The organism is Mesorhizobium sp. Cs1299R1N1 (assembly GCF_037179655.1).
GTDB classification, from domain to species: domain Bacteria; phylum Pseudomonadota; class Alphaproteobacteria; order Rhizobiales; family Rhizobiaceae; genus Mesorhizobium; species Mesorhizobium salmacidum.
The window spans coordinates 110,709-168,379 of the sequence record NZ_JAPYKR010000010.1 but is presented as its reverse complement, the minus strand read 5'-3'; the positions used below and the strand labels follow the sequence as shown (position 1 = coordinate 168,379).

Here is a 57,671-nt window from a genome sequence, read left to right as displayed (position 1 = left end):
CGTGCGCGAGAAGATCGGCGCCTATCTGAAAACCGTGTTCGAGGGGCGGCTGTCGGCCTACTACCCGGCCTTCCCCGAAGGCGGGCTGGCGCGCGTGCACTTCATCATCGGCCGCTCCGGCGGCAAGACGCCGAAGGTCGAGCAGGCGACGATCGAGGCGGCGATCCGCGACATCGTGCGCACCTGGGAAGATGCGCTTGCCGATGCGGCCGAAGCCAGCGGCAGCGACCCGGCGTTGAAAGCGATCGCCGCGCGGCTGCCGGAGAGCTACCGGGATACGTTCAGCGCGGCGGTGGCGCTGGCCGATGCCGGACGTATCGCCAAGATCAGCGCCGGCAATCCGATCGCCATCGACTACTACCGCCATGCCGAGCAGAAGCCGCACCAGGCGGCGCTGAAGATCTATCACCATGGCAGCCCGGTGGCGTTGTCGCGGCGCGTTCCGGTGCTGGAGAACATCGGCTTCCGTGTCATCAGCGAGCGGACCTTCGAAGTCGGCGACGAAGCCTCTGGCATGATCAAGAATGATCAGCCTGGGATGATCCGTGGCGATCAGCCTGGCATGATCAATAGTGATCAGCCTGGGATGGTCTTCATCCACGACATGGAGCTGGAGAACAGCTACGGCAAGCCGATCGACCTCGCCGACGGCGGCGCGCTGTTCGAGGACGCTTTCCTGTCGGTATGGCGCGGCGATGTCGATAATGATGGCTATAATGGCCTTGCCCAGACCGCCGGCCTGTGGTCGGGCGAGATCACGATCCTGCGCGCCTATGGCCGCTATTTGCAGCAGGTCGGCATTCCGCAGAGCCAGGATTTCATTGCCGCGGCGCTCAACCGCTATCCCGAGATCGCGCGCGGCCTGCATGACCTGTTCATCGCGCGGCTCGGCCCGACGGCGGAAACGGAAGGCGTGGTGGCGGCCAAGCACCTCAAGGCCAAAATCAAGGATGCGCTGGAAGATGTGCCCAACATCGACGACGACACCATCATCCGCCGCTATTTAAATCTGATCGAAGCCTCGCTGCGCACCAATCATTTCGTTGCCGATACGAAAGAGAAAGGCCAGTCGCTGGCGATCAAGCTCGAATCGCAGGCGGTCGAGGGATTGCCGGCGCCGCGGCCATGGCGGGAAATCTTCGTCTACGGCTCCGAGGTCGAAGGCCTGCATCTGCGCTTCGGCCCGGTGGCGCGTGGCGGCCTGCGCTGGTCGGACCGCGCCCAGGACTACCGCACCGAAGTGCTCGGCCTGGTCAAGGCGCAACAGGTCAAGAATGCCGTCATCGTGCCTGTCGGCGCCAAGGGCGGCTTCTATCCCAAGAAGCTGCCGATGAGCGCCGGCCGCGACGCCATTTTCGAGGCCGGCACCTCGGCTTACAAGAACTTTGTCTCCAGCCTGCTGTCGATCACCGACAATATCGGCCTGGACGGCGTCATTCCGCCGGCCGGCGTGGTGCGCCGCGACCAGGACGATCCCTATTTCGTCGTCGCCGCCGACAAGGGTACGGCGACCTTCTCCGACACCGCCAACGCCATCTCCGAGAAGCACGGCTTCTGGCTCGACGATGCCTTCGCCAGCGGCGGTTCGGCCGGCTACGACCACAAGAAGATGGGCATCACCGCCAAGGGCGCCTGGGAAGCGGTCAAGCGGCATTTCCGCGAGATGAACCGCGATGTCCAAACCTCGCCGTTCTCTGTTGTCGGTGTCGGTGACATGTCGGGCGACGTGTTCGGCAACGGCATGCTGTTGTCGCCGAAAACGCGGCTGATCGCCGCCTTCGACCATCGCGACATCTTCATCGATCCGGATCCTGACATGGCGGCCTCGATGGCCGAGCGCGAGCGCATGTTCGCGTTGCCGCGTTCGAGCTGGCAGGACTATGACAAGACCAAGCTGTCGGAAGGCGGCGTCATCGTCTCGCGCAACCAGAAGTCGATCACCATGCCGGCGGCCGCGGCGGTCGCGATCGGCCTCGCCAAGACGACCGCCACGCCGGTCGAGATCATGACCGCCATCCTCAAGGCGCCGGTCGACCTGTTGTGGTTCGGCGGCATCGGCACGTATCTCAGGGCGTCGACCGAAACCAATGCCGAGGTTGGCGACCGCGCCAACGATGCCGTCCGCATCACGGCGCTCGACGTGCGCGCCAAGGTGATCGGCGAGGGCGCCAATCTGGGTGTGACGCAGCGCGCACGCATCGAGTTCGGCATGAATGGCGGCCGCTGCAATTCCGACGCCATCGACAATTCGGGCGGCGTCAACTGCTCCGACGTCGAAGTCAACATCAAGATCGCGCTGGCGTCCGCCATGCGCAAGGGATCGCTGACACGTCCGGCGCGCAACAAGCTGCTGGCCGAGATGACCGACGAGGTCGGCGGCCTGGTGCTGTCCAACAACTACCAGCAGACGCTGGCGCTTTCGATCGCCCGCAAGCGCGGTCTCGCCGACATCGCGCATCAAAGCCGCTTCATGACGGCGCTGGAGGCGCGCGGCCTGCTCGATCGTGTGGTCGAGACGTTGCCGTCGCCGCTGGCCCTTGCCGAGCGCGAGGCACGCGGCGAGCCGCTGACCCGGGCCGAGCTCGGCGTTCTGCTCGCCTATGCCAAGATCGTGCTGTTTTCCGACATCGTCGCCAGCGACGTGCCGGACGATGCGCATTTCGACCGCGACCTGATGGGCTATTTCCCGGATCGGATGGCGAAGAAATACGCTTCCGAGATTCACGGCCACCGGCTGCGCCGCGAGATCATCGCCCGTGTCGTGGCCAACGACCTGGTCAATCGCGGCGGGCCGTCCTTCGTCAACCGGCTGCAGGAAGCGACGGGGCGCACCGCCGCCGATGTGGTGCGCACCTTCGCCGTGGTGCGCGATGGCTTTGCGCTACCGGCGCTCTATCGCGAGATCGACGCGCTCGATAACCAGATCGACGGCCAGGTGCAGCTCGATCTCTATCAGATGGTAAGCCGGCTCATCTACATGAGCAGCGGCTGGTATCTGAAGAATGATGCCGGCACGGCACCGCTCGGCCAGCGCATCGCCGAACTGCAGGATGCGCGCAAGGCGCTGGAGCCCAAACTGGTATCGCTGCTGCCGGCTTTTTCCCGCGAGCGGATCGAGGAGAAGCGGCACGGGCTGTTCAAGGCGGGCGCTCCGGAGAAGCTGGCCGAGCAGTTGGCGATGAGCGAGGCGGCGGAGCTCATCCCCGACATCGCGCTGACGGCGCGCACCGCCGGTGCCGATATCGTCGCGGCCGCCAGGGCGTTCTTCGCCGTCAGCGATGCCTTCCGCATCCCGCGCGTCGAGGATGCGGCGCGCTCGATCACGCCTTCGGACTATTATGATCAACTCGCTCTGTCCCGCGCCACCGACACGATCGGCGCGGCACGGCGCGGCATCGCGGTCGCCGCCCTCACCGGCCAGTCCAAGGCGGCCGATCCGGTGGCGGCCTGGCTCGAAGCCGGCGGCGAGCGGGTGGCGCGCATCCGCGATCGGCTACAGGCGCTGACGGAAGGCGGCGACATCACCGTGTCGCGGCTGTCGGTTGCGTCGGGCCTGATGAGCGATCTGACCGGAATGTGAGCCAGCGCTTGTCCATTTGCATGAACATTCGAAACATGCAGACATGGCGCCCGAAATGGGCGGAGCGGGTGCCGGGGGAATCACTATGGCGGTAGAGACAATCCAGCGGGCGTCCGGGCGCGGCATCTGGGGGTGGATGTTCTTCGACTGGGCGGCGCAGCCGTTCTTCACGGTCGTCACCACCTTCATTTTCGGCCCCTATTTCGTTTCGCGCATGGCGGGCGATCCCACCACCGGCCAAGCCGTCTGGGGCTATGGCATCGCCGCTGCCGGGCTGGTCATCGCTGTGCTGTCGCCGATCCTCGGTTCGATCGCCGACCAGACCGGACCGCGCAAGCCATGGATCGCCTTCTTCGCCGCGATCAAGGTCACCAGTCTCACCTTGCTCTGGTTCGCCGCGCCCGGCTCGAACCTGTTCCTGATCGTGGCGCTGTTCTCGCTGGCGTCGGTGGCGGCGGAGTTTTCCACCGTCTTCAACGATTCCATGATGCCGCGCCTGGTGCCGAAGAGCGAGATCGGCCGCATCTCCAACGTGGCCTGGGGCCTCGGTTATCTCGGGGGCATGATCGCACTGATCTTCGTCGTCACCTGCCTGGCCGGCTCGCCGGAAACCGGCAAGACGATCATCGGCATCACCCCATTGTTCGGTCTTGACCCGCAACTGGGCGAGGACGCCCGCGCCACCGGGCCGCTGTCGGCCGGTTGGTATTTCCTGTTCATCCTGCCGATGTTCTTCTTCACGCCCGATGCCATCAAGGGCATCCCGATCGGGCCGGCGGTACGCGAAGGCCTGTCGGAGCTGAAATCGACACTGGCCGAGGTGCGCAAGCGTGGCGGCATCTTCCGCTTCCTCGTCGCCCGCATGATCTACCAGGATGGCGTCAATGCGCTGCTGGCGCTCGGCGGAACCTTCGCGGCGGGCATGTTCCAATGGTCTATCACCGAGATCGGCATGTTCGGCATCATCCTCAACGTCGTCGCCATCTTCGGTTGCTGGATCGCAGCGCGGCTCGACACCGGCCTGGGTTCCAAGGCGGTGGTGATGATTTCGCTGGTCATGCTGTCCATCGCCACCATCGGCGTCGTCTCGACCGGGCCGGGCTTCACGCTGCTTGGCCTGATCCAGCTTTCGACCGCCGACTCGGGAGGCCTGTTCGGCACGGCGGCCGAAAAGGCCTACATCATGTACGGCCTGCTGATCGGCCTGGCTTTCGGGCCGGTGCAGGCGTCGTCGCGCTCCTACATGGCGCGCAGCGTGACCGCAGCCGAATCCGGCCGCTATTTCGGCATCTATGCGCTGGCCGGGCGGGCAACCAGTTTCCTGGCGCCGTTCATGGTGGCGACGATTACCGCAACCAGCGGCTCGGCGCGGCTCGGCATGGCGGCGATTATCCTGTTCCTGGCCATCGGCATGGCGATCCTGGTTCGCACGCCGTATCCGGCGGATCGGCCAGTTGAATAGCAGCGCCTCTTCCTTCTCCCACAACAAGGGGAGAAGGGAAGAAGCTCCTCAATGCCGGAAATGCCGCACGCCTGTGAACACCATGGCGATGCCGTGTTCGTCGGCGGCGGCGATGACGTCGTCGTCGCGCATCGAACCGCCCGGCTGGATCACGGCGGTGGCACCGGCTTCGATGGCCGACAGCAGGCCGTCGGCGAAGGGAAAGAAGGCGTCCGAAGCGACCACCGAGCCCTTGGTCAAAGGCTCCGCCATGCCTGCCGTCTCCGCCGCGTCGACCGCCTTGCGCGCGGCGATGCGTGAGGAATCGACCCGGCTCATCTGGCCGGCGCCGATGCCGACGGTGGCACCGTCCTTGGCATAGACGATGGCGTTCGACTTGACGTGCTTGGCGACGCGGAAGGCGAATTTCAGATCGGCCATTTCGCTGGGCGTCGGCGCGCGCTTCGTCACCACCTTCAATTCGAGGTCGTCGACCACGGCATTGTCGCGGCCCTGGACGAGCAGGCCACCGGAAACCGACTTGACCGTCGTGCCTGCCGTGCGCGGGTCGGGCAGGCCGCTGGTGACCAGCAGGCGCAAATTCTTCTTGGCAGCTATGATTGCCGCGGCCTCGTCGGTGGCGTCGGGGGCGATGATCACCTCGGTGAAGGTTTTCACGATTTCCTCGGCCGCCTCGGCGTCAAGGGTGCGGTTCAAGGCGACGATGCCGCCGAAGGCCGAGACCGGGTCGCAGGCGAGCGCCTTGGCGTAGGCCGCTTTCAGCGACGTACCTTCGGCCACGCCGCACGGATTGGCGTGCTTGATGATGGCGACGGCGGCCGAGCGGTTCGGATCGAACTCGCCGGCCAGTTCGAAGGCGGCATCGGTGTCGTTGATGTTGTTGTAGGATAGCTGCTTGCCCTGCAGCTGCCGCGCCGTGGCGACGCCTGGCCGCTTGTCGCCATTGACGTAGAAGCCGGCATCCTGATGCGGGTTTTCGCCGTAGCGCATGACCTCGGCAAGCCTGCCGCCGAAGGCGCGCCAGGTCGGATGCTCGATCTCCAGCGCCTCGGCGAACCAGCCCGAGATCGCCGCGTCATAGGTGGCGGTGCGGGCGAAGGCCTTGGCCGCCAGCTTCTTGCGGAAATCCAGCGACAGCGAGCCGATGTTCATCTCCAGCGCGTTGAGCACCGCGGCGTAGTCGCCGGGATCGGTGACAATGGCGACATAGGCATGGTTCTTGGCCGAGGCGCGGATCATCGCCGGGCCGCCAATGTCGATATTCTCGACGATCGCCGCGTAGTCGGCGCCGGAGCGGCGGACTTCCTCGAACGGATAAAGGTTGGAGACGACAAGATCGATCGGCTCGATGCCGTATTTGCGCATCGCCAATGCATGCTCGGGATCGTCGCGCACGCCAAGCAGCGCGCCGTGCACGGACGGGTGCAGCGTCTTGACGCGGCCGTCCATGATCTCGGGAAAACCGGTGAGCTCGGAGACATCGCGCACCGCCATGCCGGCTTCGGCGATCGCTTTTGCCGTGCCGCCGGTGGAGACGAGCTCGACACCGGCCGCGGCCAGTGCCCTGACGAAATCGATCAGCCCGGTCTTGTCGAAGACGGAGAGCAAGGCGCGGCGGACGGGGACGAGGTCCGGGACGGGAATATTCTTGGCGGCGACGGCCATTGGCTGGCGGCCTTTCACGGCTGGTGTGATGGATGCCCGCGCCGTAGCATATGAGGCCCGGAAATCAAGCGTCGCGCGTCATTCGACGGTTTCATATGAAATTGAGGGCATCCAGTATAGGCTCATCTGCTCGCGATGGAGGAAAACCTATGGCATTCGTGCGTATTGGCCAGTTCAGGGCTTTGCCGGACACGACGGAGCGGTTGCGGGACGTCTACGAGGCCGAGGCGATCCCCGCCATCCGCGCTGCCGAGGGCAATATCAGCGCCGTGCTGCTGCAGCAGCACCAGGCGCGCGACACGTTCATGGCAATCACCGTTTGGAGCACGGCAGAGGATGCCGAGCGCTATGACCGAAGCGGCGAGGCGGCGGCGATGGTCGACAAGATCCGCTTCGCCTTCGCCGGTCCGCCATCGCTCAGCACCTATGACGCCTTCGGTATCCCGCATCAAGCTTGAGCCGACTGGGTTGGCGGCGGTTCAGTTGTTTTCGGGATAACCGGCGATCTTTGTCCGCGTCAGCTGCCAATGGACTTCGGCAATTTCGGACGCCTTGAAGGCGAGCACGATCTGGCGGCTGCGGCGCGGCCCGCCCAGACCGGCGAAATAGATCGATTCCTCCACCTCGGGCATGACTTCGCCCGAGGTGAACACCCAAGTGTCGGCCTGATCGGCGGTCAGCACCAGCCGCTCCTGTTCGTCCTGCAGCAGATTGATGTCCGGATGGACGTGAAAGCGCACCGTGATGAAATCGCGGCCGCTGTTGCGGATCGCGGCGTTGCCGGGCCGCTGGAACCGGTCCCGGCCCGCCAGCACGTTGCCGTCCGAGGAGAGTTTCAGCTCGCGCTCGTGCAGGAAGCCGAAACGCTGCAGATAGCCGTCATGGCGGGCGATGAAGCCGTGGACACCCTTCTGGTCGATCCGCTTGCACTGCACTTGCTGCGGGCCGCCGATCAATGGTGAACCCAACTGGTCGTTGACCCGCAGCGCGTGGGTGAAACGCGCCGAAGACGTGTCGTTGATGGTGGCTGTCGAATGCGCTGCGGTGGCGCGGGCCAGTGGCCGGAACTCGGCAGCGCCGTAGGTGTCGATGCCGGCATTGACGATATAGTGCTGGCGGCCCGACGACAGTTCGAAGGCGAGGCAGCCGGCATGCGCTGCATTGGACACGTCGACCGGCGGCGGCAGGCCGGTATCGGCGATCACGGTGGTGCCGCCGATCGCCAGCCGTTCATAGCCCGAATGCGGCGCATGCAGCAGCGGGGAGCCGGCGGTGTCGTCATGGCGCAGGATGGTGGCGATGCGGTCATGGATTGTGGCGCCCATGCCGTTGAAGCGGGCGAGGCTGCCATCCTGATGGCGGAAGAAGCGCAGCGCCGGCAGCATGCGGTCGATGGCGCCGATCAGCGCCTGCGGCGGCGCTTCGGCCTGGTTGGCATAGGTCTGGCGCAGCGGCAGGAGGTCGGCGAGGATTTCCAGCACCGCCATTGGATTGCGCGAGATATGGCCGCCGTCGGCAAGGATCTGGCGATTGAGTTCCCCGGCAAGGTTGCGGGTGGCGCCGCGCAGCGCGGAGGCCGGCGCCGGCAGGGACAGTGCCGCGAAGGCCAGCGCGATACGGGCGCGCAGCCGGTCCTTGCCGTCGGGCATTTCGCGCGCCATCGACCTGAGATAGCGGATCTGCATGGCCAGCGATTTCAGGAAAGCGCGGTAAAAGGGGAACTCGGCGCCCTGCAGCACGACGGAGGAATGCTGCAGCCAGGCGATGATGCGTTTGGCCGTCGTGCCTGGCTCCCAGGCGATGCCTGAAATATGGTTGCCATGCATGGCGATCCAGTCGGAGACGAGCGCGCGGGCGTTTGCCGCGGCGAGCTCCGTGCCGGCGGCACGCATGTGGCGCAGCCAGCGAAAGCCATGCAGCGTCTTCTGCCACCCGTGATTGGGGACATTGATCTGGAAAGGGGATTTGCCGCCGGTCTCGACCAGATGGCCAGACAGGGGATAGCGGCCGTAATAGATCTCGAGTGCGATCTGTGGGTCGGCGAGGCGCAGGTCCGGCGGCGCGATCAGGACACGTTCGGGCGTGCGGCCGGAATAGCGCCAGCGATAGACCGGGCTGGCACGCAGGCGCCGGCGCGTCTTGCGCCAGAACTCCTTCGCGACCAGCGTCCACAGACGCGTCGTGTTGCTGGCAGCCAGTGCCAAAACCCCTCCTGGTCGTCCTCTATCCCAAGCACAAGCTTATATGATTCAAGAACTTATGCGAAGGCGAATTCCATAGGACGGCGCCGGGTCCCCTGCTTTTGGACCGGTTCCTTCCTAAAAAAATCTGCAAATCCCAGTGCTTAGGCCGAGGTTCGACGCATGCGCGCGGCGAAGAAGCCGTCCAGCCCGGAGCGCTCCGGCGCGCCGAGGTCAAGATCGGCGGGCGTGGTGCGCAGTATGCCTTGCGGCGTCAGGAACGAATCGATGCCGGCGATCTCGCCTTGCCGCAGCGGATCGTCAATGACCGCAGCCGTGTCCTTGAGAAAGGAACGATGCAGTTCTTCGCCTTCGAGCGGGTCGAGCGAACAATTGGAAAAGACGATCCGGCCGCCGGGCCTGACCAGTGTAACGGCGCGAGCGAGCAGCCTGCGTTGCAGGTCGGCGAGTCTTTCGACGTCCGCCGCCGTCTTGGTCCACGGCACGTCCGGATGTCGCCGCACCGTGCCCGTCGAGGAACATGGCGCGTCGAGCAGCACGGCGTCGAACAATTCGCTGGGCTCGTATTTGAGCAGGTCGGCCTGGACGATTTCGGCGGAGAGGCCGAGGCGGTCGAGATTCTGCGCCAGCCGCGCCAGGCGGTTCTTCGAGGTGTCTACCGCTGTGACCCTGGCGCCAGCGAGAATGAGCTGCGCGGTCTTGCCGCCGGGCGCTGCGCAAAGGTCGGCGACGCGCAGGCCGGTGACATCGCCGAACAGCCGGGCGGGAAGGCTGGCCGCCGCATCCTGGACCCACCATGCCCCCTCCGCGAAGCCCGGCAATTCCGTGACGGCGCAGGCTAGCTTCTCCACCCGAACCGTTCCCGTGGGCAGGACAATGCCGCCGAGCTTTTCGGCCCAGAGTTCGGCATCGGCCTTGACCGAGAAATCGACCGGCGCCTCGTGGCGATGGGCAGCCAGGATCTGCCGGGCCTTCTCGGTGCCATAGGCGGCCTTCAGCCGGTCGGAAAACCATTTTGGCGCTTCGTCTGTGGCGGCAAGCGCGGCCGGAAGCTCGACTTCCTTGGCTCGCGCCAGCGTGCGCAGCACGCCGTTGACCAGGCCGGAAAAGCGCTGCGTGCGCGGGTCGGATTTGGCGTGGGTCACGGCAAGGTCGACGGCGGCGCTGTCGGGGATGTCGAGGAACAGGATCTGCGCTGCCGCCACATGCAGTATGTGCGACAAGGCGGTCGCGTTGGGCGGCAGCGGCTTTTCCAGGCGCCGCGCCAGCAGTCCCGATATCGTCATGCGGTAGCGCAACGCGGTGACTAGTATGGCGCGCACCAGGCCACGGTCGCGCAAATCGAGTGCCCTGTATTGCGGGTGGCCGTTCTCGTGGTCGGTCAGGCCGTCAAGCGGCGTGCGGGCGTCGATGACTGCGGCCAGCAGCCGCGCCGCAGCCTTCCGCGCGGCGAGACCGGCAACGAACTCGCCGCCGGCATTGTGTTCCTGATCGCCTGAAACCGTGCGTCGAAGTGCTCTGCCCGCCACGCTCACGACCACCGGCCCTTGGGCCCGGTCGGGTTGCGACCCCACGGATTGGATTTCGGGCTGGCCGGTTCGGCCGACGGTTCCGGTTCGGCCGGCTTGCCCCACGGTCCGGCCGATTGCGGCTCGTCCGCTTGCGATGGCGTCGGTGCCTGGCGCTGCGCGGTTCGCGGAGCGCCATCGCCCATCTGCCGCGCCATTGCGTGCAGGGCGGCGATGCGGTTGTCGGTGCTCGGATGGGTGGAGAACAGACTGTCCATGCGCTCGCCATGCAGGGGATTGATGATGAAGAGATGCGCCATCGCGGGATTGCGCTCGGCATCGGGGTTGGGAATGCGTTCGGCCCCGCGGGCGATCTTGTCAAGCGCGGAGGCCAGCCATAGCGGGTGTCCACAGATTTCGGCGCCGCGCCGGTCGGCCTCATATTCGCGGGTGCGGCTGACCGCCATCTGCACGATCATGGCCGCGAAGGGCGCGACGATCATCGCCGCCAGCACGCCGACAAAGCCGAACGGGTTGTTGTCGCGGTTGCCGCCAAGGAAAAAGGCGAAATTGCCGAGCATCGAGATGGCACCGGCAAAGGTGGCGACGATGGTCATGGTCAGCGTGTCGCGGTGCTGGACGTGGGCGAGCTCATGCGCCATCACGGCGGCGACCTCTTCATGGGTCAGCCGCTGCAGCAGGCCGGTGGAGGCGGCTACGGCCGCGTTCTGCGGATTGCGGCCGGTGGCAAAGGCATTCGGCTGCGGATTGTCGATCAGATAGGTTTTCGGCATCGGCAGCCCGGCCTGTTTGGCCAGTGCCTGGACGATGGCGTAATATTCCGGCGCGTTCTTCTCGTCGACCTCGACGGCGCGGTTCATCGACAGCACCATCTTGTCGGCGTTCCAGTAGCTGAACAAATTGGTGCCGGCAGCGACCAGCAGGGCGATCATCATGCCGCCCGAACCGCCGATCAGGAAGCCGACGCCCATGAACAGCGCAGTCATGGCGGCGAGAAGCATGGCGGTGCGAATGGTGTTCATCGTCTGCTCCTGTCCGGATGGTGGTGAAAAAGGGTCGATCCTCGTGAGGTCATCGCTATATGATGGGAAACGCCTGTTCCTGTTTCAATCCGCTCGAGATATCGCATGAACGATGAAACCAGTAAAACGCCGGCCGGCACGAATGACGGCGAGCCGCCAAAAGAGCTGACGCCCGCCGCCCGCCGCGCGCTGCAGGAAGCCGAGGCAAGGCGGCAAGACTACCGCCGCAAGGAAGCAGCACTGCCCCGGGAAATAGGCGGCCGCGGCGGCAAGGAACCCGGCCGCTATGGCGACTGGGAGGTGAAAGGCCTGACCAGCGACTTCTAAGGCATGTTGATATTCAGGTGAGGCCGAATCTCGGCACACTCCAGGCCGCGCTGCACTCTAAGCTGCGTTGCGCTGCGGCTCGAGCGCGACCCAGCCGCGTTCGTCGACGGTGATGTCGATTTCGTCGTAACCGGCGATCGCGGCATGCTGTGTTGCCAGGGGATGCTGGTGCGTGGCGTTGATCACCATGACCGACGCTCCCGCCGCCTCCGCCGCCGCGATGCCAGCCGGGGCATCCTCGAACACCAGGCAGTCACACGCGTCGAAGCCAAGCCGTCTTGCGCCGAGCTGGAAGCAGTCGGGCGCCGGCTTGCCACGGGAAACATCCTCCGCCGCGACGAGGACCCCAGGGACAGGAATGCCGGCGACCTTCATGCGTGCAAGCGCCAACGAGCGTGGCGCCGAGGTTACGATCGCCCAGCGCTCCGGCGGCAGCGCGTTGAGAAACGCCACGGCACCGGAGATCTGGAGGATGCCCTCGAGATCGTCGGCCTCGGCCTTCAGCAGTAAATCGGCTTCGTGTGTCGGGTCGACGCCCGGGAGTGCAAGGGCGGTGATGGTCTCGATCGCGCGCACGCCATGAATTGTCGGCAGGAAGGCCGCGACGTCGAGGCCGTGGCGCAGCGCCCAGTCGCCCCAGACCCGCTCCGCCGAGGCGATGGAATTGATGAGCGTGCCGTCCATATCGAAGAGGAAGGCGGCGAATTTTTTGCCAGCAAACATGATTTTCCTTGAAGTCGGGGGGGAGGGTGTCGAGGGAGGACGCAACCGTAACGCCAAGGTGCCGACATGGAAAGGCGCGAGTGCGCTTTTGGGTCGCGGTCCAGGGAACCACCGTCACCTTGCAACGTTTGAAACCGTACAATTCCCATCGCGCGAACCAGGGGACGACGCCCATGCTGATACGCCTCGGCTACGAGATCGCGATTGAATGCGCCGAGGCAACCCCGGTGATTTCTCTGCTCGAAATCCACAAGGACAGGCGGGCCGACATCAAGCGGCAGACGCGTGTGCTCATCTCGCCATCGGTGCCGACCAGACTCTATCACGACCTGCATGGCAATGCCTGCCGCCGTTTTACCGCGCCCGCCGGCGGCTTTCGCATCCTCTACGACGCGGTTGTCGAGGACAGTGGCGAGACGGACGAGGTCAACACGCTGGCCCGGGAAATGCCGGTCGCCGAGTTGCCCGACGAGGTGCTCTTCTATCTCCTGGGCAGCCGCTATTGCGAGACAGATCATCTGAGCAATCTCGCCTGGCAGCTTTTCGGCCATCTTCCGTCCGGTTGGGCGCGGGTGCAGGCGATTGTCGACTATGTCCACAACCGCCTGTCCTTCGGCTATGGCTATGCGCGTTCGACCCGCACCGCCGCGCAGGCGCACGAGGAACGCGTCGGAGTGTGCCGCGACTTCGCCCATCTGGCGATCACGCTTTGCCGGTGCATGAACATTCCGGCGCGCTACGTGAACGGCTATCTCGGCGACATCGGCGTGCCGGCCGATCCGGCGCCGATGGATTTCTCGGCCTGGATGGAAGCGTTCCTCGACGGCAAGTGGTACACGTTCGATCCGCGCCACAACCGGCCCAGGGTTGGTCGGGTCGTCATCGCGCGCGGCCGCGACGCCACCGACGTTCCCTTGCTGCACAGTTTCGGCCCGCACCGGCTCACCTTGTTCAAGGTATGGACCTACGAACAGGAAGGCAGGCTGTTCAATCCACCCCACCGCGGTATCGACAGGACAGTCAGCGCGCAGGTGCTGGCCTAGCTCTCGGCGTCAGCCATTTTCGAGTCCGCCTGACCTGAATCTCAACGCGTTGCTAATGCATGTCGCCCGGAAGTGTCCTCGGTTCCGGGACAACGACATGCATAAAATCAGAAGCTTACAGCAGGTCGGGCGAATCCCATTCGCCGCGACATGCTGTAGGTTTGTGCCATGCCTCGCAACCCTGGGACAGTTGGTCCGCTTCGGCACAGAAGGCCTGTGCCGCAATAGGACGTCGCCAAGGCTTCGGCGATTGCCTGTCTCGAGCATGGTAAGCGCCTGGTAAACGCGGCGACGATCGTGGTTTTTCGTTTACCAGTCGTTCACCTTTGCGAAGGTCGAGAGCAAGCAAAAACAACGGTTTGATCTCTGGCCGGAGGTGTCCTGGCGTGAGGTGGCGTCATCCGGCTGGAATCCTGCATTGCCCTGTCCGCGGCGACGAGGCCGAGGCAAGCGGAGGCGGTTGGATGCGGAATTACGGGGGTCTTGTTCACGCGGTCGGCGGGTTCGCCAGAGATCGCGGTGGAAATTTCGCGGTCCTGTTCGGCTTTGCTGCCTCGGTCTTGGCGCTGGTCGCGGGCTTTTCGGTCAATGTCACCCAGCTCTACAATGCCAAATCGAGCCTGCAGGGCGTCGTCGACGCGGCGGTGACATCGACGGCACGTGACCTGACCACCGGCGCCATCAAGGAGGCCGACGCAAACAAATCCGTGCAGGCCTTTCTCGACGCCAACGCTACCGCCGGAATTCTGCAGGCCGGCCAAGTCATTCTTGACCGGCTGATCGTCGACAAGATTGCAAAAACGGTCCAGGTGGACGCCCACGTCGATGTTGCCCTGTTCTTCCCGATTTTCGGCACGGACGATGCGAGGCGGGTCACTGCTTCGACAACATCGCTCTATTCGGACAAGACCATCGAAGTGGCGATGATGCTCGATGTAACCGGATCGATGGCCGGTCAGAAAATCAAGGACCTGAGAACCGCGGCCGCCAATGCGGTGGACAGCTTTCTAGGCACTCAGGACCCGAACAAGCCGCGCGTTCGCCTCTCCATCGTGCCCTACGCCAACTCGGTCAATACCGGCCAACTTGCGGCCAGCAGCGTCTATGTGGAAGCCAATGCCAGTCAGCGCAAGCAGGCGCCCGGCAATGCGAGCGCTCAACCTGCTTCGGCATCCCCGCGTCCGGACAATTGCGCCACCGAACGCAAGGGGACCGATCAATATTCGGACGCGGGTCCTGGCTCCAGCATGGTCAACCGCGACTATCTTTTGTCGAGCTTCGCTGCAAACACAAACACAGCGGCTTGCCCGGCCGCCGCACTCGTCCCTTTGACGGCTGACGTCGCCACGCTCAAGAATGTCATCAAGAATCTTGGCGCCTCGGGGGGTACTGCCGGCCACATCGGCGTTCAATGGACCTGGTATATGCTGTCGGAAAGCTGGGGCGGCGTGCTCAATGCCTCTCAGCGGCCAGCCAAATTCGATCCCAAGAAAGTTGGTAAGTACGCGATCCTTATGACAGACGGAGAATTCAACCTATCCTATTTCGACGCGACCAGCGTTGGCGGAGTCTATAACGATGCCGGCAAGGAAACGACCCGCACCGCCGCGACAAAACTCTGCGCCGCCATGCGCGACAAAGGCATAGAGATCTTCACGATCGGCTTCAAACTCGATGAGACGAATGCAGCTTCGACACTCCAGAATTGTGCCAGCCCCGATACCGGGTCGGTCAAGCACTTCTACCAGGCCGCCGATGGCGCCGAACTGGATTCGGCGTTTCAGACAATCGCCCGCAACATCGAAACCCTTGCTTTGACGAAGTAGGACCGGGCCCAAACGGAAAAGGCCGCCGCTTCTTTCGAAGCCGGCGGCCTTCCGTGTTTCCGTCCATGGCGCGGCTCAATGGCGGTGACGTTCACGTCACCCGCCGCGCATCTCGCGCCTTAACGGGAAGACTGCTTCCCGAAAGTGCAATCCGCTGAGGCCACGTTCTGGAAAACGAAATCACTCGACATCGGATCACCTCCTTTCGATTTGTTGAACACACCCTCATGATGGGGTGCGTTGCAGCAAATGACAAGTGCCATGCTGAAAAAGGCGTCCTTGCCGGAAGATGGCGCCGCATGCTTTGGCTTGCGATCCAGGTCCCGAACGGACAAGATTGAGCCATCGACAGCGGGGAAGGGTATGGACGCCACCGAAAGAGCTGCGCGCATCGTTCGAACGGTAGTCGAGGCGGTGAAGCCCGGCTTCGCGGTCAGGCTGTGGACCGGCGAGCGGATCGGCCCCGCCACCGGCCCCGTGCTGGTCATCAACGACCACGACATTGTCTGGCAGATCGTTCGCCGACCGTCCCTGTCGACCCTTATCGAGATGTGGATTTCCAAGGCAGTCGACATCGAGGATGGATCGCTGTTCGATTTCTACGCCCTGCCTTCGACGGGCAAGTTGCGGTCGAAGCTGAAGGCATTGCCGAAACGGGCGCTTCTGCGTGACTTGCCGGCGGTGCTGTTTTCGAGAAAGCAGATGGCGTCGCGGGTTGATCTCGCCGGTCGCAACCCGTTCGTCAGCGGCTCCAGCAAGGAGGCGATCCAGCATCACTATGATATCTCGAATGCCTTCTACGGGCTCTTTCTCGACGAGCGCATGGTCTATAGCTGCGGGTATTTCCAGGATTTCGCAAACGGCATCGACGAGGCGCAGGTCGACAAGCTCGACCATATCTGCCGCAAGCTTCGGCTGAAACCCGGTGAAAGATTGCTCGACATCGGCTGCGGCTGGGGCGCGATGCTGATCCACGCCGCGAAAAATTATGGTGTCGTCGGACACGGCGTCTCGCTGTCGCAGGCCCAGACCTCGCTAGCCCGTGAGCGCATTCGCGCCGAGGGTCTGGAGGACAAGATCACCATCGAGATAAAGTCCTACGCAGAGCTCACCGGCACCTTCGACAAGATATCGTCCATCGGTATGTTCGAGCATCTGGGCCTGGCAAACCATGCGGCCTACTTTTCCGCTGTCCACCGGCTGCTGAAACCGGGCGGCATCTATCTGCATCACGCCATCACAAGGCGCAGCAAGGGCGACATCAAGAAGACCCTGCGCAAGGGGCCGGAATACAAGGCGCTGATCAAATACATCTTCCCGGGTGGCGAGCTCGACACGATCGGCATGACGCTAGGCAATCTCGAAGCGCACGGCTTCCTCGTCTACGATGTCGAGAATTTGCGCGAGCACTATGCCCGCACCTGCAGGCTGTGGGCCGAGCGTCTGCAGGCGCGGTTCGGCGAGGCGATCGCCGAGGTCGGCGAAGCCAAAGCGCGGCTGTGGCTGCTTTACCTGAGCGGCTGCTCCATCATCTTCGAACGCGCCTCGGCGCAGATATTCCAGACCGTCGCCACCAAACGCGCGCGAGGCCCGAGCGGCCTGCCACCGACGCGGGCGGATCTTTATCGGTAGGCTTGGGTCGGCAGGTCAGACAAACCGCATCGGCGCGCCGATCTCGACACGGCCGGGCTGGTCGACGGTGCAATAGACGCCGAGATTGTGGGCGTTGTGGCGGACCAGATTGCGCAGGATCCCTGGATCATTGTCGAAACCGTCCTGGGCGATGATGGTGAAGCCGCAGCGGCGGCATGGCTCGGAGATGGTCAAGACGAGGTCGCCGATGGCGAGCTTGCGGCCGATCCATTCGGTTTCGGGAAACGAGCCGTCGACCGGAGCGATGTCGACGACGATGTTGGGGCGGAAGCGGCGGGGATCGGCGGCCCCTTCCGGATGCAGTTCCTCCAGCCGCGCTAGCGATGCCGTGGTCAGGAGATGGATCGGCGCCTTGCGATACCGCTCCGTGGTCAGTGGACCGTCATAGCCTGCGGCATTCTCCCTGCGGAACGGCCGGATCGAGGCGCCGAAGCCGAGATAGGCCGACACGGCGCGGTCGCATTCGGCGCTGGGTGCGGCGAGCCAGTCGCCATCGGGGATGGCGATTTCCAATTCGCCGCCGCGGCTCAGCCGGGTGCGGATGCGCGGCACCTTGTGCCATTTGGCGTCACGATCGGGCCGGGCGATCTCGTTGTCCGAGATGTCGACGAGGCCGAACATACGGTCGCCCTCGATGCTGTCGGTGCCGATCAGGATGGCGCCCTGGCGCTCGCCGGCGAGCGAACTCGCCGGATAGCGCCACAACTGGGTGACGGTGCCCAATGCCGCGTCTTCCCGCATCAGCCCTTCTTGTTCTGCCGGTTGGCGATGAGGTCGTCGACCACGGCCGGATCGGCAAGCGTCGAGGTGTCGCCGAGTGCGGAAAAATCGTCCTCGGCGATCTTGCGCAGGATGCGGCGCATGATCTTGCCCGAACGCGTCTTGGGCAGGCCGGGCGCGAACTGGATCTTGTCGGGCGTGGCGATGGCGCCGATCTCCTTGCGGACATGGGCGACGAGTTCCTTACGCAACTCCTCGCTCGGCTGCTCGCCGGCCATCAGCGTGACATAGCAATAGATGCCCTGGCCCTTGATGTCATGGGAATAGCCGACCACGGCGGCCTCGGAAACCTTGTCATGGCTGACCAGAGCCGATTCGACCTCGGCCGTGCCCATGCGGTGGCCTGAGACATTGATGACGTCGTCGACGCGGCCGGTGATCCAGTAGTAGCCGTCCGCATCGCGGCGGCAGCCGTCACCCGTGAAATATTTTCCCTTGTAGGCGGAGAAATAGGTCTGCACGAAACGGTCGTGATCGCCATAGACGGTGCGCATCTGGCCCGGCCAGGAATCTGTGATGCAGAGGTTGCCGTCGGCCGCACCGTCCACCACCTTGCCCTCGCTGTCGACCAGTTGCGGCTGGACGCCGAAGAAAGGCCGTGTCGCCGAGCCTGCCTTGAGGTCGGTAGCGCCCGGCAGCGGCGTAATCAGGATGCCGCCGGTCTCGGTCTGCCACCATGTGTCGACGATCGGCACCTTGCCGTCGCCGACGACGTTGAAATACCACTCCCAGGCTTCCGGGTTGATCGGCTCGCCGACCGAGCCCAGCACGCGCAGCGATTTTCGCGATGTCTTGGTGACATGCGCGTCGCCGGCGCCCATCAGCGCGCGCAGCGCTGTCGGGGCGGTGTAGAAGATGTTGACCTTGTGCTTGTCGATGACTTCCCAGAAGCGCGACTGCGAGGGGTAGTTCGGCACACCCTCGAACATCAGCGTGGTGGCGCCGTTGGCGAGCGGTCCATAGACGATGTAGCTGTGGCCGGTCACCCAGCCGACATCGGCGGTGCACCAGTAGATGTCGCCGTCATGACAGTCGAAGACATATTGGTGCGTCATCGACACGTAGACGAGATAGCCGGCGGTGGTGTGAAGCACGCCTTTCGGCTTGCCGGTCGAGCCCGACGTGTAGAGGATGAACAGAGGATCCTCGGCCTTCATCTTCTCCGGCTTGCACTCAGGCTTCACCGTCGCGACTTCGTCGTGATACCAGACATCGCGCCCCGGCGCCCAGCCGATCTTGCCGCCCGTGCGGCGCACGACCACGACGGTCTTGACCTTGACATGGTGCTTGGCGGCAACGTCGATCGCCTTGTCGGTGTTCTCCTTCAGAGGAATGGGTTTTCCTCCGCGCAGACCCTCATCCGATGTGATGACGAAGGTCGATTCGCAGTCGACGATGCGGCCGGCCAAGGCGTCCGGCGAGAAGCCGCCGAAGACGACCGAATGGATGGCGCCGATACGCGTGCAGGCCAGCATCGCGTAAGCCGCCTCCGGGATCATCGGCATGTAGATAGTGACGCGGTCGCCTTTTTTGACGCCGTGCTTCTTCATCACATTGGCAAGCCGGCAGACATGCTCGTAGAGCTCGTTGTAGGTGACTTTCCTGTCGTCGTAGGGGTTGTCGCCTTCCCAGATGATGGCGGTCTGGTCGCCGCGCTTCTTCAGGTGGCGGTCGATGCAATTATACGAGACGTTGGTCTGGCCATCCTCGAACCACTTGATCGAGACCTTGCCGTCGAAGGAGGTGTTCTTGACCTTGGAGAAGGGCTTGAACCAGTCGATCCGCTTGCCGTGCTTGCCCCAAAACTTGTCCGGGTTCTTCACGCTGTCGGCATACCATTTGAGGTAAGTGTCATTGTCGATCAGCGCGTTCTTCTTCCACGCCGGCTGGACGCGATGGACATGAACCTCGGACATTTCTTGGCTTTCCTCCCGAACCAATCCGCGGGCTTGAAACGCCCGCGGGATCGCGGCGACGCAGCCGCGAATTCGGCGGCATTATTACCAGTTCCGCCGCGACGGCAACATTAGACGTTGGATTCGCGTGGCGGGATGCCGCAGGGGCGCTTTTCGAGGCTGTCAGCACTCGACGCGGTTCGCTGCTAACTGCATGTTTTTGTGGGAAAAGTTCGTTCTGCGATCAAGAAAAATCAATAGACAGTTAAGTAACGGCGCGCACAATTGGTGCTTGGGAGGACAGGAGAATCAACCTTGGGGACCGCAATGCGCGACCATCTTGAAATGGACCTGATGCTCAAAGGCTACGGCCTGACCACGGCCAAGATTCTTTATCATTTTCCCGACCACCCGCATCTCCTGCAGAGCTTCGTCTGGCAGGACTACGACATCGCTCCGAAGTTTCCAGTGCTGATCAGGTTCATCGAATTCTGGAAGGCCAAGCTCGACGGGCCGCTGCATTCGGTCAGCTACACGCACCAGAAGCTGATCGCGCCGAACGAGTGGCGCAAGGTGGATGGCGAGTTCGTGCTGCACTGAACGATGGCAACGCGACGATGGCTGTTGAGGTAGGCACCCTACGGCGCCCCCCTCTGTCCTGCCGGACATATTCCCCTCAAGTGGGGAGATTGGCTGGTTCGGTGATGCCGCCGCTCTGTCAACGTTCGACATTGGCGAAAGCCATCGCGGCATCCGATCTCCCCCCACGAGGGGGAGATGGCCGGCAGGCCAGAGGGGGGCGCTATCCCTCGGCCTACCTCGTTAGCGGCCTCAATCAAACCGCCGGCGGGTTCAGCCGGGCAAAGCCTTCCTGACGCCGATAGGGGAAATAGGGGTATGGCGCGGTGACTTCGCTTGCGGCGTCGAGTTTTTTCACCTGCTCGGTCGTCAACGTCCAGCCGACGGCGCCGAGGTTCTGGCGCAGTTGCTCCTCGTTGCGGGCGCCGATGATGACGGAGGAGACGGTCGGGCGCCGCAGCAGCCAGTTGATCGCGATCTGCGGAACCGTCTTGCCGGTTTCCTCGGCCACCGCGTCGAGCGCATCCATGACCCGATAGAGGTGCTCATCCCCGACCGGCGGGCCGAAGCTGGCGGTCTCGTGCAGCCGGCTCTTTTCCGGCAAGGGCTGGCCGCGGCGGATCTTGCCGGTCAGGCGGCCCCAGCCGAGCGGGCTCCACGCCAGCGCGCCGAGGCCCTGGTCGAGGCCGAGCGGCATCAACTCCCATTCATAGTCGCGGCCGAGCAGCGAGTAGTAGACCTGATGCGCGACATAGCGTGGGTAGCCGTGCTTCTCCGCCAGGCCGAGCGACTTCATCACTTGCCAGCCGGAGAAGTTGGAGACGCCGACATAGCGCAGCTTGCCGGAGCGAACGAGGCCGTCCAGCGTCGACAGAACTTCCTCGATCGGCGTCCCGGCATCGAAGGCGTGCAACTGCAGCAGGTCGATATAATCGGTGCCGAGGCGCTTCAGCGCGGCGTCGACCGATTTGATCAGCCGCGAGCGCGATGAGCCATAGTCGGCCGGTCCGTCACCCATCGGCAGTGCGGTCTTGGTCGAGATCAGCACCGCGTCGCGGCGGCCCTTGATCGCTTCGCCGAGCACCTCCTCCGAGGCGCCGTTCGAATAGACGTCGGCGGTGTCGAACAAATTGACGCCGGCCTCGAGGCAGATGTCGATGAGGCGCCGCGCTTCGCTGGCGTCGCTGTTGCCCCAGGCACCGAACAGAGGGCCGGAACCGCCGAAAGTTCCGGCGCCGAATGAGAGCGCCGGGACTTTCAGGCCCGATGCGCCGAGACGTCGATAGTCCATTTTCTTGCTCCTGGTGGTTTGTGAAGAGGGGAGGCGATTCGGGTGTCGGCTGATGTCACGACCGGACGGTGGCAGGCGCGCCTGATGTGGTGCCACGATCGAGGCGAAGCGCCAGTCCGGCCACGGCGAGTGCCGCCAGCGGCAGCAGGGCGGCGACCCAGGTGAGCGAATCCAGCCCAAGGCCGTGGGCGATGACCGTGCCGCCAAGCCAGGCGCCGGCCGCATTGCCGAGATTGAAGGCGGCGATGTTGAACGACGAGGCCAGGCTTTGGCCGGCGCCTTGCGCCTTCTCCAGCACCCACATCTGCAGCGGCGCCACGGTGGCGAAGGCGGCCGCGCCGAGCAGGCCGACATAGATCACGGCCATGACCTGGCTGTGGATGGCGAAGCTCATCGTGGCAAGCACCAGCGCCAGCACCACGAGGCTGCCGAGCACCGCCGGCACCAGCCAGCGATCGGCGATCTTGCCGCCGGCGAGATTGCCGGCGATGAGGCCACCGCCGAAGACGAGCAGGATCGGCGACACGGCCGCTTCCCTGAAGCCGCTGATCTCGGTGAGCAACGGGGCGATGTAGGTGAAGACCGCGAAGACGCCGGCATAGCCGAGCACCGTCGTGGCGAGGCCGAGCAGCACGGGCGTGCGACGCAGCACGGCGAGATCGGTGCGCAAATCGCTCTTCTCGAGCGCTGCCTGGCCGCGCGGCACCAGGGCCAGGATGACGGCGAAGGCCGCGAGGCCTACCGCGGTCACCGCCCAGAAGGTCGCGCGCCAGCCAAAGGCCTGGCCGAGCCAGGTGCCGAAGGGTACGCCGAGGATGTTGGCGATGGTGAGCCCAGTGAACATCAGCGCGATCGCCGAAGCCTTCCTGTTGGGCGCGACCAGACCGGTGGCGACCACCGAGCCAACGCCGAAGAAAGTGCCATGGGCAAAGGCGGTGATGATACGGGCACCCATCAGCGTCCAGTAATCTGGCGCCAGCGCACAGGCGAGGTTGCCAATCGTGAAGATCGCCATCAGCGCCAGCAGCACGGTTTTGCGCGGCCAGTTGCCTGTAGCGATGGTCAACAGGGGTGCACCGATGACTACACCGAGCGCGTAACCCGAGATCAATTGGCCAGCGGCCGAGATCGACACACCAAGATCCTTACTGACATCTATGAGGAGGCCCATGATGACGAATTCGGTGACACCGATGCCAAAGGCACCGGCAGCGAGGGCATAGAGAGCAAGAGGCATAGCGGTCGGTCCCATCTGTCAGCAAAGGACGCCCAGTCCGCGCCCGGCCCGGAAGATCGTGATCCGCCATGTTGTGAACCAGACTTGCCCAAGGCATATTTCCTGTGAAATAGATTCACAGATGGCCAGGCCCGATATCAACCGCTCCGGCGAGATCGAAGTCTTCGTACGCGTCGTCGAAGCGGGGAGCTTCTCGGCCGCGGCGCGGCGGCTGCGCATGACACCGTCGGCGGTGAGCAAGCTGATCGCGCGGCTCGAAACACGGCTTGGCGCGCGGCTTGTCAGCCGCTCGACGCGCAAGCTCCAGCTCACGCCGGAAGGGACGGCCTTCTACGACAGCGGCGTGCGCGTCCTGACTGACCTCGATGCCGCCGAGCGGGAAGCGGCAGCGGGTGCGGCGCCGCGCGGGCGGCTGAGGGTCAATGCCTATGTGCCGTTTGGCCAACACCGGCTAATGGCACTGCTGCCGCGCTTTCTGGAACGGTATCCGGAGATTTTCGTCGAGGCTGTGCTGACCGACAGCGTGATCGATCTGTTGGAAGAGCGCGCCGATGTCGCGATCCGCGCCGGGCCGCTTCGCGAGTCACGACTGGTGGCGCGCAAGCTCGGCCAGAGCCGGATGGTGGTGGTTGCCGCGCCTGCCTATCTCGAAGCGCGCGGCACGCCGCTGGCGCCCGGCGATCTCGGTCGTCACAACATGCTTGCCTTCGGTTTCGTCCGATACATCGACGGCTGGCCGTTCATCGACGCGGCCGGCGTACCGGTCATGGTCCCGATCGCAGGCACTGCCACGGTGAGCGATGGCGAGGCGATGCGGCTGTCCGCCCTATCAGGGGCGGGCATTGCGCGGCTGGCGCGCTGGCATGTCGAGCCCGACATTGCCGCCGGCCGGCTGGTGCCGCTGCTGGAAGACTTCAACCCCGGCGACGAAGAGCCGACGCATGCCGTCTATGTCGGCCAGGGCAAACACCTGCCTGCACGTGTGCGGGCCTTTCTCGACTTTCTTGCCGAGACCGTCCGGCTGTAATCGAAGCCGCGCGTCCATGGGACACGCGGCTTCGAAAAGGCTGGCTTGCGGTAGGGCTATGCCTTCGGGACGAAAGGCGCCGGACGACGGCCGGCGCCCTGGCGTTCGACCATCCAGCCGGGATATTCGGCCGGCAAGGCGCTCACTTCGTCCAGCCTGGCGAGGTCGTCGGCATCGAGCTTGAGGCTGGTGGCGGCGAGGTTCTGCTCGAGCTGGTCCATGCGGCTGGCGCCGATGATCACACTCATGACGAAAGGCTTGGCCAGGACATAGCCGAGCGCCACGGTGGCGACGCTGACTTCATGCTTTTTCGCGACCTCGCGCATGACGGCGACCGCTGCCCAGGCGCGGTCCTCGTTGACCGGCGGGAAGTTGAAGGACGCGCGGCGGCCTTCGCCGTTGCCCGGCGCGCCGGGGCCGTATTTGCCCGACAGCAGCCCGCCGGCCATCGGCGACCACACCATCAGGCCGAGCTTCTCCTCGTTGATCAGCGGCACGATCTCGCGCTCGAGGTCGCGGCCGGCGATCGAATAATAGGACTGGATGGTCTCGAAGCGGGCAAAGCCCTTGCGGTCGGCGATGCCGAGCGCCTTGGCGATGCGCCAGGCCTGCCAGTTGGACACGCCGACATAGCGAACCTTGCCACTTGCGACGAGATCATCGAGTGCCCGCAGCGTTTCGTCGATCGGCGTCACCGCGTCGGTGCCGTGCAACTGATAGAGATCGATGTAGTCGAGTTGCAGCCGTTCGAGGCTGGCATCGATCGAATCCATGATGTGGCCGCGCGAGGAGCCGCGCTGGTTCGGCCCGTCGCCCATGGCGGCATGGACCTTGGTGGCGATGACCACGTTCGACCTGGCAACACCGAGATCCCTAAGCGACTGGCCGAGCAGGCGTTCGGACTCGCCGACGGAATACACGTCGGCCGTGTCGAAGAAGGTGACGCCGGCGGCGATCGAGCGGCCGACGATTTCGTTGACGCCCTTCTGGTCGAGGCTGGCGATCAGGCCCCATTGGGCGTTCTGGCCGGCGGCGCCGAAGGTCATGGTGCCGAGGCAAAGTTCGGAGACGAAAAGCCCGGTATTTCCAAGCTGATTATAACGCATCGTGATGCTCCAGGAGGATGTGTGGTGACATCGGGACAAATAGGAACGGTACGTTTCGTTTCAAGCGCTGGGGCAATGAACTAGCCGGGCTGGCCTAAGTGACTAGCGGTTGCCGAAGATCGCCGAACCCACGCGGACGCTGGTGGCACCGAAGGCGATCGCGGTCTCGTAGTCGCCGGACATGCCCATCGACAGTTTGGCGACGCCGGCCTCTCTCGCCATTTTTTCCAGCAGTGCGAAATGCGGGCCGGGATTCTCGTCCGCCGGCGGAATACACATAAGGCCTTCGATGGCGAGGCCATGAACTTCCCGGCAGCGCTTGATGAAGGCGATCGCCTCGCGCGGTTCGATGCCGGCTTTCTGCGGTTCGGAACCGGTATTCACCTGGACATAGAGCTTTGGCGCACGGCCTTGCCTGGCAATTTCCTTGGCGAGCTCGGCGGCGATCTTGTCGCGGTCGATGGTCTCGATCACGTCGAACAGCGCCACCGCCTCCTTGGCCTTGTTCGACTGCAGCGGACCGATCAGGTGCAATTCAATGTCGGGGAAAGCCTCCGTCAGCGCTGGCCATTTGCCTTGTGCTTCCTGGACGCGGTTCTCGCCGAAGACGCGTTGGCCGGCCTCGATCACCGGCTGGATATCGACGGCGTCGAAGGTCTTGGAGACCGCCACCAGCGTCACCGCGCCGGCTTCACGGCCGGCCTCCTGCTCGGCGGCGGCGATTTTCGCCTTGACCGCGAAAAACTGCTGAACGGTGTCGCCCATATGCAAATCCCGCTGTTTGACCCGCGTTTTTGTCAGCCGCGATGCCCATATGGTTGACGGGTTTGCCAAACCATGGTGAACACCCGGACCACATTTCGTGAACTGCCGGGCTCTTGCCCGCAGTTCGCATGCTTTTAAGTGAAAAACGTCCCATGGCAACCGAACGATACAATCCGCGCGCGTCAGAACCCAAATGGCAGAAGGCCTGGGCCGAAAAGAAGCTTTTCGAAGCGCGCAATGACGATCCGCGCCCGAAATACTACGTGCTGGAGATGTTCCCCTATCCGTCGGGGCGTATCCATATCGGCCATACCCGCAATTATACGATGGGCGACGTGGTGGCGCGCTACAAGCGGGCCAAGGGCTTCAACGTGCTGCATCCGATGGGCTGGGACGCCTTCGGCATGCCGGCCGAGAACGCGGCCATGCAGAACAAGGTTCATCCCAAGGAGTGGACCTACCAGAACATCGCCACCATGCGCGAGCAGCTCAAGGTGATGGGCCTGTCGCTGGACTGGGCGCGCGAATTCGCCACCTGCGACGTCGATTACTACCACCGCCAGCAGATGCTGTTCCTCGACTTCGTCGCGAAGGGGCTGGTGACGCGCAAATCTTCCAAGGTCAACTGGGACCCGGAGGACATGACGGTGCTCGCCAACGAGCAGGTCATCGACGGGCGCGGCTGGCGCTCCGGCGCGCTGGTCGAACAGCGCGAGCTGACGCAATGGTTCTTCAAGATCACCGACTTTGCCCAGGACTTGCTGGATTCGCTCGACGGCCTCGACGAATGGCCCGAAAAAGTGAAGCTGATGCAGCAGAACTGGATCGGCCGTTCGGAAGGCTTGCTGATCCGCTGGCCGCTGGCCTCGGAAATTGCCGGCGAGCATGAGCTGGAAGTCTACACGACGCGGCCCGACACCATTTTCGGCGCCTCGTTCATGGCGATCGCCGCTGATCACCCGCTGGCCAAGAAGGCCGCGGCGACCAATCCGGCGCTGGCGAAGTTCATCGACGAAGTGCGCCATATGGGCACTTCGGTGGCGGCGCTCGAGACGGCCGAGAAGAAGGGCTTCGATACCGGTATCCGCGTCGTTCATCCCTTCGACGATACCTGGACGCTGCCGGTCTATGTCGCCAATTTCGTGCTGATGGAATACGGCACCGGCGCCATCTTCGGTTGCCCGGCGCATGACCAGCGCGACCTCGACTTCGCCAACAAATACGGCTTGCCAGTGGTGCCGGTGGTGATGCCGGACGGCGAGAATCCGTCGGCTTTCCAGATCATCGACGAGGCCTATGTCGACGATGGCGCGATGATCAATTCGCGCTTCCTCGACGGCATGAAGCCGGACCGGGCTTTCGACGAGGTCGCGAACCTGCTGGAACAGAAGACGATCGGCAACCGGCCGATGGCCGAGCGCAAGGTGAATTTCCGCCTGCGCGACTGGGGCATTTCGCGCCAGCGCTACTGGGGCTGCCCGATCCCGATGATCCATTGCGAGGATTGCGGCGTGGTGCCGGTGCCGAAGGCCGACCTACCGGTCAAGCTGCCGGACGACGTCGATTTCGACCGGCCGGGCAATCCGCTCGATCGTCACCCGACCTGGCGGCATGTGAAATGCCCGCAATGCGGCAAGGACGCGCGGCGCGAAACCGACACGATGGACACGTTCGTCGACTCGTCCTGGTATTTCGCCCGCTTCACGGCGCCCTGGGCGCATGATCCGACCGATCCCAAGGCAGCGAACGAGTGGCTGGCGGTCGATCAGTATATTGGCGGCATCGAGCATGCGATCCTGCATCTGCTCTATTCGCGCTTCTTCACCCGCGCCATGCGCGAGACCGGCCATGTCGACATGGCCGAGCCGTTCAAGGGCCTGTTCACGCAAGGCATGGTGGTGCACGAAACCTACCGTGTCGGCTCGGCATCGAATGGCCGCTGGCTGGCGCCGACCGAAGTGCGTCTGGAGGAAGTCGACGGCAAGCGCCGCGCCATCGACATCGCGACGGGCGAGGCGGTCACCATCGGCCCGCTCGAGAAGATGTCGAAGTCGAAAAAGAACACGGTGAGCCCGGAAGACATCACCGATGGCTACGGCGCCGACACGGCGCGGTGGTTCATGCTGTCGGATTCACCGCCCGAACGCGATGTCGAGTGGACCGACGAAGGGGCCGCCGGCGCGCATCGCTTCATGCAGCGCATCTGGCGCCTGGTGTCGACGGCGGCCGAGACGCTGGCTGGCATCGCACCCAAGGCGGCCAATGATGGCGAGGCCGGGGCGGTTTCCAAGGCCGCGCACAAGATCCTGAAGGCGGTCGGCGAAGACATCGAGAAGCTCGCCTTCAACCGTGCCATCGCCCGCATCTATGAACTGGCCAACGCGCTGACCACCCCGCTCAACGAGGTGGCGGAAGGCAAGGCCGATCCGGCGCTGAAAAACGCCTGCCGCGAGGCCGTCGAGATCATGGTGCACCTGATCGCGCCTGTGATGCCGCACCTTGCCGAAGAGTGCTGGGAGACGCTGGGCGGCAGCGATCTGGTGGCCGAACGGCCGTGGCCGGTCTTCGATCCGGCGCTGGTCGTCGACAATGAAGTCACCTATCCGGTACAGGTCAACGGCAAGAAGCGGGGGGATTTGACAATTGCCCGCGACGCGGACCAAGGTGCGGTCGAAAAAGCGGTCTTGGCTCTCGACTTCGTGCAGAAGGCACTTGAAGGCAAGGCTCCGCGCAAGGTGATCATCGTGCCGCAGAGGATCGTCAATGTCGTTGCCTGATCGGGAAAAGACAGAGTTGAGCCGTTTGCTGCGCCGCATCGCGCTTGCCGGTCTTGTCGGCTCGCTTGCGCTCGTCTCGGCCTGTCAGGTGCGGCCGCTCTATTCGAGCGCGCCGCTGTCGACCGGCTCCACCGCCAATGCCGAGATGGCGTCGATCGCAGTCAAGCCGGTCCGGACGCGTTATGCCCAGCAGGTGCGCAACAATCTGATCTTCGGGTTCGGGCGCGGCGCCGGCGAACCGGCTTCGCCGCTTTATTCGCTCGATCTCGGCGTGACCGAAGCCGTTGAATCCTCGGCACTCGTCCAGGTTGGAACCGATCAGGACGAGCCGACCGCCGGTTCGGTGACGCTGACCGCCGGCTACACGCTGACCGATGCGAAAACCGGCGCGGTGATCGCGGTCGGCAGGCGGGCGATCACCTCGTCCTTCGACAGGCCGCGTCAGGAATTTGCCTCGTACCGGGCGCAGATCGACGCCGAGAACCGTGCCGCGCGCGAACTGGCCGAAGCCCTGCAACTGTCCATCGCGCAGGATCTGGCCCGTCACGGCAAGGCAGCCAGCTAGCGCCACTCTTCGTTCACGAAAGACGTCCTCTCGATCCTGGTGCCCCCGGCTGTTTCCCGATGGCCAAGGGCCGGCGCGTGCACATGCTCGGCCCGCATACATGGATGATCGTCGAATACGATCCAGCGCTCGAATCCGTATCGTTCGGCATCGCCGCGAAAGATATTTTTCGCTCGCTCCAACAGCGCTGACGGAAGCAACTGTTAACCACTCGCTCCCTATTGCTCAGCAGACGTTCCACAGTGAGTCTTGAGCATGGAAGCCAGGCGTTTTTCTCGGGTCAATTCGTTGCACGCAGCTTCGCCCGATGACCCGGACAGAGAGCGCTCCGGCGGCCCGCGCGGCAAGGCGGATGTCCGCCAGTCCGGTGCTTCGCATGCGGGCCATTCCGGGCGGGTAGCCGATCCCGGCGACGACCGCAGACCCTCCGTCGGGCCGAACGGGAAACCCGCGGCGGACAATGCTTTCCCGCAGGGCGACACCGAAAGCCCTGCCTGGCAAGAGTATTTTTTCCTTGCGCCCAATGTGCGTTTTACACGCACGCCGGATTATGAGCCCAAGCACCGCCAGCCGCATGACGAGGTTGCCGCGCAGGGCGGCCCGCAGGCACTCCCTAAAGAGCAGGTCGGGCCTGGCGCCGTCATGCATCGCGGACCGTCACCGGCCGCGTCCGCTCAGCCGGCGCGCGGCGGCGAGACGTCGCAAGGTGTTCAGCCGGCGGCCCCGAAGATGCCCGCAACGGCACGAGCGGCCACGCGCCCGGCGCCCGCTGTCGTGAATGGCGCGCCGGTCAAGACAGCCACCGCTGAAAAACCCCGGCGGCCCTATCTTTCGGATCACGCCTTCTTCGAGGGCTTGGCTCCCCTCCTGGTTGACGTGACGTCGCCGCTCCGCTCAGTCAGCCCGGTTTCGCGTGTACCGGTCGCGGCTGCGCCGGTCGCCGCGGCGCGGGCCGACATTCCCGCGTCCGCCGTGGCCGATGTCACCGCCTTGTTCCGTGTCATCGAATGCCCTCCGGGCCAGGCCTCGTCCGCACTGCCGGACGTCTTTCCGGCCAACTCCAACAAAGCCTTGGTCGAGCCGCCCGTTCCGGCGGGCAGGGCTGTCCGGCAGGGTCGGACGACGGCAGTGGTCGCATCTGCCGCAAGCAGCGCCGCCCCACTTGTGCAGCGCGTGGAGGAAACCGTTGCCACCGTGCGCGGGCCGTCGCTGCCCATGGCTGGCAAGGTTGCGCGGCCGGTGACGGGCGAAAGCTACGAGCTCCCCTCGGAGGAACTGCTGCAGCAGCCGCCGGAAGGGCAGGGCTTCTACATGTCGCAGGAGCGGCTCGAGCAGAATGCCGATCTCCTGGAAAGCGTGCTGGAGGATTTCGGCGTTCGCGGCGAGATCATCCACGTTCGCCCTGGCCCGGTCGTTACCCTCTACGAGTTCGAGCCGGCGCCGGGTGTCAAGTCGTCGCGCGTCATTGGCCTCGCCGACGATATCGCCCGCTCGATGTCGGCGGTCTCGGCGCGCGTCGCCGTGGTGCCCGGCCGCAATGTCATCGGTATCGAGCTGCCGAACGAGACCCGCGAGACCGTCTATTTCCGCGAACTGATCGAATCGCAGGGCTTCCGCAAGACCAGTTGCAAGCTGGCGCTTTGCCTTGGCAAGACGATCGGCGGCGAACCTGTCATTGCCGAGCTGGCGAAAATGCCGCACCTGCTCGTCGCCGGCACCACCGGCTCCGGCAAGTCGGTCGCCATCAACACCATGATCCTGTCGCTGCTCTACCGGTTGAAGCCGGAAGAATGCCGGCTGATCATGGTCGACCCGAAAATGCTTGAGCTCTCCGTCTATGACGGTATCCCGCACCTTCTGACCCCCGTCGTCACGGATCCCAAGAAGGCCGTTACCGCGCTCAAATGGGCGGTGCGCGAGATGGAGGATCGCTATCGCAAGATGGCGCGGCTCGGCGTGCGCAACATCGACGGCTACAATGAGCGCGCCGCCCAAGCCCGCGACAAGGGCGAGACGGTCGTCATGACCGTGCAGGCCGGCTTCGAGAAGGGCACCGGCGAGCCGCTGTTCGAACAGCAGGAAATCGATCTCGCCCCGATGCCCTACATCGTCGTCATCGTCGACGAGATGGCCGACCTCATGATGGTTGCCGGCAAGGAGATCGAAGGCGCCATCCAGCGCCTGGCGCAGATGGCGCGCGCCGCCGGCATCCACCTGATCATGGCAACGCAGCGGCCTTCGGTCGATGTCATCACCGGCACGATCAAGGCCAATTTCCCGACCCGCATCTCCTTCCAGGTCACCTCCAAGATCGACAGCCGCACCATCCTGGGCGAGCAGGGCGCCGAGCAGCTGCTCGGCCAGGGCGACATGCTGCACATGATGGGCGGCGGGCGCATTGCCCGTGTGCACGGCCCCTTTGTTTCCGACGCCGAGGTCGAGCATGTCGTGGCGCATCTGAAGGCGCAGGGCCGTCCCGAATATCTGGAGACCGTGACGGCCGACGAGGATGAAGAGGAAGAGGAAGGCGACCAGGGGGCGGTCTTCGACAAGGGAGCCGTAGCCGCCGAGGATGGTGATTCCAGCTATGACGAGGCGGTCAAGGTGGTACTGCGCGACAAGAAATGTTCGACGTCCTACATCCAGCGCCGCCTCGGCATCGGCTACAACCGCGCGGCTTCACTGGTCGAACGCATGGAGAAGGAGGGTCTGGTCGGCGCACCCAACCATGTCGGCAAGCGCGAGATCATGGCGGGCAAGCGCCCGTCGCCTATCGCGCCCCCCGACGACGGCACGGACTGACCGGGCGGTCAGCTCTTGATCCGCAGCGCATGAAAAAGGCCGGTTGCCCGGCCTTTCTTCGTATCTGGTGTGGAACCGCTCAGCCGATCTTCTGGCCGGTCTTGGCCCAGTCGGCGAGGAAGGCGGCCAGGCCCTTGTCGGTCAGCGGATGGTTGACCAGCGCCTTCAGCGTCGCCGGCGGCGCGGTGATGACGTCGGCGCCGATGAGAGCCGCCTGCTTGACGTGGTTCACCGTGCGCACGGAAGCGGTCAGGATCTCGGTCTGGAAATCGTAATTGTCGTAGATCTGACGGATCTCCTGGATCAGCTCCATGCCGTCCGAGCCGGTGTCGTCGATGCGGCCGACGAAGGGCGAGATGAAGGACGCGCCGGCCTTGGCCGCGAGCAGCGCCTGGGTGGCCGAGAAGCACAGCGTGACGTTGACCATGCGGTTCATCTCGGTGCGGATCGTCTTGCAGGCCTTCAGGCCGTCCAGCGTCAGCGGCACCTTGATGGCAATATTGGGCGCGATCTTGGCCAGCACCTGGGCCTCGGCCATCATCTGCTTGAACTCGGTCGCCACGACCTCGGCCGAGACCGGGCCTTCGACGATGTCGCAGATCTGCTTGGTGACCTCGATGATCTTGCCGCCCGATTTCAGGATCAGCGAGGGATTGGTGGTGACGCCATCGAGCAGTCCCAGATCGTTCAGTTCCTTGATCTCTTTGATATCGGCGGTGTCGGCAAAAAATTTCATGGCGGGTCTCCTGACGATTTCGTCGTGCTTGGGAAGGCACGTTCAGCGTTGCTCTTTGATCTAGACCAAAGTCAGGGCAAGGTCACGCCTCATGATCGAAGATTCGCCCTTTGTCGCGGCCGCGCCGGTGCTGGTGCCGATGCCGGCCGAACGCCCCTACACCTATGCCGTGCCGGCCGGCATGCGCGTGGTGCCGGGTTCGATCGTGCGCGTGCCGCTTGGGCCGCGCCAGGTCGCCGGCATTGTCTGGGACGGCGCGGTCGAGCAGGTCGATGCCAGGAAATTACGTCCGATCGAGCAGGTTTTCGACTGTCCGCCAATCGACCGCGCCATGCGTCGCTTCGTCGACTGGGTGGCGCAGTACACGCTGTCGCCGCCGGGCATGGTGGCGCGCATGCTGCTCAGGGCGCCGGAGGCCTTTGATCCCGAACCCTGGATCGAAGGACTGCAGCGCACCCTGCTCGTGCCCGACCGGATGACCGATGCCAGGGCACGCGTGCTGGAGACGGCCGAAGGCGGGCTGGCCTGGACGCGCTCCGGGCTCGCGCACGCCGCGGGCGTATCGTCGACGGTGATCGAGGGGCTGAAAGCGCAAGGCGTGTTCGAGACGGTGATGATCCCGCCGCGCCCGGTGGTGGCCGCGCCTGATCCCAGCTATGCCGCTCCCGAACTGATGCCGGACCAGAACGAGGCCGCGTCGATGCTGCGCGCCAATGTCGCGGCCGGCGAGTTCAATGTCGCGTTGCTCGACGGCGTCACCGGTTCGGGCAAGACGGAGGTTTATTTCGAGGCGGTGGCGGCCGCGCTCGAGCAGGGCAAGCAGGTGCTCATCCTGCTGCCGGAAATCGCCTTGACGCATGCCTTTCTGGAACGCTTCCAGCAACGTTTCGGCGCCAAGCCGGGCGAATGGCATTCGGATTTGCCACCGCGAATGCGTGAAAAGGTCTGGCGGCAAGTGGCGGAAGGCGGCGTGCGCGTCGTTGCCGGCGCGCGCTCGGCGCTGTTCCTGCCGTTCCGGGAGCTTGGCCTGATCGTCGTCGACGAGGAGCACGACCCCGCCTACAAGCAGGAAGACCGCGTCTTCTACAATGCGCGAGACATGGCTGTCGTGCGCGGCCATTTAGGCGGCTTCCCCGTCGTCCTGGCGTCCGCGACGCCATCGGTCGAGAGCCGGGTCAACGCCAGCCAGGGCCGTTATGCCAGGGCTGTGCTTTCCGCCCGCTTCGCCGAGGCGGCACTTCCCGATCTCAAATCGATCGACATGCGCCGCGCACCGCCCGCCCGTGGCGGATTTCTGTCGCCGGTGCTGATCGACCATATGCGCCGGACGCTGGAGAAGAAGGAGCAGTCGCTGCTGTTCCTCAACCGGCGCGGCTACGCGCCGCTGACGCTGTGCCGGGTCTGCGGCCATCGCTTCGGCTGTCCGGTGTGCTCGGCCTGGCTGGTCGAACACCGCTTTCGCGGCCAGTTGGTGTGTCATCACTGCGGTCACAACGAGCGCCGTCCCGAAGCCTGCCCGGAATGCGGCACACTCGACCATCTGGTGGCTTGCGGGCCGGGGGTCGAACGCATCGCCGAGGAGGTCGTGACGCATTTCCCGGAGGCGCGCACCATCGTGCTGTCGTCGGACATCATGGGCGGTGTACGACGATTGCGGCTGGAGCTGGAGGCAATCGCCAATGGCGAGGCCGATATCGTCATCGGCACGCAACTGGTCGCCAAGGGCCACAATTTCCCGAACATGACGCTGGTCGGCGTCGTCGACGCCGATCTCGGCCTTGCCAATGGCGATCCGCGGGCCGCCGAGCGCACGTTTCAACTGCTCAGCCAGGTGACCGGCCGTGCCGGCCGCACCGGCAAGAAGAGCCTTGGCCTGCTGCAGACCTTCCAGCCCGACCATCCGGTGATGCGGGCGATCGTCTCAGGCGATGCCGAGTCTTTCTACCAGCGCGAGATTTCGGAGCGCGAACGCGCTGCCTTGCCGCCCTTCGGCCGGTTGGCAGGCGTCATCGTAAGCGCGGTGACGCGGGCGGAGGCGGAAGGCCATGCACGCGGCCTGCGCCGCGCGGCACCGGAGGCGTCGGACCTGTTCGTGCTCGGGCCGGCGGAAGCCCCGCTGTCGCTGCTCGGCGGCCGCCACCGCTTCCGTCTGCTGATCCAGGGCGAACGGCGCGCCGACATGCAAGGTTTTATCAGGGCAATGCTCGCCAACGGACCGAAGCAGCGCGGCTCGGTCCGGGTGCAGGTCGACATCGACCCGCAGAGTTTTTTGTGAGAATGGATTAGTCGGGGCCGGGCGGGTCTTGCAATATATTCCAGCACCAAACATCAAGCGCTTCAAAGTGCCTGACGTTTGCCGTAACCACGATAAGGTCATTCGCTGCCGCCGTAGCAGCGATCAGTATGTCCGCGAGGCCTGGGTTCTTCCCTTTCGCAGAGACTGCTTCCTCCATTCGGCCCGCTCTTCGGGCTATATCGGTATTGATGCCCAGAATTTGATCTGCAAATCCTTCGATGATGTCGTTGAGCCAGACAACCAGACTCTCCGCACGCTTTGTGGCCCCAGTACGATCGAGCTTGCGGATGCCTTTCTCGATTTCGGTGATCGCAATAACCGGTATGAAGAGCGTTTGCTTTTCACCTTGCGTTACGATCCAATTGGCGACTTCTTTCGCAAGCGGCAGCCTGCCAGGCGCGAACGCCGATAAAATGGAAGTATCGAGGAGATAGCCACTCAAAGATCGATATCCCGCGACGGTGACTCATTCCTTTCGAACTCGAACCCTCCCGGATAGGTCAGAAGAAATTCCCCGAAGTTTCGACGCTTGGCTGGATATAGCTTTTGCAAGTCCTCGACCGAAATGACAGCCGCTGCTGGCTTGCCGTGCTTTGTGATGATGGTGGGCTCGCCGCTCTCCGCAGCTTCCACGAGCGCCGAGAACCCTGCCTTGGCTTCCCGAACCTGCATTGTCTTCATGGCGGAACCTCTTGTGGTCTCATGTGGTCATAATATAGCAATTGCATGATAAAGGAACAGCCCGCATGAAAACCATTGGCCTGCTCGGCGGCATGAGCTGGGAATCGACCGCGATCTACTACCGCCTGCTCAACGAGATCGTGCGCGAGCGGCTGGGTGGGCTGCATTCGGCGAAGCTGCTGCTGTGGTCGTTCGATTTTTCCGAGATCGCGGAGCGGCAGCATCATGGCGATTGGGAGGGTGCCGGCGCGCTGCTGACCGATGCCGCGCGCAAGCTTGAGGCCGGCGGCGCGGAAGGTCTGCTCTTGTGCACCAACACCATGCATAAGCTGGCCGACCCGGTGCAGGCGTCCGTGTCGATCCCGCTGATCCATATTGCCGATGCCACCGCGGCCGCGATCAGGCAGGCCGGTTTGCGGCGCCCGGCGCTGCTGGCGACGCGGTTCACCATGGAGCAGGACTTCTACAAGGGGCGGCTTGCCGACAAATATGGCCTCTCGCCAGTGGTGCCCGATGACGTCGGGCGCGACATGGTCCATCGCGTCATCTACGAGGAACTCTGCCAGGGCGTTGTCTCCGAAGCTTCGAAGGCCGCCTATGTCGCCGAGGCAAACCGCCTTCGCCGCGAAGAGGCCGCCGACAGCCTGATCATGGGCTGCACCGAGATCACAATGCTGATCGGCCAAGGCGATTTCGACATTCCGGTTTTCGATACGACGCGCATCCATGCCGAGGCGGCGGTGGAATTCGCGCTCGGTTGATGCGCGCCTCCTAAAGTGCCTGGAGCCATCTGGCGCGGCATTTTTACTCCGCTAGAATGCCCGCGATTTCAAAGCAGACTTTTCGAGGGGACACGATGGACTTTGCGCTTCCATGGCCGACGAGCCAGGGCGAATGGCTGGCCTGGTCGAGCGCGGTCTTCACCGTGCTGCTCGGCCTTCTGTTCTTCCTGGCGCCGGGCCTGGCGTTCCGCATCCTGCGCCTGCAGGCCAAACCCGAGAAGGCGGCGGCGATCGCCGAAGGCCGAGGCCGCATGTCGGGCTTCTATCTAGGGGTCGGCTTGTGCTGCATCCTGTTCGCGCAGCCGCTGGTCTACATGGCGCTCGGCTTCTCCTGGCTGTTCACCGCCTTCGGCCGGCTGCTGTCGATGATGTCGGATGGCGCCAATACACCTTTCAATTGGGTTTCCATCGTGGTGGAACTGGCGCTCGCGGCCTTGCCGCTCGCCTTTGCCTTTGGCTTTGTGCCATGAATCCAAGGGTATCCCGGCGCGCAGGACCCGAGTCTTTCGCCGGATGCGACAATAGTGCCTGAAAACCATGCGGAACGACGCATTGCGGTCTTAAAATGCCTGTGCTAGACGGCAATCGACTTTCGGCCGGGGATAGCGGAAGCCGCGCCTCCGTGCTTGGAAAAATGCAGTAAGGTCAAAGATTTAGCCAGAGTTTTTGCTCGCGCCAACAATCTGCGGCCTGTCAGACAAGAGAAAAGACGGTCCGTGGCCCAATCGTCATCGCCAATCTCAGGTGTCGCAGAGCGCTATGCCGGTTCGCTGTTCGAACTGGCATCGCAATCAAATTCCGTGGCCAAGGTCGAGGCCGACCTGAATGGTTTCGAGGCCATGCTGGCGGGCAGCGCGGACCTCACCCGGCTGATCAACAGCCCGGTATTCTCCAGCGAGGACCAGGCCAAGGCCATCGCGGCGATCGCCGACAAGGCCGGCATCACCGGCCTGACTGGCAACTTCCTGCGCGTCGTCGCCAAGAACCGCCGCCTGTTCGCGGTGCCCGGCATGATCAAGGCATTCCGTCAGATCGCCGCTGAGCACCGTGGCGAGGCTGCTGCTGAAGTGACGTCGGCGCATGAGCTGACCACGGCGCAGCAGACCGAACTCAAGGCGGCGCTGAAGAGCGTTGCCGGCAAGGACGTGGCCATTTCCGTCACCGTCGACCCGTCGCTGCTCGGCGGACTGGTGGTCAAGATGGGCTCGCGCCAGATCGATACGTCGCTCAAAACCAAACTCAATTCGCTCAAGCTTGCACTGAAAGAGGTCGGCTGATGGACATCCGCGCCGCGGAAATTTCCGCAATTCTGAAAGACCAGATCAAGAATTTCGGCAAGGAGGCCGAGGTCTCCGAAGTCGGACAGGTGCTGTCCGTCGGTGACGGTATCGCCCGCGTCTACGGTCTCGACAATGTCCAGGCCGGCGAAATGGTCGAATTCCCCGGCGGCATCCGCGGCATGGCGCTCAATCTCGAAGCCGACAATGTCGGCGTCGTCATCTTCGGCGCCGATCGCGACATCAAGGAAGGCGACACCGTCAAGCGCACCGGCGCCATCGTCGACGCGCCTGTCGGCCCCGGCCTGCTCGGCCGCGTCGTCGACGCGCTCGGCAACCCGATCGACGGCAAAGGCCCGATCAAGGCGATCGAGCGCAAGCGCGTCGACGTCAAGGCGCCCGGCATCATCCCGCGCAAGTCGGTGAACGAGCCGATGTCGACCGGCCTCAAGGCCATCGATGCGCTGATCCCGGTCGGCCGCGGTCAGCGCGAGCTGGTCATCGGCGATCGCCAGACCGGCAAGACCGCCATCATCCTTGACACGATGCTCAACCAGAAGTCGGTGCACGATAACGGCCCCGAGAAGGAAAAGCTCTACTGCGTCTACGTCGCCGTCGGCCAGAAGCGCTCGACCGTCGCGCAGTTCGTCAAAGTGCTGGAAGAGCGCGGCGCGCTCGAATATTCGATCATCGTCGCCGCCACCGCGTCCGATCCGGCGCCGATGCAGTTCCTGGCGCCGTTCACCGCCTGCACCATGGGCGAATATTTCCGCGACAACGGCATGCATGCGCTGATCAGCTATGACGATCTGTCGAAGCAGGCCGTCGCCTATCGCCAGATGTCGCTGTTGCTGCGCCGCCCGCCGGGCCGCGAAGCCTATCCGGGCGACGTCTTCTACCTGCACTCGCGCCTGCTCGAGCGCGCCGCCAAGCTCAACGACGACCTGGGTGGCGGCTCGCTGACCGCGCTGCCGGTCATAGAAACGCAGGCCAACGACGTGTCGGCCTACATCCCGACCAACGTGATCTCGATCACCGACGGCCAGATCTTCCTCGAAACCAACCTGTTCTTCCAGGGCATCCGTCCGGCCGTCAACGTCGGCCTGTCGGTGTCGCGCGTCGGTTCCTCGGCGCAGATCAAGGCGATGAAGCAGGTCGCCGGCTCGATCAAGGGCGAGCTCGCGCAGTACCGCGAAATGGCTGCTTTCGCGCAATTCGGCTCGGATCTCGATGCCGCCACGCAGCGCCTGCTCAACCGCGGCTCGCGCCTGACCGAACTTCTGAAGCAGCCGCAGTTCTCGCCGCTGAAGACGGAAGAGCAGGTCGCGGTGATCTTCGCCGGCGTCAACGGCTATCTCGACAAGCTGCCGGTCAACCAGGTCGGCAAGTTCGAGCACGGCCTGCTCAGCCACATGCGCTCGGCCGGCAAGGACGTCCTCGACGCCATCCGCAAGGAAAAGGCGCTGTCGGACGATCTGCGCGCCAAGCTGAAGGCCGAGATCGACGCCTTCGCCAAGACCTTCGCCTGAGCGAAGTGCAAGACGGGATCAGGTTTGAAGCATGCCTTCATTAAAAGACCTTCGTAACCGTATCGCCTCGGTCAAGGCGACGCAGAAGATCACCAAGGCGATGCAGATGGTCGCCGCGGCGAAGCTGCGCCGTGCGCAAGAGGCGGCGGAAGCGGCGCGTCCCTATTCGGAGCGCATGGGTTCCGTCCTGGCCAACATCACCCAGGCTGTCGGTGGCGGTGGCGATGCCCCGGCGCTGATGGCGGGAACCGGCAAGGATGACGTGCATCTGCTCGTCGTCTGCACCGCCGAGCGCGGCCTGTGCGGCGGCTTCAATTCGCAGATCGCCCGTCATGCCCGCGACCATATCCGCCGGCTTCTGGCCGATGGCAAGCAGGTCAAGATCATCTGCGTCGGCAAGAAGGGTTTCGACATCCTGCGCCGCGACTATGCCGCGATGATCATCGAGCGCGTCGATCTGCGCGAGGTCAAGACGCTCGGCTTCGTCAATGCCGATGCGATCGCCCGCAAGGTCATCCACCTGTTCAACGAGGGCGCCTTCGACGTCTGCACGCTGTTCTATTCGCAGTTCAAGTCGGTGATCAGCCAGGTTCCGACCGCGCAGCAGATCATTCCGGCAGCGTCCGCCTCTTCGGCTCGGCCCGAGTCGACGGATGGCGCCAGCGCCGTCTACGAGTATGAGCCGGAGCCGGGCGAAATCCTGTCCGACCTCATCCCGCGCAACATCGCGGTGCAGGTTTTCCGCGCGCTGCTCGAAAACGCGGCGGGCGAAATGGGCGCCAAGATGAGCGCCATGGACAATGCGACGCGCAACGCCGGTGAGATGATCAACAAGCTGTCGATCACCTACAACCGCCAGCGGCAGGCGCAGATCACCAAGGAACTGATCGAAATCATTTCGGGCGCCGAGGCGCTCTAGGCGCGGTCCGCGGGTCAGGGCCCGCGAACCGGACCGCGTGAGAAACAAAGGACGAAAAGGGTAAAGACGATGGCGAAAGCAGCGACCCCCCAGAAGGCAACCCCGAAGGCAGCAGCCCCCGCCAAGGCGGCCAAGGCTCCGGCAGCGGCAGCAAAGGCGGCTCCGGCCAAGGCAGCAGCAGCGCCGGCCAAGGCCGCCGCTGCCAGGACCCAGGCCGTGGCCACCAGGGCCACGGGCGTTGTCGGCAAGGTCCGCCAGGTCATCGGCGCGGTCGTCGACGTGCAGTTCGGCGAGCACCTGCCGCCGATCCTGAACGCGCTCGAGACCAACAATGTCGGCAACCGGCTGGTGCTCGAAGTTGCCCAGCATCTCGGTGAAAACACCGTGCGCTGCATCGCGATGGATTCCACCGAAGGCCTGGTGCGCGGCCAGGAAGTGCGCGACACCGGCGGCCCGATCGCCGTGCCGGTCGGCCCGGGCATGCTCGGCCGCATCATCAACGTCATCGGCGAGCCGGTCGACGAAGCAGGCCCGGTCGACGCGGTCGAATTGCGCTCGATCCATCAGCCGGCTCCGGCCTATATCGAACAATCGACGGAAGCCCAGATCCTGATCACCGGCATCAAGGTGCTCGACCTGTTGGCTCCCTACGCCAAGGGCGGCAAGATCGGCCTGTTCGGCGGCGCCGGCGTCGGCAAGACCGTGCTGATCCAGGAACTGATCAACAACATCGCCAAGGCGCATGGTGGTTACTCGGTGTTCGCCGGCGTCGGCGAGCGCACCCGCGAAGGCAACGACCTCTATCACGAGTTCATCGAATCCGGCGTCAACAAGAAGGGCGGCGGCGAAGGCTCGAAGGCGGCGCTGGTGTACGGCCAGATGAACGAGCCGCCGGGCGCGCGCGCCCGCGTCGGCCTGACCGGCCTGACGGTTGCCGAATATTTCCGCGACCAGGGCCAGGACGTGCTGTTCTTCGTCGACAACATCTTCCGCTTCACGCAGGCGGGTTCCGAAGTGTCGGCGCTGCTCGGCCGTATCCCGTCGGCCGTGGGCTATCAGCCGACGCTCGCCACCGACATGGGCGCGCTGCAGGAACGCATCACCACCACCACCAAGGGCTCGATCACCTCGGTGCAGGCGATCTACGTGCCGGCCGATGACTTGACCGACCCGGCGCCGGCGACCTCGTTCGCTCACCTTGACGCGACGACGACGCTGAACCGTTCGATCGCCGAAAAGGGCATTTATCCGGCCGTCGACCCGCTTGATTCCACCTCGCGCATGCTCGACCCGCTGGTCGTCGGCGACGAGCACTATGGCGTCGCCCGCCAGGTGCAGTCGATCCTCCAGCGCTACAAGTCGCTGCAGGACATCATCGCCATCCTGGGCATGGACGAGCTCTCGGAAGAGGACAAGCAGACGGTGGCTCGCGCCCGCAAGATCGAGCGCTTCCTGTCGCAGCCCTTCTTCGTCGCCGAAGTGTTCACCGGCGCGCCGGGCAAGCTGGTCGACCTCGCCGACACCATCAAGGGCTTCAAGGGCCTCTGCAACGGCGATTATGACCACCTGCCGGAAGCCGCCTTCTACATGGTCGGCGGCATCGACGAAGCAGTCGAGAAGGCACAGCGCCTCGCGGCTGAAGCGGCGTAATTCAAGCGAATAGCGAATAGGGAGTAGCGAATAGGGTAAATGTGAGCCGAGCGAGTTTTCTTCCCTACTCGCTACTCACTATTCCCTACTCGCTAGATAATCATGGCTGAAGCTTTCAAGTTCGAACTGGTCTCGCCGGAGCGCCTGCTGGTTTCCGCCGAGGTCGAATCCGTCGTTATTCCAGGCGCCGAAGGCGAGATGACCGTCCTGGCCCATCACGCGCCGGTCATGACCACGATCAAGCCGGGCGTCGTCACAGTGAAGAACGCCTCGGGCAGCGAAGAACGCTATGTCGTGTTCGGCGGCTTTGCCGATATCGTGCCCACCGGCTGCACGCTGCTGGCGGAATCGGCCGTCGCGGTGAAGGATGTCGACCGCGCCGATCTCGCCCGCCGCATCCAGGAAGCCAGGGAAGACGCCACGGACGCCAAGGACGACCAGGCGCGCAGCAAGGCCGAGCAGTTCCTTGGCCAGCTCACCACGCTGGAAGGCGCCATCCTGCCGGCCTGAACTTCAATTCAGAAGCGAAGTGAAAAGCGGGGCACTTGCCTCGCTTTTTTGTTTTGTTCGAGCGGCGAGAATTCAGCTATGGCGGCGATGCTGTAGCGCCGGCATCAAAGTCCTCTATCGCCTGCTGACTCGTGCCAGCTTCGAATGCCGAGGGCAGCAAACGCCAAAGTCGGGCCGTCCCGTCGCAGGTGGACGAGATGGACGGCCACGAGTTCGATCAACGTCTGGCGTTCGGCGTGATCCCTGGCGAAGCCGGTCAGATCGAACACCGCCGTCACGGTTTCGTTCGCCGGCAGTTGCTGGTTCAAAAGCGCAGTCAGCGACGCATCGAGCGGATCGGTGAAATGGCCCTCCGGCAAGCTCTTTCCGCGCGCCGCGCAGGCGGCGATCCAGGCTGCCACCACCAGCGTGAGATGGACCAGCTCGGCGCCGGCTTCGAGGCACTCGATAGCCGAGGCGATGATACGCTGCGGCAATTTCTGGCTGCCGTCATTGGCGATCTGCGCCGTGCGGTGGGCAAGTGCCGTGTTCGAAAAACGCTCGGCGAGCTCGGTCGTATAGGCTGATGTGTCGAGGCCGGCATCATCCGGCAGTGTCGATTTGGCCTCCTCCCACAGCGCATCGACGAATTGCCTTATCGCCGGATCGGCGAAGGCGCGATCGACCGTGGCGTGGCCGCTGAGCAGGCCGAGATAGGCGATGCCCGAATGCGCGCCGTTGAGCAGCCTCAGCTTCATGTCCTCGAAGGGGGCGACATCGCCGACCATGGTGACGCCGAATTTTTCCCAGGCCGGACGGCCGGCCGGGAAATTGTCCTCGATCACCCATTGGCTGAAGGGTTCCGTCATCACGGGCCAGGCGTCCTCGATACCAAGTTCGCCCGATATCCGCGACCTGTCGGCATCGGTCGTGGCCGGCACGATGCGGTCGACCATGCTCGAGGGAAATGCGACATGACCTGTGATGTGGCCGGCGATCCCAGCACCGCCCACCGAACCAGGACTGGCATCACGCAATTCAGCGAATTCGATCAGCAGCCTGTGCAAGGTGGCGCCGTTGGCCGGCAGGTTGTCGCAACAAAGCACGGTAAAAGGCGGCGTGCCGGCAGCCAGCCGCCGGGCCAGCGCTTCGGTCAGAAAACCATGCGCCGTCTTCGGCTTTCGCGGATTGGCCAGATCGTGGACGATGTCGGGATGCGTTGCGTCCAATCCGCCACCGGCCGCCCGCAAATAGGCTTTCTCGGTGATCGTCAGCGTCACGATGCGGGTGCGCGGATCGGTCAGCACCGTCAGTACCACAGCCGGGTCTTCCGGTGCCACCAGCAGCGAGCCGATGGAGCCGATGACATGCAGCTTCTCGCCGCCGCTGCCGCGCACCGCCAGCGTGTAAAGCCCGTCCTGCGGCGCCAGCGCGTCGCGCGTATCGGCGCTGCGCAATGACACGCCGGTTATGCCCCAGCCCGTCTCGCCGGCCGCCAGGCATTCATCGATGTAGGCGGCCTGATGGGCGCGGTGAAACGCGCCGACACCGAGATGCACGATGCCCGGTGTAACCGCACCGCGATCGTATCGAGGCGCGGCGACCTTGGCCGGTAATGCTGGCGCCGTGCGGTTGGAAAGGCGGCGGTCTGTCATCGGTTCGCGCACTCATCTCGTGAAACGGCTGGTTATGGAGCGGCTGGTATCCGGAGGCGGATCGCAAGCCGCAGAACACTGGCGGCGTAACACCGGTCGCGTTCGCCGACAATGCTCAGCTTTGCTCAAAACTCATCATACAACAATCCAAGTTTTGTATGTTGACATTATTTCTGCTCAACCCTACCGATAGGACCGGGAGGATGGCCGTGGCACTGATCAATGCGGATTTGCTGTTTCCAGCCGAGGCGCGTCCGCTCTCGATCGCCCGCGATCTCTATGCCGGCATCAAGGACCTGCCCATCATCAGCCCGCACGGACATACCGATCCGCGCTGGTATGCGCTGAACGAGCCGTTCCCCGATCCCGCGCAACTGCTCATCGTGCCGGACCACTATATTTTTCGCATGCTGTTCAGCCAGGGCGTGCGGCTGGAGGCTCTCGGCGTGCCGACCCTCGATGGTGCGCCCGTCGAGACCGACGGCCGGGCGATCTGGCGGCTGTTCGCGGAACATTATTACCTCTTCCGTGGCACGCCGACCCGGCTGTGGTTCGACCATGTGCTTGCGCATCTGTTCGCCATCGAAGAGCCGTTGAGCGCCGCAACCGCCGATCGCCATTACGACACGATCGCGACGGTACTGCAGTGGGAGAACTTCCGCCCTCGCGCCCTGTTCGAGCGCTTCAACATCGAGGTCATCGCGACGACCGAAGGCGCGCTCGACGATCTCAGATGGCACCAGATGATCCGCGACAGCGGCTGGGAGGGCCGCGTCGTCACCGCCTATCGGCCGGACGCCGTCGTCGATCCCGATTTCGAAGGCTTTTCGGCCAATCTGGATCGGCTCGGCGAGATCACCGGCTGCGACACCGGGGCCTGGGCCGGCTATCTCGACGCGCACCGCCAGCGGCGCGCCTTCTTCAAGAGCTTCGGCGCGACTTCATCGGACCATGGCCATCCGACGGCGGAGACCGCCAATCTTTCCGACGCGGCGGCGCAGGAGCTGTTCAACCGGATTCGCGCCGGCTCGGAAGATGAGCGCGAACGAAAGCTGTTTCGCGCCCAGATGCTGACCGAAATGGCCAAGATGAGCCGGGATGACGGGCTGGTGCTGCAGATCCATCCGGGCTCCTGGCGCAACCATTCGCCTGGTGTTTTCCAGAAATTCGGCAGGGACAAGGGCTTCGACATCCCGACGCGCACCGACTATGTGACCGCGCTGAAGCCGCTGCTCGACTGTGTCGGGCTGGAGCGTGACCTCACCGTCATCCTGTTCACGCTGGATGAGGCCGGCTATACGCGCGAACTGGCGCCGCTGGCCGGCGTCTATCCGGCGCTGAAGCTCGGGCCGGCCTGGTGGTTCCACGACAGCCCGGAAGGCATGCGCCGTTTCCGCGAGATGACCACCGAGACCGCCGGCTTCTACAACACGGTCGGCTTCAACGACGACACCCGCGCCTTTCCGTCGATCCCGGCCCGCCACGACGTGGCGCGCCGCGTCGACTGCGCGTTCCTGGCGCGTCTCGTCGCCGAGCACCGGCTGCGCGAGGACGAGGCGCATGAACTGGCGAAGGAGCTTGCCTACACGCTTGCCAAAAATGCGTACCGGCTCTGAGCCGGACGTTTTCGATTTTCAAAGGGAGGAAGTCATGTTGCATATTTCGAAATTGACGGCGGCCACGTTTGCCTTCGGCTCGCTGCTGATCGGTGTTGCCAACGCCGAAACCGTGCTGCGATCCTCGGATACCCATCCGGACGGCTACCCGACCGTCGAGGCGGTCAAGTACATGGGCGACCTGATCAAGCAGCGCACCGCCGGCCGCTATTCGATCGAGGTCTATCACTCGGCGCAGCTCGGCGAGGAGAAGGACACGATCGAGCAGACCCAGGCCGGCGTCATCGACCTCGACCGTGTCTCGATGGGACCGTTCAACGGCATCGTGCCGGAGACCGCCGTGCCGTCGCTGCCCTACATGTTCCGCTCGGTCGAGCATATGCGCCACGTCATGGACGGCCCGATCGGCGACCAGATCCTGAAGGCGTTCGAGACACATGACCTCGTCGGCCTCGCCTTCTACGATTCCGGCGCGCGGTCCTTCTACAACACCAAGAAGGACATCACCTCGATGGCCGACATGAAAGGCATGAAGTTCCGCGTCATCCAGTCCGACGTGTTCGTCGACATGGTCAACGCGCTTGGCGCAAATGCCACGCCGATGGCCTATGGCGAGGTCTATTCGGCGCTGCAGACCGGCGTCATCGATGGCGCCGAAAACAACTGGCCGAGCTTCGAATCCGCCAAGCACTACGAAGTGGCCAAGCATTACACGATGGACCAACACCAGATCGTACCGGAAGTGCTGGTCATGTCGAAGGCAAGCTGGGACAAGCTTTCGCCGGAAGACCAGGCGATCGTGCGGCAGGCGGCCAAGGACAGCGTCGTCAAGATGCGCGAACTCTGGGACGCGCAGGAGAAGAAGTCGCGCGGCATCGTCGAGGCCGCGGGGGTCAAGGTCAGCGAGATCGACAAGCAGCCGCTGATCGACGCGATGAAGCCGGTCTACGACAAGTATCTGTCGACGCCCGAGCTGAAGGACCTGGCCGCTCGCATACAGGCCGAGAAATGAACGGCACGGGCAGCGGACCGAGCAGCGCGGAGGCCCCCGCGCTGGCTTCGGGCGCGTCGGCCATGCGAGGCTTCTGGCTGGGTGCGGAGCGCATCCTATCAGGACTAGCCAGGCTGGCACTTTGGATCAGCGGCGCCGGCCTGACGCTGATGACGATCATCATCTTCTGGCAGGTGTTCTCGCGCTACGTGCTGAACCGTTCGCCGAGTTGGACGGAATCCTTTTCGGTGCTGCTGATGGGCTGGTTCATTTTTCTCGGTGCCGCCGTCGGCGTGCGCGAGCGCACGCATCTCGGCTTCGACGTGCTGCTCTATGTCCTGCCTGCCTCGGCCAAGGCGGTTCTGCGCAGCATTTCCGATCTCGTCGTGCTGGCCTTCGGTGCCGGCATGATCGTCTATGGCGTACAACTGGCGAGGCTGACCTGGAACACGGTGATGCCTTCGCTCGCTTTGCCGGGCGGCGTCAGCTTCCTGCCGGTCATCCTGGGTGGCGCGCTTGTCTGCCTGTTTTCCTTGGAACGGCTGGCCGGGCGTTTTGCCGGCCTGCCCGTCGACGCCGACATCCATGCAACCGGCGAGGAGCCCTGAACCATGGCACTTATGGTCCTCTTCGGCACCTTCGTGTTCCTGCTGGTCATAGGCACGCCGATCGCGTTCTGCCTCGGCGTCGCCAGCTTCGCGACGATCCTCACGCTCGGGCTGCCGCCGGTCGTGGTGTTCCAGCGGCTCAATTCCGGCGTCAGCGTCTTTTCGCTGATGGCCATCCCCTTCTTCATCTTCGCCGGCGACCTGATGGTGCGCGGCGGCATCGCCGCACGGCTGGTCGCGCTGGCAGGCTCCCTGGTCGGCCATTTGCGGGGCGGTCTGGGGCAGGTCAACATCGCTGCGTCGACCATGTTCGGCGGCATTTCCGGCTCGGCGGTGGCGGATGCGTCGGCGGTCGGCGGGCTGATGATCCCGCAGATGAAGGCGCGCGGCTATGGCGTCGACTACGCCGTCAACATCACGTCGGTCGGCGCCATCATCGCGCTTCTCATTCCACCGTCCCACAACATGATCATTTATTCGATTTCGGCCGGCGGCCGTATCTCGATCGCCGACCTGTTCACGGCCGGCGTGCTGCCGGGTCTGCTGCTGGCGTTGTCGCTGATGATAACGGCCTATTGGGTTGCCAGCCGCCGCGGCTATCCGACGGAGCCCTTCGCCGGCTTCGGCCGGGCCATGCAGCTGCTTGTCGCCGCCATTCCCGGCCTCATCCTGATCGCCATCATCTTCGGCGGCGTCAGGTCCGGCATCTTCACCGCGACCGAGAGCTCCTGCATCGCCATCGTCTATGCCTTCCTGGTGACGCTGATCATCTACCGCTCGATGAGCTGGGGCGACTTCGTCGCGGCGACGACGGCGTCGGTGCGCACCACCGCCATGGTGCTGATGATCATCGGCTGCGCGGCGGCCTTCGGCTGGCTGCTCGCCTATCTCAGGGTGCCGGCGGCGCTGGTCGCCTTTCTGCAGTCGGTATCCGACAACAAGCTGGTCATCCTGCTGCTGCTCAATCTCATCCTGCTCATCCTCGGCACCTTCATGGACATGTCGCCGCTGATCATCATCACGACGCCGATCTTCCTGCCGGTGGTCATGGCCTATGGCGTCGATCCCGTGCATTTCGGCGTCATTCTCATCCTCAATCTCGGCATCGGGCTTTGCACGCCACCAGTCGGCGCGGTCCTGTTTGTCAGCTGCGCCATCGGCCGCATTCCGATCTGGACCGCAATGCGCTCGATCTGGCCATTCTACGGCGCCGCCTTCGCCGTGCTGATGCTTGTCACCTACATACCGGAAATCTCATTGTGGCTGCCGGGCCTGTTCCATTAGGAGATCGCCACGTGTCCGTTAGTCCCGATCTCAAGGTCGAACGAAAACCCAAGCTTTCTGAAAGCGTGATCACGGCGATACGCAAGCAATTGCTGGCGGGCGAGATTCTGCCCGGCCAGAAATTGCCGACCGAGGGCCAGCTGACCGAAACCTTCGGCGTCAGCCGCACCGTCATCCGCGAGGCGCTGGCCAAGCTTGCCGCCGACGGCCTTGTCGAGCCGCGGCAGGGCGCCGGCGTCTTCGTCACCGAGCACATTTCGACCATGTTCGGCGCGCTTGCCGGCGACATGGGAGCCAAGGATTCCATCGCGCTCAACGTGCTCGAGGTGCGCCTGGCGATCGAAATCGAATCGGCCGGCCTCGCCGCCATCCGTCGCAACGCAGCGCAGGAAGCGGCGATCCAGGAGGCCTTCTTCGAGTTCGAGCGGATGCTGCTCGCCAGTCAGCCGACCGGACCCGCCGATCTTGCCTTCCACCGCGCCATCGCCAGCGCCACCAACAATCCGTTCTATGTCGAAATGCTCGACGTGCTCGGCCGGCGCGCCATTCCGTGCGACGTGACCTCGCCCTGGTCGACCGAACTGGTGCAGTCCGACAGCTACCAGCGCGGGCTGCAGCGCGAGCATCTGGTGATCCTGAACGCGATCACGGCGGGCCATGCCGAAGCCGCGCGCGAGGCGATGCGCACCCATCTCGGCGCCAGCCAGCAGCGCTACCGCGAGCGCCTGCAGGCGCGGCAGGCCTTTTACGCCAGTTCGGTCAAGGCGGCCGCCGGCGAATGATCCACCAGAAGTCAGGACAGAGATGAGCCAGAACCACACCGACTACACATCGCGCTTCGCCATCGACCCGGCCGCCGCCGCCGCCATGGGAACGGACGAACTGCGCCATAATTTCCACATCGAAGACCTCTTCCAGCCCGGCCGCGTCAGCCTGACCTATACCCACTACGATCGCATGATCGTCGGCGGCGCCGTGCCGGTGGCGACGGCATTGCCGTTGGAAGCGATCAAGCCGACCGGCACCAAAGGTTTTCTCGACCGGCGCGAAATGATCGCCGTCAACATCGGCGGCGCCGGCTCGATCGAAGCTGGCGGCCAGTCTTTCGACCTGCGGGCGCGCGACATGCTCTATCTCGGCATGGGCTCCAGCGATGTGTCATTCGCTTCGTCCGACAAGGCCGCGCCGGCTAAATTCTACCTGCTCAGCGCGCCGGCGCACCAGGTCCATCCCAGCCGGCTGATCCGCCTCGATGACGCCAAGCGCCTCGATCTCGGCAGCAAGGAGGCCTGCAACGAGCGCTCGATCTTCCAGTTCATCCATGACGGAGGAACAAAAACCTGCCAGCTCGTTGTCGGCATGACGCAACTGGCGCCGGGCTCGATCTGGAACACCATGCCGTGCCATGTGCATGACCGGCGCATGGAGGCCTATCTCTATTTCGACCTGCCCGAGGCGGCGCGCGTCTTCCATTTCATGGGCGAGCCGGACGAGACACGGCATATCGTCATGCGCAACGAAGAGGCGGTACTGTCGCCGGGCTGGTCGATCCATTCGGGCGCCGGCACGTCCAACTACGCCTTCATCTGGGCGATGGCCGGCGACAATGTCGACTACACCGATGTCGACCCGGTGGCGATGGACGACTTGCGGTGAGCGACCTCACAGCCTTCAGCCTGGCCGGCAAGCGCATCCTGGTCACCGGCGCCAACACCGGCATCGGCCAAGGCATCGCGGTCTCGATCGCGCGCGCCGGCGGCGCGGTGATCGGCGTCGGCCGCTCGTCGATGGAGGAGACGGCGAGCAAGGTCGCGGCTCTGGGCGGCCAATTCGAGACGGTTGCCGCCGACCTTGCCGACACGGGCGCGGCCGGACCGATGCTCGATCGTGTCTGGGACGAAAACGGGCCGCTCGACGGACTGGTCAACAATGCCGGGATCATCCGCCGCGCCGATGCCGTCGACCTGACGGAGACCGATTGGGACGATGTCATCGACGTCAATTTGAAGGCGGCCTTCCTGCTCTGCCAGGCCTTTGCGCGGCGCGTCCTTGCCGGCGGTCGCCGGGGCAAGATCGTCAACATCGCGTCGGTGCTGAGTTTCCAGGGCGGCATCCGCGTTGCGTCCTACACGGCGTCAAAGCATGGCCTGCTCGGCATCACCCGTCTGCTCGCCTGCGAATGGGCGGCGAAAGGCATCAACGTCAACGGCATAGCGCCGGGCTATATCGAGACCAACAACACGCAGGCGCTGCGCGCCGATCCCGACCGCAGTGCGGCCATCCTCGGCCGCATTCCCGCCGGCCGCTGGGGCGAGCCCGGAGACATTGGCGATGCCGCCGTCTTCCTGCTGGCGCCGGCCTCGAACTACATGCATGGCGCGGTGGTGCCGGTGGACGGCGGCTGGCTGGCGCGGTGAGGAGATGACAATGACCGAGCCGAAGATTTTCGCGCAAGCCGGCGAGACTGCCTGGACTCCGACCCCGGACGGCAATCGCCGGCGCGTGCTCCTATCCACCGACGAGCTGATGATGGTCGAGTTCGGCTTCGACAAGGGCGGCGTCGGCGCGCTGCATTCGCACCCGCATGTCCAGGCAAGCTATGTCGCCGAAGGCCGTTTCGAGGTGACCATCGACGGACGGACCGAAATCCTGGAGACCGGCGGCAGCTTCATCATTCCCTCCGGGCTGGTGCACGGCGTCAGGGCGCTGGAGGCCGGGCGTCTGGTCGACAGTTTTGCGCCGCACCGCGCCGATTTTCTCGCCTGAGGCCGCCAACGATTTCTCGGCCAATGAAAAACCCGCGCCTCCAGGGAAGCGCGGGTTTGTTGCCTGGGCGCCAGAGCGTCTCTCCGTTTCACAGAAACGGCGAAACGTTCTATCTCTGTCTGACGCAATTCCGGACGGAAAACCGTTTCACACTTTTCCTGGAATTGCTCCAATGCGCCGCGGTACTCAAAACATCACCGCAGGACCGGAAACCTGCCGCATCATGGTGAAAATAAACTTAACACCGGCGGACTCGTCACAAGATGGCGTCGATCCCGCAAGGAGACAGCCGCACCTCGTCAGGTGATGCGCTTGAGCAGCCCGAAAAGCCGTTCGAACGTCTTGCCATAGGGCGGCCGCAGAAGGGCTCCCGCGCTCAAGCGCGACTGCAGGAAGACCGGCTTCTCCTTGCTGAAGGTGCGGAAACCCCATTCTCCGTGATAGGCGCCCATGCCGCTCGCGCCGACGCCGCCGAAGGGCTGGTTCTCCTGCACCAGATGCAGCATGCAGTCGTTGATGGTGACGCCGCCGGCGACGGTCTCGCGCAGGATGCGCTGGCGGTTGGTGCTGTCGTTGCCGAACCAGTAGAGCGCCAGCGGCCGGTCGGCCCGGTTCACATGGTCGATCGCGTCGTCGACCGTGGCGTATTCGACGATCGGCAGCACCGGGCCGAAAATCTCCTCGCGCATCAGCCGCAGGTCGGGGCCGGCGTTGCTGACCAGGGTCGGCAAAAGCTTCCGGCCCGCGGTGCCGAGCTCTTCGCCGGCCGGGTTGATCTCGGTGACATCGGCGCCGGCCTCGCGGGCTTCCGCGATCATGGCGCACAGGCGCTGGTAATGCCGATCGCTGATGATGGCGGTATAGTCGGGGTTGTCGCGCAGCGTGGGGTAGAGCCGCGCCACGGCGATTGCGAGCTTCGCGGCGACCGTGCCTGCCTGTCCCTTGGGCACCAACAGGTAGTCCGGCGCGATGCAGGTCTGCCCGGCATTCAACAGCTTGCCATAGGCGACGCTGGCTGTTGCCGTGTCGAGATCGCAGGAGGCGTCGAGGATCGCCGGCGACTTGCCGCCGAGTTCGAGCGTGACCGGGGTCAGGTTGGCGGCGGCGGCGATCGCGACCTGGCGACCGACCGCGGTCGAACCGGTGAACAGAAGGTGGTCGAACGGCATCGAGACGAAGGCCTTGCCCATCTCGGCATCGCCGGTGACGACGCTGAGCTCATCCGGGGCGAAGTGCTCGCCGGCCAGTCTGGCCAGCAGTTCCGAGAAAGCAGGCGTCAGTTCGGAGGGTTTTACCAGGACGCGGTTGCCGGCGGCGAGCGCTGCCGTGACCGGCGCGACGGCGAGCTGAAAGGGGTAGTTCCAGGGCGATACGATGCCGACCACCCCAAGCGGCTGCGGCAGAAGGCGGTTTTTGCCCGGCAGGAAGGGCAAGGTGGTGGCGACACGACGCTCCCGCATCCAGCCGCCGACATGCGCAAGGGCATGGCGAATGCCGGCGCGCACGACAAACAGTTCCGCAAGCCGCGTCTCGTGCGCCGAGCGGCCGCCGAAGTCGGCGTCGATCGCGGCGCAGATCTCAGTCTCGTGCTGCTCGGTCAGCGCCAGCAGGCGCTTGAGGCGGTCCTTACGAAGGCCAAGGTCGGCAAAGGGCTGCTTCTCGAAGGCGGCACGCTGCAACCGGAACCGTTCGCCGAGGACATCCTGTCTGGTCTGCAGCATCGCACCCTCCCTGGCATGTCGGGTCGAGCTTACATCGTGGCGCCGAGGAATCCAGCAGGGCGCAGATACCGCAGGGGAAGCGCGATCTCACACAGGGGCAGAGAACGAGCCGGCCCTGTTGCGGCCCGGTGACGGCTGCGCTACTCCAGGGCATCACACGGAGAGTCTCTTGATCGGTTCCCACATCCTCTCCAATCCCCGAAAAACCGCTCCCAGCCAGGCGGCAGCGTGATGCAGGCACAGGCGGCGAGCATCCGGGCCGAGGATCCCAAGCGGCGCGTCCTGAAGGACGTGTTCGGCTTCGACGATTTCCGGCCCGGCCAGGCCGACGTCATGGACGCTCTGCTCGGCGGGCGCCATGTGCTGGCCGTCATGCCGACGGGGGCCGGAAAATCGCTTTGCTACCAGGTTCCGGCGCTGGTCCTGGGCGGGCTCACCCTCGTCGTCTCGCCGCTGGTCGCGCTGATGCAGGACCAGGTCGCGGCGCTGCGGCTTGCCGGCGTCGCCGCCGATACGATCAATTCCTCGCTCGACCGCGAGGCCAATGTCGCGGCCTGGCGCCGTGTGGCGTCGGGCCAGACGCGGTTGCTCTACGTAGCGCCGGAGCGGTTGATGACCGAGCGCATGCTCGAGGCGCTTTCCAGGCTCGACGTCAGCCTGATCGCCATCGACGAGGCGCATTGCATCTCGCAATGGGGCCCGGCATTCCGGCCTGAATATGAAGACCTGTCGCGGTTGCGCGGCATCTTCGCCAATGTGCCGATCATCGCGGTGACGGCGACGGCCGACGAGAGCACGCGCACCGATATCGCCGCCCGGCTGTTCGCCGAGCGGGTCGAAACCCTGGTGCTGGGTTTCGACCGGCCCAACATCAAGCTGGCCATCGCGCCCAAGCAGGACAGCAAGCGCCAGCTGCTCGGCTTCATCGAGCGCCATGCGGGCAAGAGCGGCATCATCTATTGCCTGTCGCGCAAGAAGACCGAGGAGATGGCAGCCTTCCTCGAGAAGAACGGCGTCAGGGCGCTTGCCTATCACGCCGGCATGAGCAAGGAGGCGCGTGAGGCCAATCAAAACGCCTTCATGACCTTGTCCGGCGTCGTCATGGTGGCGACCATCGCCTTCGGCATGGGCATCGACAAACCCGACGTCGCCTATGTCTTCCACACCGATATGCCGGGCAGCCTGGAAGCCTATTATCAGGAAATCGGCCGCGCCGGCCGCGACGGACGCGAGGCCGAGGCGCATATGCTTTACGGTCTTGGCGACATCCGCATGCGACGGCTGTTCATCGACGACGAGGACGCCTCGCCCGAGCACAAGAGACGATCGCACCGCCGGCTCGACACGCTGATCGGCTATTGCGAAACGGCGCAGTGCCGGCGCCAGGTGCTGCTCGGCTATTTCGGCGAAGAGGCTCAAGCCTGCGGCAATTGCGACAACTGCCTCGATCAGGCGCCGCGCGCCGATGGCAGTGACGAGGCGCGGAAAATCCTTGCGGCGGTCGCGCAGAGCGGCGAGCGCTTCGGCGCGGCCCATGTCATCGACATCCTGCTTGGCCACGAGACCGAGAAGGTGCTGGCCAGAGGCCATCAAACGGTGAGCAGCTTTGGCACCGGCGCCGCGCACAGGAAGACAGTGTGGCTGTCGCTGATCCGGCAACTGGTCGCCGGTGGGTTCCTGATGCCGGATCCCGAGGGTCATGGCGGTCTCGCCATCTCCGAAAGCGGCCGCGCGCTCGGCCGCGGCGAGGGTGCATTCCAGTATCGCGTCGAGACGCGGGATCCTCTCGCGCGTGGCAGGAAGCGTTCCGGGGAAGGCTCCGCCGCCGGCGCCGAGGGCGTGGACGCCTCGCTGCTGGCAGCGCTCAAGGCGTTGCGGCTGCGGCTCGCCAAGGAGCGCCAAGTGCCGGCCTATGTGGTGTTTTCCGACCGCACGCTGATCGACATGGCCGACCGCCGCCCGCGCGACCTCGACGCCTTCGCCGAGGTGAACGGCGTGGGAGGGGCGAAGCTCAAGGAGTTCGGCGCGGTTTTTCTGAGCGTGATTGCGGGGCATCAGGCTGGCAGATCGGCGTGAGGCCCGTTAGGCCGTTTGCGACTGCGGATGGCAGCGCCAGTGGTGCGCTCCACATTAACTTACGACCTATCGCAACAGTTCTCGGGCAAATACCGGACGATCGAGGGCGGGTGGGGCGCCTGAATTCGTGACGGCCATCAGCGGCGGTCGGCTGAGCCTATCATAGAATGTCACGTAGTAATGGCATAAAGGCGGATTCGAAACCCATCCACACCATCCGCCTGACCCACAGCACGGTGGAATGGTGAGATTTACCAAGCTTTGCCAAATGCGACACATGCAGTGGATGGAGACCGTTCCGTCATCTATGCGCGGCAAAGGCACCTGCAAGCATCCACTTAGCTTCAGGTAGCCAACGATAATGAGTTCCATTAGAGTCCGTTTGGGCCGACACTCCTATGACTGTTAGCCATCGACTGAACTTCCCTGGGGGATCTATGCCGCAAACAATCATGGACTGGGCTGCGCTTATCTCCGCAGTCTGTGCTATCGCCGGAGTTCCCTTCCTTTTCTTTAAAGCGAGGCAGAGGAAGAAGAGCATCAACCATATCGTGTCCGGTTCTCGGAATATTCAGATTGGTGGTCATGGGAGCACGGTCAATTCCGTTGTGGATGGCGACAGTAACGAGCAGCGTGGGTAAATGTTTGGGGTCAAAAGCGAGAGTAAAATAGTCGGCGGAGACGGAAATATTCAAGTTTCCGGTAATGTTGAGGTTTTAAATGTTGGCGTTCCGTTCGAGTTGCATTTTGAAATTCTGAAGCAGAGGATCGATGAGGTAACAGGTCAACAACAGAAAATTCAAGCCCTTGGCGAGAAATCGTTGATAGCTGAAAAGGAGATTCTGCAGAGAGAGTTGTCTTCGAATCGGTCTGAGCTAGATTATCTCAATGAGGTTTTGAGGGACCCGATAAAGTATATAGATTTTGTGCATGGCGCTAGGCTGCAGTTATTCGAATTGCTGTCTGATCTAAATGCTAAAGAACTTTCAATAATTCTTGGACAGGTAAAAGCGTCGATCGCATCGGGCGATTATGTCCATGCAGAAAAACTTCTTGTGGACGTTGAGCAGGGGACGAAGCTTAGTTCGAGAATGGAGTCTGAGGTGACCTCTGCTCGAGCAGCGCTCTCTGTTTTACAATTCCAGCTTCATAAAGCGGAGACGTTATTTAGGCGCGCGTTCTATCTAAGCCCGAGCGTTGATGGCCTTATTTCGCTTCTTGATCACATTGATATGAGTGGAAGAAGGCAAGGAGTTCTGACGGAGTTTTCGGCAGCAAGAAGTTTGCTTTCACCCGTGGAAAGGTCAGAGGATTCAATCCGGCTGATCTTGGCTGAGGCTTTCATAAGGGCAAGCGTGGGGGAGCTTTCAGAGGCCAACATATTACTGAAGAAAGCTAGTTCCGATATCGTTGGGAATGTTGAATGTACGGAGTTGTCGAGAATTTCTCTCGAGTTAATTGCCGGGTCGATAGCTGCTGTTGAAGAGAATCAGATGGTGGCCCTCAGAAAATTTGAGCTTGCACTCTCGATGATTGAAAAAAGCGGTAATAGTCATTCTCTTCTTATCCTGAGGGTGAAGGCTAATATCGGTGCGTGCTTAGCCGAATTAAATCGGCTTCCCGCAGCGATAGAAGTCACTCGCAAATGCGTTGAAGACCTAAGAAAGATGGGCAATGCCGGTAGATATCATCTCGGAATTCGGCTTAATAATTTGGGTGATTTCTTCGTCAGGAACAAGCAAGCTCGGGAGGCGATCCCGATTTTGAAAGAGTCCATTGAGGTGGCGTTGCAGATTCTGCCGAAGGGCCACCCCTCATTTATTCGAAGGAAATCCAATCTTGCTGCTGCGTATAAAATGGTTGGCGAAATCAATTCCTCGATAACTATATTGAAGGACATCGATGTAGACGAATCTATGCTCGGTGAGACAGATCGCCGTTCACTGGCCAAGGCAATGTATGAGCTATTTTCCTATTCTTTGGAACTTTACAATTGGTATGATGCGCTCGGTGCAATTTTGAAAGTTCGTGATATTGGTGCAAAGTACCTGAGAGATTCAATAAAAGAGCGTAACGTTCCGATTATAATCGAAGAGCTTCAAGGGCGCGTTATTCGGTCAAGGATAGATATTCGTCTATAATGTTTTCGTTCGGAGTACTTTGATCCGGGCAAGCGTCTAGATTGTTGCAATTTTTAAATGCATCGCGGGACAGTTCAAAAGTCTGCAAAATCAGTAAGTAAGAGTACTGGCGGAGAGGGAGGGATTCGAACCCCCGATGGGCTTGCACCCATGCCGCATTTCGAGTGCGGTGCATTCGACCACTCTGCCACCTCTCCGCGGTCATGGTCGGCCGTTGCCGGCGCGGCGCACTAGATAACGGCTGAACGGGCAGGTTACAAGGCCAAATCCAGCGATATTTGGCTTGCCGGACAAGCAGTGGGTTCAGGCAGTGGGTTCAGGCAGTGGCGTCAAGGTGGCGTCCGCCGCTCATCGGCGGGGGCGGCATTGGTGGCCTTGGCCGTCGTCGCTGTCGTCACCGGGTTTTCCGGGTGCGTATGCCTTGCCGTCGTTCCGCTGAGAAGCTTGCCACGTCCGCATCGCCGAGCGGCCAATAACAGTCTCGGCAAGGGCTGTTCGCCTTGACTCCCACGCAACCTTCGGTTAGGGACAGCGCGCAATCGGCGTGGAGGGTTCTTCCGCGCCGCTTGTTTTTTGAACCCGCAGACTGACAAAAAGAC

General features: G+C 63.7%; 47 protein-coding genes and 1 tRNA gene (1 of these 48 only partly in view). 31 read left to right on the top strand and 17 right to left on the bottom strand.

Translation table 11 applies throughout. The features are described from left to right. Both O7A70_RS22465 and O7A70_RS22460 read left to right on the top strand, forming a co-directional pair. On the top strand, positions 1-3,580 hold the 3' portion of the coding sequence (locus tag O7A70_RS22465) for an NAD-glutamate dehydrogenase (protein ID WP_337142401.1). It extends 1,280 nt beyond the left edge of the window; only the last 3,580 of its 4,860 coding nucleotides appear in the window; its start codon lies off the left edge, out of view; its stop codon occupies positions 3,578-3,580. Positions 3,581-3,665: 85 nt separating this feature from the next. Beyond that, positions 3,666-5,042 (top strand): MFS transporter, encoded by a 1,377-nt coding sequence (locus O7A70_RS22460; protein WP_140750565.1) that lies wholly within the window; start codon positions 3,666-3,668, stop codon positions 5,040-5,042. 48 nt (positions 5,043-5,090) lie between these two features. Here O7A70_RS22460 and purH read toward each other — a convergent pair whose 3' ends face one another. Next, positions 5,091-6,707 carry a bifunctional phosphoribosylaminoimidazolecarboxamide formyltransferase/IMP cyclohydrolase gene (gene purH / locus O7A70_RS22455; RefSeq protein ID WP_337142400.1) on the bottom strand — a complete coding sequence of 539 codons (1,617 nt, stop codon included), beginning with the start codon at positions 6,705-6,707 and terminating at the stop codon, positions 5,091-5,093. A 149-nt stretch (positions 6,708-6,856) separates the two neighbouring features. On the opposite strand from purH, the gene O7A70_RS22450 reads away from it, so the two are divergent. Next, on the top strand, positions 6,857-7,165 hold the full coding sequence (locus O7A70_RS22450; RefSeq protein ID WP_337142399.1) for a putative quinol monooxygenase: 309 nt from the start codon (positions 6,857-6,859) through the stop codon (positions 7,163-7,165). 21 nt (positions 7,166-7,186) lie between these two features. Here O7A70_RS22450 and O7A70_RS22445 read toward each other — a convergent pair whose 3' ends face one another. The 3 genes from O7A70_RS22445 to htpX form a co-directional block, all read right to left on the bottom strand. Then, a complete protein-coding gene (locus tag O7A70_RS22445) occupies positions 7,187-8,911 on the bottom strand; it encodes a heparinase II/III family protein (RefSeq protein WP_337142398.1) in 1,725 nt (574 codons plus the stop codon). Positions 8,912-9,051: 140 nt separating this feature from the next. After that, complete coding sequence (locus tag O7A70_RS22440; protein ID WP_337142397.1) at positions 9,052-10,443, bottom strand: RsmB/NOP family class I SAM-dependent RNA methyltransferase; 1,392 nt, start codon at positions 10,441-10,443, stop codon at positions 9,052-9,054. After that, entirely contained in the window at positions 10,440-11,459 is a 1,020-nt protein-coding gene (htpX, locus tag O7A70_RS22435; protein WP_337142396.1) for a zinc metalloprotease HtpX, read from the bottom strand. Before htpX ends, O7A70_RS22440 begins: the two co-directional genes overlap by 4 nt. 105 nt (positions 11,460-11,564) lie before the next feature. Between htpX and O7A70_RS22430 the strand changes: the two genes are divergently transcribed. Further along, positions 11,565-11,786: a DUF1674 domain-containing protein gene (locus O7A70_RS22430; RefSeq protein WP_337142395.1), complete on the top strand. Its 222-nt coding sequence runs from the start codon at positions 11,565-11,567 to the stop codon at positions 11,784-11,786. A gap of 57 nt (positions 11,787-11,843) precedes the next feature. Here O7A70_RS22430 and O7A70_RS22425 read toward each other — a convergent pair whose 3' ends face one another. Continuing rightward, the gene (locus O7A70_RS22425; RefSeq protein WP_337142394.1) at positions 11,844-12,509 is read right to left on the bottom strand and encodes an HAD-IA family hydrolase; all 666 of its coding nucleotides are present in this window, start codon (positions 12,507-12,509) and stop codon (positions 11,844-11,846) included. A gap of 173 nt (positions 12,510-12,682) precedes the next feature. Here O7A70_RS22425 and O7A70_RS22420 point away from each other — a divergent pair, with 173 nt between their 5' ends. The 3 genes from O7A70_RS22420 to O7A70_RS22410 all read left to right on the top strand — a co-directional run bounded on the left by O7A70_RS22420 (position 12,683) and on the right by O7A70_RS22410 (position 17,010). Then, positions 12,683-13,552: a transglutaminase-like domain-containing protein gene (locus O7A70_RS22420; protein ID WP_337142393.1), complete on the top strand. Its 870-nt coding sequence runs from the start codon at positions 12,683-12,685 to the stop codon at positions 13,550-13,552. A 464-nt stretch (positions 13,553-14,016) separates the two neighbouring features. After that, a complete protein-coding gene (locus O7A70_RS22415) occupies positions 14,017-15,378 on the top strand; it encodes a pilus assembly protein (protein WP_337142392.1) in 1,362 nt (453 codons plus the stop codon). Between the two features lie 363 nt (positions 15,379-15,741). Beyond that, entirely contained in the window at positions 15,742-17,010 is a 1,269-nt protein-coding gene (locus O7A70_RS22410) for a cyclopropane-fatty-acyl-phospholipid synthase family protein (protein ID WP_337142391.1), read from the top strand. Positions 17,011-17,025: 15 nt separating this feature from the next. Here O7A70_RS22410 and O7A70_RS22405 read toward each other — a convergent pair whose 3' ends face one another. Further along, positions 17,026-17,772 carry an MOSC domain-containing protein gene (locus tag O7A70_RS22405; RefSeq protein WP_337142390.1) on the bottom strand — a complete coding sequence of 249 codons (747 nt, stop codon included), beginning with the start codon at positions 17,770-17,772 and terminating at the stop codon, positions 17,026-17,028. Then, positions 17,772-19,727: an acetate--CoA ligase gene (gene acs, locus O7A70_RS22400; protein WP_337142389.1), complete on the bottom strand. Its 1,956-nt coding sequence runs from the start codon at positions 19,725-19,727 to the stop codon at positions 17,772-17,774. Before acs ends, O7A70_RS22405 begins: the two co-directional genes overlap by 1 nt. 306 nt (positions 19,728-20,033) lie before the next feature. Here acs and O7A70_RS22395 point away from each other — a divergent pair, with 306 nt between their 5' ends. After that, positions 20,034-20,306, top strand: coding sequence for an usg protein (locus O7A70_RS22395; RefSeq protein ID WP_337131146.1), 273 nt, complete (start codon positions 20,034-20,036; stop codon positions 20,304-20,306). Between the two features lie 235 nt (positions 20,307-20,541). Here O7A70_RS22395 and O7A70_RS22390 read toward each other — a convergent pair whose 3' ends face one another. Together O7A70_RS22390 and O7A70_RS22385 are read right to left on the bottom strand one after the other, a co-directional pair. Beyond that, a complete protein-coding gene (locus tag O7A70_RS22390; protein WP_337142388.1) occupies positions 20,542-21,576 on the bottom strand; it encodes an aldo/keto reductase in 1,035 nt (344 codons plus the stop codon). Positions 21,577-21,631: 55 nt separating this feature from the next. Beyond that, the gene (locus O7A70_RS22385) at positions 21,632-22,813 is read right to left on the bottom strand and encodes an MFS transporter (RefSeq protein WP_337142387.1); all 1,182 of its coding nucleotides are present in this window, start codon (positions 22,811-22,813) and stop codon (positions 21,632-21,634) included. Between the two features lie 121 nt (positions 22,814-22,934). Between O7A70_RS22385 and O7A70_RS22380 the strand changes: the two genes are divergently transcribed. Further along, a complete protein-coding gene (locus O7A70_RS22380; RefSeq protein ID WP_337142386.1) occupies positions 22,935-23,840 on the top strand; it encodes a LysR family transcriptional regulator in 906 nt (301 codons plus the stop codon). Positions 23,841-23,896: 56 nt separating this feature from the next. On the opposite strand, the gene O7A70_RS22375 is transcribed toward O7A70_RS22380, so the two are convergent. Both O7A70_RS22375 and O7A70_RS22370 read right to left on the bottom strand, forming a co-directional pair. After that, positions 23,897-24,946 carry an aldo/keto reductase gene (locus O7A70_RS22375; RefSeq protein ID WP_337142385.1) on the bottom strand — a complete coding sequence of 350 codons (1,050 nt, stop codon included), beginning with the start codon at positions 24,944-24,946 and terminating at the stop codon, positions 23,897-23,899. A gap of 102 nt (positions 24,947-25,048) precedes the next feature. Then, complete coding sequence (locus O7A70_RS22370; RefSeq protein WP_337142384.1) at positions 25,049-25,711, bottom strand: YggS family pyridoxal phosphate-dependent enzyme; 663 nt, start codon at positions 25,709-25,711, stop codon at positions 25,049-25,051. Positions 25,712-25,863: 152 nt separating this feature from the next. Here O7A70_RS22370 and leuS point away from each other — a divergent pair, with 152 nt between their 5' ends. From leuS to O7A70_RS22350, 4 genes are all read left to right on the top strand, one after another. Beyond that, on the top strand, positions 25,864-28,488 hold the full coding sequence (gene leuS, locus O7A70_RS22365) for a leucine--tRNA ligase (protein ID WP_337142383.1): 2,625 nt from the start codon (positions 25,864-25,866) through the stop codon (positions 28,486-28,488). Continuing rightward, the gene (gene lptE / locus O7A70_RS22360; RefSeq protein WP_337142382.1) at positions 28,475-29,053 is read left to right on the top strand and encodes an LPS assembly lipoprotein LptE; all 579 of its coding nucleotides are present in this window, start codon (positions 28,475-28,477) and stop codon (positions 29,051-29,053) included. The genes leuS and lptE overlap by 14 nt, the downstream gene beginning before the upstream one ends. A gap of 59 nt (positions 29,054-29,112) precedes the next feature. Beyond that, positions 29,113-29,244, top strand: a complete 132-nt coding sequence (locus tag O7A70_RS22355; protein WP_337142381.1) for a hypothetical protein — start codon at positions 29,113-29,115, stop codon at positions 29,242-29,244. 64 nt (positions 29,245-29,308) lie between these two features. Then, the gene (locus tag O7A70_RS22350; protein ID WP_337142380.1) at positions 29,309-31,855 is read left to right on the top strand and encodes a DNA translocase FtsK; all 2,547 of its coding nucleotides are present in this window, start codon (positions 29,309-29,311) and stop codon (positions 31,853-31,855) included. Positions 31,856-31,934: 79 nt separating this feature from the next. On the opposite strand, the gene fsa is transcribed toward O7A70_RS22350, so the two are convergent. After that, entirely contained in the window at positions 31,935-32,591 is a 657-nt protein-coding gene (fsa, locus tag O7A70_RS22345; protein ID WP_337142379.1) for a fructose-6-phosphate aldolase, read from the bottom strand. Between the two features lie 91 nt (positions 32,592-32,682). On the opposite strand from fsa, the gene O7A70_RS22340 reads away from it, so the two are divergent. Continuing rightward, complete coding sequence (locus tag O7A70_RS22340) at positions 32,683-34,866, top strand: primosomal protein N' (protein WP_337142378.1); 2,184 nt, start codon at positions 32,683-32,685, stop codon at positions 34,864-34,866. A 7-nt stretch (positions 34,867-34,873) separates the two neighbouring features. Here O7A70_RS22340 and O7A70_RS22335 read toward each other — a convergent pair whose 3' ends face one another. Together O7A70_RS22335 and O7A70_RS22330 are read right to left on the bottom strand one after the other, a co-directional pair. Continuing rightward, a complete protein-coding gene (locus tag O7A70_RS22335) occupies positions 34,874-35,329 on the bottom strand; it encodes a type II toxin-antitoxin system VapC family toxin (RefSeq protein ID WP_337142377.1) in 456 nt (151 codons plus the stop codon). Next, positions 35,326-35,568, bottom strand: a complete 243-nt coding sequence (locus O7A70_RS22330) for a type II toxin-antitoxin system Phd/YefM family antitoxin (RefSeq protein WP_337142376.1) — start codon at positions 35,566-35,568, stop codon at positions 35,326-35,328. The genes O7A70_RS22335 and O7A70_RS22330 overlap by 4 nt, the downstream gene beginning before the upstream one ends. A gap of 65 nt (positions 35,569-35,633) precedes the next feature. Here O7A70_RS22330 and O7A70_RS22325 point away from each other — a divergent pair, with 65 nt between their 5' ends. The 7 genes from O7A70_RS22325 to O7A70_RS22295 all read left to right on the top strand — a co-directional run bounded on the left by O7A70_RS22325 (position 35,634) and on the right by O7A70_RS22295 (position 42,235). After that, the gene (locus O7A70_RS22325; RefSeq protein WP_337142375.1) at positions 35,634-36,329 is read left to right on the top strand and encodes an aspartate/glutamate racemase family protein; all 696 of its coding nucleotides are present in this window, start codon (positions 35,634-35,636) and stop codon (positions 36,327-36,329) included. Positions 36,330-36,424: 95 nt separating this feature from the next. Beyond that, positions 36,425-36,820: an AGROH133_08824 family phage infection protein gene (locus O7A70_RS22320; protein WP_337142374.1), complete on the top strand. Its 396-nt coding sequence runs from the start codon at positions 36,425-36,427 to the stop codon at positions 36,818-36,820. A 246-nt stretch (positions 36,821-37,066) separates the two neighbouring features. Continuing rightward, positions 37,067-37,627: a F0F1 ATP synthase subunit delta gene (locus O7A70_RS22315; protein ID WP_337142373.1), complete on the top strand. Its 561-nt coding sequence runs from the start codon at positions 37,067-37,069 to the stop codon at positions 37,625-37,627. Further along, on the top strand, positions 37,627-39,156 hold the full coding sequence (gene atpA / locus O7A70_RS22310; RefSeq protein ID WP_027145125.1) for a F0F1 ATP synthase subunit alpha: 1,530 nt from the start codon (positions 37,627-37,629) through the stop codon (positions 39,154-39,156). Before O7A70_RS22315 ends, atpA begins: the two co-directional genes overlap by 1 nt. Positions 39,157-39,187: 31 nt before the next feature. Continuing rightward, positions 39,188-40,075, top strand: a complete 888-nt coding sequence (locus O7A70_RS22305) for a F0F1 ATP synthase subunit gamma (protein ID WP_140503875.1) — start codon at positions 39,188-39,190, stop codon at positions 40,073-40,075. Between the two features lie 69 nt (positions 40,076-40,144). Continuing rightward, the gene (gene atpD / locus O7A70_RS22300; protein WP_337142372.1) at positions 40,145-41,725 is read left to right on the top strand and encodes a F0F1 ATP synthase subunit beta; all 1,581 of its coding nucleotides are present in this window, start codon (positions 40,145-40,147) and stop codon (positions 41,723-41,725) included. A 102-nt stretch (positions 41,726-41,827) separates the two neighbouring features. Continuing rightward, positions 41,828-42,235 (top strand): F0F1 ATP synthase subunit epsilon, encoded by a 408-nt coding sequence (locus O7A70_RS22295; RefSeq protein WP_337142371.1) that lies wholly within the window; start codon positions 41,828-41,830, stop codon positions 42,233-42,235. A 104-nt stretch (positions 42,236-42,339) separates the two neighbouring features. On the opposite strand, the gene O7A70_RS22290 is transcribed toward O7A70_RS22295, so the two are convergent. Next, positions 42,340-43,869 (bottom strand): mannitol dehydrogenase family protein, encoded by a 1,530-nt coding sequence (locus tag O7A70_RS22290; RefSeq protein ID WP_337142370.1) that lies wholly within the window; start codon positions 43,867-43,869, stop codon positions 42,340-42,342. 203 nt (positions 43,870-44,072) lie between these two features. On the opposite strand from O7A70_RS22290, the gene uxaC reads away from it, so the two are divergent. The 8 genes from uxaC to O7A70_RS22250 all read left to right on the top strand — a co-directional run bounded on the left by uxaC (position 44,073) and on the right by O7A70_RS22250 (position 51,134). Then, a complete protein-coding gene (uxaC, locus tag O7A70_RS22285; RefSeq protein WP_337142369.1) occupies positions 44,073-45,485 on the top strand; it encodes a glucuronate isomerase in 1,413 nt (470 codons plus the stop codon). A 34-nt stretch (positions 45,486-45,519) separates the two neighbouring features. After that, a complete protein-coding gene (locus tag O7A70_RS22280; protein ID WP_337142368.1) occupies positions 45,520-46,497 on the top strand; it encodes a TRAP transporter substrate-binding protein in 978 nt (325 codons plus the stop codon). Between the two features lie 62 nt (positions 46,498-46,559). Continuing rightward, positions 46,560-47,084, top strand: a complete 525-nt coding sequence (locus O7A70_RS22275) for a TRAP transporter small permease (RefSeq protein WP_337142496.1) — start codon at positions 46,560-46,562, stop codon at positions 47,082-47,084. Positions 47,085-47,087: 3 nt separating this feature from the next. Then, on the top strand, positions 47,088-48,368 hold the full coding sequence (locus O7A70_RS22270) for a TRAP transporter large permease (protein ID WP_337142367.1): 1,281 nt from the start codon (positions 47,088-47,090) through the stop codon (positions 48,366-48,368). Positions 48,369-48,379: 11 nt separating this feature from the next. Then, positions 48,380-49,150, top strand: coding sequence for a FadR/GntR family transcriptional regulator (locus O7A70_RS22265; protein ID WP_337142366.1), 771 nt, complete (start codon positions 48,380-48,382; stop codon positions 49,148-49,150). Positions 49,151-49,172: 22 nt separating this feature from the next. Continuing rightward, positions 49,173-50,024: a 5-dehydro-4-deoxy-D-glucuronate isomerase gene (gene kduI / locus O7A70_RS22260; RefSeq protein WP_337142365.1), complete on the top strand. Its 852-nt coding sequence runs from the start codon at positions 49,173-49,175 to the stop codon at positions 50,022-50,024. Beyond that, complete coding sequence (kduD, locus tag O7A70_RS22255) at positions 50,021-50,785, top strand: 2-dehydro-3-deoxy-D-gluconate 5-dehydrogenase KduD (protein ID WP_337142364.1); 765 nt, start codon at positions 50,021-50,023, stop codon at positions 50,783-50,785. The genes kduI and kduD overlap by 4 nt, the downstream gene beginning before the upstream one ends. Before the next feature lie 10 nt (positions 50,786-50,795). Further along, positions 50,796-51,134, top strand: coding sequence for a cupin domain-containing protein (locus tag O7A70_RS22250; protein WP_337142363.1), 339 nt, complete (start codon positions 50,796-50,798; stop codon positions 51,132-51,134). A 299-nt stretch (positions 51,135-51,433) separates the two neighbouring features. Here the strand turns inward: O7A70_RS22250 and O7A70_RS22245 are convergent, their stop codons facing one another. Continuing rightward, positions 51,434-52,855, bottom strand: coding sequence for a coniferyl aldehyde dehydrogenase (locus O7A70_RS22245; protein ID WP_337142362.1), 1,422 nt, complete (start codon positions 52,853-52,855; stop codon positions 51,434-51,436). Positions 52,856-53,086: 231 nt separating this feature from the next. Between O7A70_RS22245 and recQ the strand changes: the two genes are divergently transcribed. Beyond that, positions 53,087-54,931, top strand: a complete 1,845-nt coding sequence (gene recQ, locus O7A70_RS22240; protein ID WP_337142361.1) for a DNA helicase RecQ — start codon at positions 53,087-53,089, stop codon at positions 54,929-54,931. Positions 54,932-55,572: 641 nt separating this feature from the next. Continuing rightward, positions 55,573-57,072: a tetratricopeptide repeat protein gene (locus O7A70_RS22235; protein WP_337142360.1), complete on the top strand. Its 1,500-nt coding sequence runs from the start codon at positions 55,573-55,575 to the stop codon at positions 57,070-57,072. A 107-nt stretch (positions 57,073-57,179) separates the two neighbouring features. Here O7A70_RS22235 and O7A70_RS22230 read toward each other — a convergent pair. Next, positions 57,180-57,269 (bottom strand) — tRNA-Ser (locus O7A70_RS22230). Positions 57,270-57,671: the final 402 nt, after the last annotated feature.

Coding starts and splice junctions, on each gene's coding strand:
- O7A70_RS22380 (WP_337142386.1), top strand. CDS start 22,935: ATGGCCAGGCCCGATATCAACCGCTCCGGCGAGATCGAAGTCTTCGTA.
- atpA (WP_027145125.1), top strand. CDS start 37,627: ATGGACATCCGCGCCGCGGAAATTTCCGCAATTCTGAAAGACCAGATC.
- O7A70_RS22450 (WP_337142399.1), top strand. CDS start 6,857: ATGGCATTCGTGCGTATTGGCCAGTTCAGGGCTTTGCCGGACACGACG.
- O7A70_RS22355 (WP_337142381.1), top strand. CDS start 29,113: ATGGCCAAGGGCCGGCGCGTGCACATGCTCGGCCCGCATACATGGATG.
- htpX (WP_337142396.1), bottom strand. CDS start 11,459: ATGAACACCATTCGCACCGCCATGCTTCTCGCCGCCATGACTGCGCTG.
- O7A70_RS22370 (WP_337142384.1), bottom strand. CDS start 25,711: ATGGGCGACACCGTTCAGCAGTTTTTCGCGGTCAAGGCGAAAATCGCC.
- acs (WP_337142389.1), bottom strand. CDS start 19,727: ATGTCCGAGGTTCATGTCCATCGCGTCCAGCCGGCGTGGAAGAAGAAC.
- O7A70_RS22385 (WP_337142387.1), bottom strand. CDS start 22,813: ATGCCTCTTGCTCTCTATGCCCTCGCTGCCGGTGCCTTTGGCATCGGT.
- O7A70_RS22245 (WP_337142362.1), bottom strand. CDS start 52,855: ATGCTGCAGACCAGACAGGATGTCCTCGGCGAACGGTTCCGGTTGCAG.
- kduI (WP_337142365.1), top strand. CDS start 49,173: ATGAGCCAGAACCACACCGACTACACATCGCGCTTCGCCATCGACCCG.
- O7A70_RS22375 (WP_337142385.1), bottom strand. CDS start 24,946: ATGCGTTATAATCAGCTTGGAAATACCGGGCTTTTCGTCTCCGAACTT.
- O7A70_RS22420 (WP_337142393.1), top strand. CDS start 12,683: ATGCTGATACGCCTCGGCTACGAGATCGCGATTGAATGCGCCGAGGCA.
- atpD (WP_337142372.1), top strand. CDS start 40,145: ATGGCGAAAGCAGCGACCCCCCAGAAGGCAACCCCGAAGGCAGCAGCC.
- fsa (WP_337142379.1), bottom strand. CDS start 32,591: ATGAAATTTTTTGCCGACACCGCCGATATCAAAGAGATCAAGGAACTG.
- leuS (WP_337142383.1), top strand. CDS start 25,864: ATGGCAACCGAACGATACAATCCGCGCGCGTCAGAACCCAAATGGCAG.
- O7A70_RS22405 (WP_337142390.1), bottom strand. CDS start 17,772: ATGCGGGAAGACGCGGCATTGGGCACCGTCACCCAGTTGTGGCGCTAT.
- recQ (WP_337142361.1), top strand. CDS start 53,087: ATGCAGGCACAGGCGGCGAGCATCCGGGCCGAGGATCCCAAGCGGCGC.
- lptE (WP_337142382.1), top strand. CDS start 28,475: ATGTCGTTGCCTGATCGGGAAAAGACAGAGTTGAGCCGTTTGCTGCGC.
- O7A70_RS22235 (WP_337142360.1), top strand. CDS start 55,573: ATGTTTGGGGTCAAAAGCGAGAGTAAAATAGTCGGCGGAGACGGAAAT.
- O7A70_RS22295 (WP_337142371.1), top strand. CDS start 41,828: ATGGCTGAAGCTTTCAAGTTCGAACTGGTCTCGCCGGAGCGCCTGCTG.
- O7A70_RS22250 (WP_337142363.1), top strand. CDS start 50,796: ATGACCGAGCCGAAGATTTTCGCGCAAGCCGGCGAGACTGCCTGGACT.
- O7A70_RS22320 (WP_337142374.1), top strand. CDS start 36,425: ATGGACTTTGCGCTTCCATGGCCGACGAGCCAGGGCGAATGGCTGGCC.
- O7A70_RS22430 (WP_337142395.1), top strand. CDS start 11,565: ATGAACGATGAAACCAGTAAAACGCCGGCCGGCACGAATGACGGCGAG.
- O7A70_RS22270 (WP_337142367.1), top strand. CDS start 47,088: ATGGCACTTATGGTCCTCTTCGGCACCTTCGTGTTCCTGCTGGTCATA.
- O7A70_RS22305 (WP_140503875.1), top strand. CDS start 39,188: ATGCCTTCATTAAAAGACCTTCGTAACCGTATCGCCTCGGTCAAGGCG.
- O7A70_RS22290 (WP_337142370.1), bottom strand. CDS start 43,869: ATGACAGACCGCCGCCTTTCCAACCGCACGGCGCCAGCATTACCGGCC.
- O7A70_RS22275 (WP_337142496.1), top strand. CDS start 46,560: ATGCGAGGCTTCTGGCTGGGTGCGGAGCGCATCCTATCAGGACTAGCC.
- O7A70_RS22350 (WP_337142380.1), top strand. CDS start 29,309: ATGGAAGCCAGGCGTTTTTCTCGGGTCAATTCGTTGCACGCAGCTTCG.
- O7A70_RS22415 (WP_337142392.1), top strand. CDS start 14,017: ATGCGGAATTACGGGGGTCTTGTTCACGCGGTCGGCGGGTTCGCCAGA.
- O7A70_RS22410 (WP_337142391.1), top strand. CDS start 15,742: ATGGACGCCACCGAAAGAGCTGCGCGCATCGTTCGAACGGTAGTCGAG.
- O7A70_RS22330 (WP_337142376.1), bottom strand. CDS start 35,568: ATGAAGACAATGCAGGTTCGGGAAGCCAAGGCAGGGTTCTCGGCGCTC.
- purH (WP_337142400.1), bottom strand. CDS start 6,707: ATGGCCGTCGCCGCCAAGAATATTCCCGTCCCGGACCTCGTCCCCGTC.
- O7A70_RS22460 (WP_140750565.1), top strand. CDS start 3,666: ATGGCGGTAGAGACAATCCAGCGGGCGTCCGGGCGCGGCATCTGGGGG.
- O7A70_RS22395 (WP_337131146.1), top strand. CDS start 20,034: ATGCGCGACCATCTTGAAATGGACCTGATGCTCAAAGGCTACGGCCTG.
- uxaC (WP_337142369.1), top strand. CDS start 44,073: ATGGCCGTGGCACTGATCAATGCGGATTTGCTGTTTCCAGCCGAGGCG.
- O7A70_RS22390 (WP_337142388.1), bottom strand. CDS start 21,576: ATGGACTATCGACGTCTCGGCGCATCGGGCCTGAAAGTCCCGGCGCTC.
- O7A70_RS22340 (WP_337142378.1), top strand. CDS start 32,683: ATGATCGAAGATTCGCCCTTTGTCGCGGCCGCGCCGGTGCTGGTGCCG.
- O7A70_RS22325 (WP_337142375.1), top strand. CDS start 35,634: ATGAAAACCATTGGCCTGCTCGGCGGCATGAGCTGGGAATCGACCGCG.
- O7A70_RS22280 (WP_337142368.1), top strand. CDS start 45,520: ATGTTGCATATTTCGAAATTGACGGCGGCCACGTTTGCCTTCGGCTCG.
- O7A70_RS22425 (WP_337142394.1), bottom strand. CDS start 12,509: ATGTTTGCTGGCAAAAAATTCGCCGCCTTCCTCTTCGATATGGACGGC.